The organism is Acrocarpospora pleiomorpha (genome assembly GCF_009687885.1).
In the GTDB taxonomy this organism is placed as follows: Bacteria; Actinomycetota; Actinomycetes; order Streptosporangiales; family Streptosporangiaceae; genus Acrocarpospora; species Acrocarpospora pleiomorpha.
Genome location: NZ_BLAF01000034.1, coordinates 18,802 through 76,472, shown reverse-complemented (window position 1 = coordinate 76,472; position 57,671 = coordinate 18,802). Strand labels below are relative to the sequence as shown.

Annotated in this window: 37 protein-coding genes (1 of these 37 running past the window's edge); 26 read left to right on the top strand and 11 right to left on the bottom strand. The window is 68.1% G+C overall.

Annotation, left to right across the window (positions count from 1 at the left end):
- The 4 genes in view from Aple_RS28205 to Aple_RS28190 are tightly spaced (at most 1 nt apart) and all read left to right on the top strand, a layout consistent with a single transcriptional unit that may run on beyond the window.
- A protein-coding gene (locus Aple_RS28205; protein WP_218038537.1) for an acyl carrier protein crosses the window boundary here: on the top strand, positions 1–67 show its 3' portion. 179 nt of this gene lie to the left of the window's left edge; the window shows 67 of its 246 coding nt (coding positions 180–246); the start codon falls outside the window, past its left edge; it ends in the stop codon at positions 65–67.
- A complete protein-coding gene (locus tag Aple_RS28200) occupies positions 64–1,437 on the top strand; it encodes a condensation domain-containing protein (RefSeq protein WP_155347746.1) in 1,374 nt (457 codons plus the stop codon). Before Aple_RS28205 ends, Aple_RS28200 begins: the two co-directional genes overlap by 4 nt.
- A complete protein-coding gene (locus tag Aple_RS28195) occupies positions 1,437–2,882 on the top strand; it encodes a class I adenylate-forming enzyme family protein (RefSeq protein ID WP_155347779.1) in 1,446 nt (481 codons plus the stop codon). The genes Aple_RS28200 and Aple_RS28195 overlap by 1 nt, the downstream gene beginning before the upstream one ends.
- A 1-nt stretch (position 2,883) precedes the next feature.
- Positions 2,884–4,365 (top strand): condensation domain-containing protein, encoded by a 1,482-nt coding sequence (locus Aple_RS28190; RefSeq protein ID WP_170321695.1) that lies wholly within the window; start codon positions 2,884–2,886, stop codon positions 4,363–4,365.
- Between the two features lie 26 nt (positions 4,366–4,391).
- Here the strand turns inward: Aple_RS28190 and Aple_RS52225 are convergent, their stop codons facing one another.
- Positions 4,392–4,607 (bottom strand): response regulator, encoded by a 216-nt coding sequence (locus tag Aple_RS52225; protein ID WP_246264837.1) that lies wholly within the window; start codon positions 4,605–4,607, stop codon positions 4,392–4,394.
- 737 nt (positions 4,608–5,344) lie between these two features.
- On the opposite strand from Aple_RS52225, the gene Aple_RS28180 reads away from it, so the two are divergent.
- From Aple_RS28180 to Aple_RS28150, 7 genes are all read left to right on the top strand, one after another.
- Positions 5,345–5,869 carry a TlpA family protein disulfide reductase gene (locus Aple_RS28180; protein WP_218038536.1) on the top strand — a complete coding sequence of 175 codons (525 nt, stop codon included), beginning with the start codon at positions 5,345–5,347 and terminating at the stop codon, positions 5,867–5,869.
- Positions 5,870–5,899: 30 nt separating this feature from the next.
- On the top strand, positions 5,900–6,286 hold the full coding sequence (gene lepB / locus Aple_RS28175) for a signal peptidase I (protein ID WP_155347742.1): 387 nt from the start codon (positions 5,900–5,902) through the stop codon (positions 6,284–6,286).
- A gap of 57 nt (positions 6,287–6,343) precedes the next feature.
- Complete coding sequence (locus Aple_RS28170) at positions 6,344–6,865, top strand: MauE/DoxX family redox-associated membrane protein (RefSeq protein ID WP_155347741.1); 522 nt, start codon at positions 6,344–6,346, stop codon at positions 6,863–6,865.
- A 55-nt stretch (positions 6,866–6,920) separates the two neighbouring features.
- Positions 6,921–8,741, top strand: coding sequence for an ABC transporter ATP-binding protein (locus Aple_RS28165; protein ID WP_170321693.1), 1,821 nt, complete (start codon positions 6,921–6,923; stop codon positions 8,739–8,741).
- A gap of 120 nt (positions 8,742–8,861) precedes the next feature.
- Positions 8,862–9,299: an NUDIX hydrolase gene (locus Aple_RS28160; RefSeq protein ID WP_155347739.1), complete on the top strand. Its 438-nt coding sequence runs from the start codon at positions 8,862–8,864 to the stop codon at positions 9,297–9,299.
- 40 nt (positions 9,300–9,339) lie between these two features.
- Entirely contained in the window at positions 9,340–9,480 is a 141-nt protein-coding gene (locus tag Aple_RS56385) for a hypothetical protein (RefSeq protein WP_155347738.1), read from the top strand.
- Between the two features lie 453 nt (positions 9,481–9,933).
- The gene (locus tag Aple_RS28150; protein ID WP_155347737.1) at positions 9,934–12,837 is read left to right on the top strand and encodes an NACHT domain-containing protein; all 2,904 of its coding nucleotides are present in this window, start codon (positions 9,934–9,936) and stop codon (positions 12,835–12,837) included.
- A gap of 526 nt (positions 12,838–13,363) precedes the next feature.
- Here the strand turns inward: Aple_RS28150 and Aple_RS28145 are convergent.
- A complete protein-coding gene (locus tag Aple_RS28145) occupies positions 13,364–13,963 on the bottom strand; it encodes a superoxide dismutase (protein ID WP_246264832.1) in 600 nt (199 codons plus the stop codon).
- Between the two features lie 197 nt (positions 13,964–14,160).
- The gene (locus Aple_RS28140; RefSeq protein WP_155347735.1) at positions 14,161–14,784 is read right to left on the bottom strand and encodes a hypothetical protein; all 624 of its coding nucleotides are present in this window, start codon (positions 14,782–14,784) and stop codon (positions 14,161–14,163) included.
- A 178-nt stretch (positions 14,785–14,962) separates the two neighbouring features.
- Here Aple_RS28140 and Aple_RS28135 point away from each other — a divergent pair, with 178 nt between their 5' ends.
- From Aple_RS28135 to xynC, 3 genes are all read left to right on the top strand, one after another.
- Positions 14,963–17,059, top strand: coding sequence for a sensor histidine kinase (locus tag Aple_RS28135; protein WP_155347734.1), 2,097 nt, complete (start codon positions 14,963–14,965; stop codon positions 17,057–17,059).
- Positions 17,056–17,706 carry a response regulator gene (locus tag Aple_RS28130; protein ID WP_155347733.1) on the top strand — a complete coding sequence of 217 codons (651 nt, stop codon included), beginning with the start codon at positions 17,056–17,058 and terminating at the stop codon, positions 17,704–17,706. The genes Aple_RS28135 and Aple_RS28130 overlap by 4 nt, the downstream gene beginning before the upstream one ends.
- A gap of 327 nt (positions 17,707–18,033) precedes the next feature.
- Entirely contained in the window at positions 18,034–19,701 is a 1,668-nt protein-coding gene (xynC, locus tag Aple_RS28125; RefSeq protein ID WP_155347732.1) for a glucuronoarabinoxylan endo-1,4-beta-xylanase XynC, read from the top strand.
- Between the two features lie 238 nt (positions 19,702–19,939).
- On the opposite strand, the gene Aple_RS28120 is transcribed toward xynC, so the two are convergent.
- Positions 19,940–20,974 (bottom strand): LacI family DNA-binding transcriptional regulator, encoded by a 1,035-nt coding sequence (locus Aple_RS28120; protein ID WP_155347731.1) that lies wholly within the window; start codon positions 20,972–20,974, stop codon positions 19,940–19,942.
- Between the two features lie 842 nt (positions 20,975–21,816).
- On the opposite strand from Aple_RS28120, the gene Aple_RS28115 reads away from it, so the two are divergent.
- From Aple_RS28115 to Aple_RS28105, 3 genes are all read left to right on the top strand, one after another.
- A complete protein-coding gene (locus tag Aple_RS28115; RefSeq protein WP_218038535.1) occupies positions 21,817–23,856 on the top strand; it encodes an RICIN domain-containing protein in 2,040 nt (679 codons plus the stop codon).
- Positions 23,857–23,943: 87 nt separating this feature from the next.
- Positions 23,944–25,401 (top strand): glycoside hydrolase family 10 protein, encoded by a 1,458-nt coding sequence (locus tag Aple_RS28110; RefSeq protein WP_155347730.1) that lies wholly within the window; start codon positions 23,944–23,946, stop codon positions 25,399–25,401.
- A gap of 47 nt (positions 25,402–25,448) precedes the next feature.
- Complete coding sequence (locus Aple_RS28105) at positions 25,449–26,882, top strand: non-reducing end alpha-L-arabinofuranosidase family hydrolase (protein ID WP_246264835.1); 1,434 nt, start codon at positions 25,449–25,451, stop codon at positions 26,880–26,882.
- 83 nt (positions 26,883–26,965) lie between these two features.
- Here Aple_RS28105 and Aple_RS28100 read toward each other — a convergent pair whose 3' ends face one another.
- Both Aple_RS28100 and Aple_RS28095 read right to left on the bottom strand, forming a co-directional pair.
- Positions 26,966–27,673: a hypothetical protein gene (locus Aple_RS28100; RefSeq protein ID WP_155347728.1), complete on the bottom strand. Its 708-nt coding sequence runs from the start codon at positions 27,671–27,673 to the stop codon at positions 26,966–26,968.
- 1,377 nt (positions 27,674–29,050) lie between these two features.
- The gene (locus tag Aple_RS28095) at positions 29,051–29,944 is read right to left on the bottom strand and encodes a MurR/RpiR family transcriptional regulator (RefSeq protein WP_155347727.1); all 894 of its coding nucleotides are present in this window, start codon (positions 29,942–29,944) and stop codon (positions 29,051–29,053) included.
- A 145-nt stretch (positions 29,945–30,089) separates the two neighbouring features.
- On the opposite strand from Aple_RS28095, the gene Aple_RS28090 reads away from it, so the two are divergent.
- From Aple_RS28090 to Aple_RS28070, 5 genes are read left to right on the top strand one after another with little or no spacing between them, the layout of a single operon-like run.
- Positions 30,090–31,799: an ABC transporter substrate-binding protein gene (locus Aple_RS28090; RefSeq protein ID WP_155347726.1), complete on the top strand. Its 1,710-nt coding sequence runs from the start codon at positions 30,090–30,092 to the stop codon at positions 31,797–31,799.
- Positions 31,796–32,740 (top strand): ABC transporter permease, encoded by a 945-nt coding sequence (locus Aple_RS28085; RefSeq protein ID WP_218038534.1) that lies wholly within the window; start codon positions 31,796–31,798, stop codon positions 32,738–32,740. The genes Aple_RS28090 and Aple_RS28085 overlap by 4 nt, the downstream gene beginning before the upstream one ends.
- Positions 32,730–33,593: an ABC transporter permease gene (locus tag Aple_RS28080; protein WP_155347725.1), complete on the top strand. Its 864-nt coding sequence runs from the start codon at positions 32,730–32,732 to the stop codon at positions 33,591–33,593. The genes Aple_RS28085 and Aple_RS28080 overlap by 11 nt, the downstream gene beginning before the upstream one ends.
- Entirely contained in the window at positions 33,590–35,251 is a 1,662-nt protein-coding gene (locus tag Aple_RS28075; protein WP_155347724.1) for a dipeptide ABC transporter ATP-binding protein, read from the top strand. The genes Aple_RS28080 and Aple_RS28075 overlap by 4 nt, the downstream gene beginning before the upstream one ends.
- Positions 35,248–36,702, top strand: a complete 1,455-nt coding sequence (locus Aple_RS28070; RefSeq protein ID WP_155347723.1) for an alkaline phosphatase family protein — start codon at positions 35,248–35,250, stop codon at positions 36,700–36,702. Before Aple_RS28075 ends, Aple_RS28070 begins: the two co-directional genes overlap by 4 nt.
- Positions 36,703–36,748: 46 nt before the next feature.
- Here the strand turns inward: Aple_RS28070 and Aple_RS28065 are convergent, their stop codons facing one another.
- From Aple_RS28065 to Aple_RS28045, 5 genes are all read right to left on the bottom strand, one after another.
- Positions 36,749–37,852: an FAD-dependent oxidoreductase gene (locus tag Aple_RS28065; protein ID WP_155347722.1), complete on the bottom strand. Its 1,104-nt coding sequence runs from the start codon at positions 37,850–37,852 to the stop codon at positions 36,749–36,751.
- Positions 37,845–38,891 (bottom strand): dipeptidase, encoded by a 1,047-nt coding sequence (locus Aple_RS28060; protein ID WP_155347721.1) that lies wholly within the window; start codon positions 38,889–38,891, stop codon positions 37,845–37,847. Before Aple_RS28060 ends, Aple_RS28065 begins: the two co-directional genes overlap by 8 nt.
- Before the next feature lie 204 nt (positions 38,892–39,095).
- Positions 39,096–39,269: an MbtH family protein gene (locus tag Aple_RS28055; RefSeq protein WP_155347720.1), complete on the bottom strand. Its 174-nt coding sequence runs from the start codon at positions 39,267–39,269 to the stop codon at positions 39,096–39,098.
- Positions 39,266–44,602, bottom strand: a complete 5,337-nt coding sequence (locus tag Aple_RS28050; RefSeq protein WP_155347719.1) for a non-ribosomal peptide synthetase/MFS transporter — start codon at positions 44,600–44,602, stop codon at positions 39,266–39,268. The genes Aple_RS28055 and Aple_RS28050 overlap by 4 nt, the downstream gene beginning before the upstream one ends.
- Entirely contained in the window at positions 44,599–51,084 is a 6,486-nt protein-coding gene (locus Aple_RS28045; protein WP_155347718.1) for a non-ribosomal peptide synthetase, read from the bottom strand. The genes Aple_RS28050 and Aple_RS28045 overlap by 4 nt, the downstream gene beginning before the upstream one ends.
- 307 nt (positions 51,085–51,391) lie before the next feature.
- Between Aple_RS28045 and Aple_RS28040 the strand changes: the two genes are divergently transcribed.
- The 4 genes from Aple_RS28040 to Aple_RS28025 all read left to right on the top strand — a co-directional run.
- On the top strand, positions 51,392–52,741 hold the full coding sequence (locus Aple_RS28040) for a condensation domain-containing protein (protein ID WP_155347717.1): 1,350 nt from the start codon (positions 51,392–51,394) through the stop codon (positions 52,739–52,741).
- A 540-nt stretch (positions 52,742–53,281) separates the two neighbouring features.
- The gene (locus Aple_RS28035) at positions 53,282–53,911 is read left to right on the top strand and encodes an HNH endonuclease family protein (protein WP_155347716.1); all 630 of its coding nucleotides are present in this window, start codon (positions 53,282–53,284) and stop codon (positions 53,909–53,911) included.
- A gap of 184 nt (positions 53,912–54,095) precedes the next feature.
- The gene (locus tag Aple_RS28030; RefSeq protein WP_155347715.1) at positions 54,096–56,951 is read left to right on the top strand and encodes a CARDB domain-containing protein; all 2,856 of its coding nucleotides are present in this window, start codon (positions 54,096–54,098) and stop codon (positions 56,949–56,951) included.
- Positions 56,952–57,048: 97 nt separating this feature from the next.
- Positions 57,049–57,671, top strand: a 623-nt coding sequence (locus Aple_RS28025; protein ID WP_174889889.1) for a sulfotransferase family protein, incomplete at its 3' end; no start/stop codon positions are given.

Here is a 57,671-nt window from a genome sequence, read left to right as displayed (position 1 = left end):
CGTGGACCCGGGCCTGGTGGACGACTTCGCCAACCTGGTCGCGGACGTGGCCGGGAGGCTGCGATGAGCGAGCATGTGCGCTTCTCGGGCGGGCGCGCGGGCCGCGCGAACCTGGCCTGGGGGCAGCGGTCCATCTACGAGGCCATGCGGCAGGCCGGTCCGGCGAGCGCGCACTATTTCAACCTCTGGCGGGTGCTGCCGATGCCGCGCGGGCGCGGCCCGTACACGGTGGAGCAGGTGACCTCGGCGGTGGTCGCGCTGGTCGCGCGGCACGACTCGCTGCGGTCCAGGATCGCTCTCCGCGAGGACGGCCATCCGTTCCAGATCGTGTCGGAGACCGGCTGGCTGGAGCGGCAGGTGCTGGCGGCCACCGAGCAGGAGGCGGAGAAGGCGGCCGAGGGCCTGGTCCTGGATCTGGCCGCGCGCGCGTTCGACCTGGTCGAGGAGTGGCCGGTCCGGATCGGGCTGATCACGGTCGACGACGTGGTGCGGCAGGTCGGGGTGGTGCTGTGCCACACCGCCGTGGACGGGTACGCGGCCGACATCGTGGTCCGCGACCTGCGCCAGCTGCTGCTGCGCGGGAGCCTGGCCAGGCCGCCGTCCCAGCAGGTGCTCGACCTGGTGGCCGAGCAGGAGTCCGGCGTGGGGCGTAATCGATCCGAGCGGGCGCTGGCGCACTGGGAGGCGGGCTACCGCAAGGGCCCGCCGACGATGTTCCCCGATCTGGTCGCCGAGCCGGGCTCGCCGCGCTGGAGCAAGGCGATGCTGGAGTCGCGGGCGCTGGAGGACGCGGTCACGATCGTGGCCGCGCGGCATCACATGAGCACGGCGACCGTGCTGCTCACCGCCGTCTCGGCGCTGATCGGCACGATCACCCCGCACGAGACCTGCGTGATCACCCCGATCGTGCACAACCGGTTCCGGCCGGAGACCAGGGACCTGGTGACCTCGCTCAGCCAGCTCGGCCTGTTCACGATGTCCTCCGATCCCGACGCGACGCTGGCCGTGACGCTGGAGGCCACCCTGCCTGAGGCGATGCGCGCCTACCGGCACGCCCAGTATGACCAGCTGGCCTGGGAGGCCATGGTCGAGCGGGTGAGCGCGGACCGCGCGGTCAAGGTCGACCCGTCGTGCTGCTTCAACGACATGCGCCCGGTCGACCACAGCGCCCTGCAGGAGAGCTCGCCGGGCGAGGACGCGATCCGCACCTCGGTGACGTCCTCCCGGATCGAGTGGCTGCCGGGGGTGGACCATTTCACCTGCAATTTCTGCTTCTTCGTGACCCGCCAGAGCGGCATCCTGTCGATCGGCCTGAACGCCGACACCTGCCGCCTGCCGCAGAGCCGGATGGTCGGGCTGCTGCGCGCGGTGGAGGAGCTCGTGGTGGAGTCGGCTTTCCGGGACGCCCGGCCGAGTGAGCTGGAGGTCGCTCCGTGATGCTGGCCGAGTTGCTCCGTACGCGCGCGGGGGAGGATGCCGCCCGGGTCGCGATCGAGGTCGCGGGGGTGGACTCGCTGACGTTCGGGGCGTGGGAGCGGCGTTCGGCCGCCGTGGCACGGGGGCTGCCCGCCCGTCCTGGCGAGCGGGTGGCGCTGCTGTTCGGGTCGCGGGACTGGGCCGACTACGCGGTGGCGTACGTCGGGGTGCTGATGGCCGGGGCGGTGGCGGTGCCGCTGTCGGACCGGCTGGCCGAACCCGAGCTGGAGTTCCTGGTACGCGACTGCAGGGCCGTGGGCATCGTGCACGCCTCCCGGTTACGCCCACCCAAGATCGACGGCTGGACGTCGGTCGTGACCGAACTCGAACTCGCCGACGGAGACCTCCCGGAGGGACCTCGGCCGAAGGACCTGGCGCAGATCCTCTACACCTCCGGCACCACCGGACGGCCGAAAGGTGTGGGCGCCACCCACGCGAACCTGGCCTTCGGCCGGGGTGGGCCGCCCGCGCGCCGGATGTTCCGGCACTCCAGACACTTCCTGCACGCCTTCCCGATCGGCACCCAGGCCGGTCAGGCCATGCTGCTCAACGCGCTGGACGCCTTCCCGGCCATGCTCACCCCGCCGGTGTTCACCCCGTCCAGGTTCGCCCGCCTGATCGAGTCGCACGGCGTCGGCACGGTCTTCCTGGTCCCGACCATGGCCAACGAGCTGCTCGCGTCGGGCGCGCCCGACCGGCACGACTTCTCCTCGGTGCTGCTGCTCGGCTCGGCCGCCGCCGCCCTGCCGCCCGCGCTGGCCCTCCGGCTCACGAAGGCGTTCCCGAAGGCGACGGTGACGAACTACTACACCTCCACCGAAGCCGCCCCCGCCCAGACTGTGATGATCTTCGATCCGAAACGTCCGGCCGCGCTCGGCCGTCCCGCGTTCGGCAGCGGCCTGCGGATCGGCGATGGCACGCTCCCGCCAGGCGAGACGGGCGAGGTGTGGCTGCGCTCCGGCGCGGCCCCCCGCTCGTACGTGGGCGACGGCGAGGCCACCGGCGCGGTCTTCAAGGACGGCTGGATCCGCATGGGCGACCTCGGCTACCTCGACGAGGAGGGCTACCTCTACCTGGTCGACCGCGAGAGCGACGTGGTCAAGTCCGGCGCCTTCAAAGTGTCCACGATCATGGTCGAGGCCGCCCTGTACGAACATCCGGACGTGGTCGAAGCCGCCGTCTTCGGCGTGCCCGACCCTTCGCTGGGCACCGCGGTGGCCGCCGCCGTGGTCGCCTCCGATGTCGCGATCAACGACCTGCGCGCCTTCCTGGCCACCCGGCTGGCCAGGCATGAACTCCCCGCGCACATCCTGCTGCTCGACGCGCTCCCCAAGAACCCGTCGGGCAAAATCCTCAAGACCGAACTGCGCGGCCTGCTCGGGACGCCGCGCGAGGAAAGCGAGTGACATGTCCTCGTCGCTGATCTGGGAGCAGGCCTCCCCCGCCCAGCACGGCATGTGGGTCACCGACAGGCTCGGGGGTGACCCGCGCGCCCACCACATGCCGCTGCTCATCCGGCTGACCGGGGAGCTGGACCGGACCGCGCTCGCCGCCGCGTGCGCCGCCGTCGTCGAACGCCATCCCCTGCTGGGCAAGGCCCTCGCCGACCGCGACGGCGTGGTCGGCCTCGTCCCCGCCGCGACACCTCCCGCCCTCGAACCGGGCCCCGCCGAGGTGGATTTCGACCTCGCCACCGGCCCCCTGACCCGGTTCATCCTGACCTCGACCGGATCCGAGCACGAACTACTCGTGGTCGCCCACCACGCGATCTTCGACGGAGTCTCCAAGGACCTCCTGGTCCGCGACCTCGCCCTGGCCTACAGCGGTTCGCCCCTTCCACCCCCCGTGACCTCGGAGTCCGACCCGGCCGACATCGCCGCCGCCACGGAATTCTGGCGCCCCCGCTGGCGCGACCCCGTCAAACTCGCCCTCCCCGGCCTGACCGCCCTCTCCCTGCGCGCCACCCCCGCCGACACAATCGACCTCAAACTCGACCCCGAACTCGGCCAGCTCGCCGAATCGCTCGGCGTCACCCGCTTCGAAGCCCTGGTCGCCCTCCTGCACACCCTCCTGTACGGCTACCGCCCCGGCCCTCAGACCCTCGCCGTCGACCTCTCCACCAGAACCGCCGCGGACCAGGACACCATCGGCCTGTACTCCAACGAGCTACCCGTCTTCACCACCCCGAACTCGACCGACTCCTTCGCCCAGTTCGCCCGCAACGTCCGCGCCGAGCTCCGCGAGATCTACCGCCACCGCCGCGTCCCCATCGCCCGCGCGGTGACCGGGATCACGCCACGGGCGGCGCTGGCCCCGGTCTCGCTCAGCTACCGCAAACGGTCCACGCCGGATCCCGAGTTTCCCGGCCTCACCAACTCGGTCGAATGGATGACCGCCAACGGCGCGATCAGAAACACCCTGCACGTCCAGGTCGTCGACGGGATCGGCGCGCGGCTGTCCTTCGATCCGGCCTGCCTGAGCCGGGCGTCCGCCGACCTGGTCGCCGCCGACCTGGCTGGGCTGCTGGCCACGCTGGCGGCGACGCCGTACAGGCGGCTGCGGGACCTGTCCCCCGCCCGACCGGGCGACCTGGCCACGCTGAACGCCCCCGCGACCGTGGCGCCGGCCGGTCCCGCCGACGACGGCATCCTGAGCGTGATGACCGCCATCTGGTGCGAGGTGCTCGGCATCGAGGAGGTGCACCCGGACGACGACCTGTTCGATCTGGGCGGCCACTCTCTCACGATCACACAGATCATCGCCCGGGTCGACAAGCGGCTGGGAGTCGAGCTCACCCTCGACACGTTCTTCGAGACCCCGACGCTCGCCGAACTGGTCGCCCAGGTGGAGGCGGCCCGCCCTGCCTCCCGTGGGGCGGGGCCACGATAACGCAGGCTTTGACGCGGCGGACCCGCTCAACCAAAGCGTCGGCGCGTCGAATACGGTGCCGTCTTCCTCAGACATGGTGAGCACCCACGACACGGTTCCGGGTGCTCTTGGAGGAGACGACGGATGGCCTCGATTTCCTCCATATCGGGCATCTGCACGTCCGTGACCACCACGTCGGGTTCTCGGCGAGAGGCCTGCTCAAGGGCCTCGACGCCGGTCCCGACGACTTCGACCTCGTCCACGGTTTCCAGTCCACGACCGAGACGGGCATCGAGCTCACCGATCTGGGTGGTCTGGCGTTCCAGTTCGATGCCTTGTCCCTCCACGCGCTCCTGGCCCCTACCCGAACGCCGTCCAGGTCCGTACTTGTCCTCATACCTGTGCCGGAGGTTCTGGCGACGGCCACCGAGCGACGATGGCGACGCGCTCCTGGAGGGGCTCTCGACAGGCGACAAAGCGGGTTTTACCAGGGCATATACCTCGCCTATACCGGCCTGTCCGATGCTCGATCTGAGCCGCCCCGGCTTCGCTCCGGTGGTAGGGCGAAACGGAAACGCGCGTGGTTCAACTGATTCTTTCGGCCCGGCACGACTCAATCAGAAAGGAGGCGATCATCCGGTGAAGCGCTCTTTGGCTCGTTTCAGAGATGAACTGCTGTCGGCAGTTCTTCCCGAATCCGACGCAGCGGCCAGCTGTACCGTATTCAGTCGCGCCTGTTACTACTGCTCCTCGAGCTACTCGAGGTTAGTGGTCACCTACAAGTGCTACCCCACCGGCGGCGGCTTTTACTACCAAAGCACCGACTACGGCTGCGGTAGCTGCTAATGCCGATCATCCCAGGGAGCTGCCGCGATCGCAGTTTGGCCGGCTCTCGTGGGTGATCTGATCGCTGGAATCTCCGGCATCGTGATGCTGATATGGATTGCGGTGCCGGCGTCCGGAAACCCCCACCCATTCTGTCTTTATCCGGGGCCGAATCATGATCGCATTCCAGGTAAGCCTGCTAATACTGACGTTGTGTCTGACTCTGCTCAACCTGGTGCTCATCCTGGGTATCGCACGAAAGGTTGGGCGGGGCGCAGGAGTGACGCCCATCCCGGCTGGGCACCTCCAACTGAGCTCGTCGCCGGGAACTCCTATAGGCGAGTTCGTGGCCACAAGTACACAGGGGGTGACGGTTAGTCGAGCCGCCCTCGAACTCGGTACCGTGTTCGCCTTCCTCTCGCCGGACTGCGCACCCTGCCAGCAGGCTATGCCGGCTTTCCTCTCCTACGCGACCATGAACAAGGGGACAGTCGTGTCCGTACTCTCCGGCGACTATGACGGGGATGTCATGGCCACATTGGAGGCGCTGGGCCCGGTTCTCGTCGAAGTGCCGAATGGGCCTGTGGCCAGGGCATTCGGTGTCATCGGAGTCCCCGTCTTCGTCACCGTGGGGGTCGGGAACGTGCTCGCGACCAGTTCGAAGATCGGCCCGGACTCAAGAATCACCATACCTGCGTAACGCCTATTTGCTCGACCGGGGTTGCTTGCCATGGAATTCTCCTACATAGCCCTTGGCTCGCTTTGTCTAGCTTTTACCTTTGGCGTGCTGCGCCGGAAGTTCGGCGTCGTGCATGTTCATGGGCCGAGCATGTACCCGCACCTGAACGCGGGCGACAGAGTCATTATCGCGCGCCGTCCGTCAAATTATGTGCGAGGGGACGTTGTGGTGATCACGCGTCCTGATTCGCCGGGGCAACTTATCAAGCGGATTGCGGCCGTTGCCGGTGACCGATTCCCGGGCGGGCTGGAAGCGGTGCCGCCGAACCATGTGTTCGTTCTCGGTGACAACCTGCCGTCCAGTATGGATTCGCGTCATTTCGGGTTCGTTCCGATGGACCGAGTAGTGGGGCGAATGATACGGCGGCTGACAATATAGCGTCTCCAATGGGACCTCGGCGCCTGTTTCCCTCTGATTGTTGTAGGTGACGGCTAGATGGCAGACTATTCCCTCCTATTCAGCGGAACTCTACTCGTCGTCGTCTTCCTCACCTCGAGCGTCGGGAAAATCTTCCACTACTCATCGTTCACGGACTCGGTCCGTGAAATGCGGCTCCTGCCCATCGGGGCGGTACCGAGTGCCACAATCCTGATAATAACCGCAGAGCTGATCGCCGCTCTGTCGATACTGGTAGGCCTGATGACGAACTCGGCTCTGCTCGTGTATGCCTTCGCCCTTTCTGCCGCGCTCTGCGTGGTATTCAATCTGGCGATCACAACCGTGATTCATCGAGGCAGCTCCGTGACCTGCAACTGTTTTGGACGACAGGCGTCGGAATTTTCCGCCCGGCACATCGTGCGCAACACCCTGCTTGTGGCCGCAGCTATCGTCGGTATGCTCAGCGCCGACGTCGGGGTCGGCTCCTGGACCACGGAAACAGGAATCACCATCGTCGCGGGATTGATCCTGTCGCTTCTGGTCATCCTGATGGACGACCTGGCAGATCTCTTCGCCTAGACGAGTGGGCCCGCCGGTATCCCCACGGTTTGGATGTCAGATTTCTATGAAATCAATGCGAGACAGCGTCCACACGACCGCCAGGGCATTTACCTTGGCCTGGCAGGCGAGGTCACGGCTCGTCATCCTGGCAGTGGTCATCGCCGTAACCACCGCCGCGGTACCCGTCACCGTCGCGTGGCTGACCAAATTCATTCTGGACGCCATCGTGATGAACCTTCCAGCCAGGACGCTGCTCGTTCTCGCGAGCCTGCTCGCGACGCTGGGGCTGGTCTCGAAGGCGCTGGTGGAGGGTTCGCGCTACTGTCAATCAGAGTTGGACAGATTGATCGCGCTGAAGGCGCAGAGCAGGCTGTACGTCGCACTCAACCGACTGCCCGGACTCGCGCACTTCGAAGATCCCGCCTTTCTCAACCAGTTGCAGCTGGCCCAGACCATGGGCGGTCGCACCCCCAGCCAGATCCTCTCCGGGTTCCTGGCCATCGCCGGAGCGGCCCTGGGCATCGCAGGTTTTGTCGGATCCCTGTTCTCCCTCAGCCCGATCATGGCCGGGGTGATCCTGATCAGTGTGGGGCCGACCCTACTGGCAGAGATTTCGCTTTCCCGGCGCCGGGTCTCCATGCACATGAGACTGGGCCCGCTCGAACGACGAGAGATCTTCTACGCCCAGTTGATGACCGACGGCCAGGCCGCGAAAGAGGTCCGGCTGTTCGGCATCGGCTCCTTCCTGCACACTCGGATGGTCTCCGAGCGGCAGGCGGCGAATGCCGAGAACCGGACATTGGATCGGCGTGACCTCGTAACCCAGCTAGCGCTTGGCGGCCTGGCGGCGCTGATCGCGGGAAGCGGTCTGGTCTGGACCATCATCCGCGCTCATGACGGTGCTCTGCTGGTAGGCGACATTTCGATGTTCATCGCCGCTGTGGGAGGGATGCAGGGTCAACTCGCCGGGCTCATCGGCCAAATGGCGCGAACCCATGAGCAGATCTCGTTGTTCAGGAGTTTCCTGGCCGTCGAGAGCACAGAACCAGACCTTGTCGTGGCGCCTCACCCCGTACCTGTCCCCTCCCTGTCCCAGAGCATCAGGCTGCATGATGTCTGGTTCCGCTACAGCGAAGAACATCCCTGGATTCTCCGCGGCGCGTCCCTCGAGATTCCGGCCGGGACGTCGATGGGCCTGGTGGGCCTAAACGGCGCGGGAAAGAGCACGATAGTGAAGCTCCTCACCCGCATGTACGACCCGAGCGCAGGACGTATCACCTGGGACGGGATCGATCTGAGGGACTTCGAGCCAGGCGAACTCAGAGCCAGAATAGGCGCCGTCTTCCAGGACTTCATGGCGTACGACATGTCGGCAAGGGAGAACATCGCGATCGGCCGGCTAGAACTCATGAAGGACACCCTCGCCATCGAAACCGCCGCTCACGAGGCGGGAATCGACGAAACGATTCACTCCCTCCCCCGCGGCTACGAAACCCTCCTGACCCGGCTGTTCATTGACGAGTCCAGCCAGGATGGCGACACCACCGGGGTATTCCTTTCCGGGGGCCAGTGGCAACGGGTGGCCCTTGCTCGCGCGATGCTCCGCCGTAACAGCGATCTCCTGATCCTCGACGAGCCGAGCTCCGGCCTGGACGCGGAGGCAGAACACGAGGTCCACACACGCATAGCGACCTTGCGGAGCGGCCGCACAAGCGTGCTCGTCTCACACCGGCTCGGCTCCATCCGACACGCCGATACGCTTGCCGTCCTTCATGACGGCGTCTTCGCCGAGGTCGGCCCGCACAACGAACTCATGACCCGAAACGGCCTATACGCCCGCCTGTTCAAACTCCAGGCGTCCGGCTATCGCGACCCGATCGTCACCCGCGCCTAAACAACCCCTTCGACAGTCACCGGGCGACGGGGCAAGCTGTCGCTTCAGCCATCGCCGGATCACATACGTCGGCTATCGTCACGCCGGTAGCGAACTATCCCGGCGGAAGGTTCCGGCTCGATGACGCAGCGCCAGCAGGTCACGGTCGACGTCCACGTCATCCTGGAGCAGACCGGGCACATCCTGTTGTGTCTGCGCGCGGGGACCGGCTATGCCGACGGCCTTTACTGTCTGCCCTCAGGCCACTTGGACGAGGGCGAGACCATCGTCGACTGTGCCATCCGGGAAGCCCGGGAAGAGGTCGGCATCACCATCGATCCGAAACACCTGCAACCCGCCACCGTCCTGCATCACCTCTCACCCGAAGGCCGCCCACGGGTGGGATTCTTCTTCGTTACGCACACCTGGACGGGCGAACCAACCAACGCCGAACCGAGCAAATGCGCAAAAGTCGACTGGGTGCCGGCTGATTTACTCCCGGACAACACGGTGCCCTACACCATGGCAGGCGTCGCACATTACCTGGCTGGGAAAACGGTGGGCTTGCACGGCTGGTGACGAGGGGATTCTGGCGATGATGACCGCCATCTAGTGCGAGGTGCTGGGCATCGACGAGGTGCACCCAGACGATGACCTGTTCGATCTGGACGGTCACTCGCCCACGATCACGCAGATCATCGCCCGGGTGGACCCACGCCCGGTAAGTCGACAAGGCAAACATTGCCTGATGCGGCGCTAGCTAGTTTGCCCTGCGTGGAGTAGGGACAATCAACACGGTCGGCCAGTTGAGATCGGAGTTCTTGATGTTCCCGCTCATCCGATCGCCCAGCTCAAGACATGGAGGATCCCGAGGAAGCCCGTATCGCGCGGAACATCTCGCCAAGGCTATTCATGTTCTTCAACCCGCGAAGCCGCCGCGTCGTGAAAGGGGCTCACTTTAGGCATGACCGCGCAACCTCCAGGCAGATGCCGGGTTTCTCTTTCGCTGAGCTGCGGATATGTGGCCGACCTGCACGTTTGAGTATCTCTGGATCCCGGATGGTGAGCCCGAACGGGACCAGGCATGGGTGAGATGACCTCGTTGATCATTTTGAGGCGAGCTGGAATTTAAGTCATCCTTCTAGTTATTTGCGGATCCGTACGGGATATATCTCAGTCAAGGCCAAGGCTAAGGACACACTGGGGTTGATCGGTGATCGAAGACGTTATCGTGGGTGTCCTGGTCGAGGTACTCGCGGCCACAGGGCGACGGCTTGGAATCGCGGCGAAGGGCAGGCGCGGTCAGCGTCGGCGAGAGGAGCTCGAACTCGCACGCTGGTTCGACACGTACAAGCTGGCGGACCTGGGCCCGAACGTCGGCGAGTTACCAGCCGGAGTGTCCGGGGAGGACGTGGCCTCGGTCCTGTATGGCGACGAGTTCCAGGCCCTTCTGCACGAGTTGCTCGCGGTTCGCTTGACCGACGCCCCCGAAATCGACGCCAAACGAGTGCGCGTGAGCTTCGAACAAATATTCCGGCCTGCATTTCCTGACGTGGACATAGCGCTGCTCACGCAGGAACTCTTCGCCTACTACGACGGGGAGTCACGCAGAATCGCGGACGAACTCAAGGCCGCCGACCCCCTCTTGATCGCCCAGCTTCGCGATGAGGCGAGTAGCGCGAGAATAGTCGCGACGTTACATGCCATCGAACGGCACACGGCCGCACTGTCCACGCGCGCTGATCCGACGATCGAAGCCGACTTCCTGCTGCGATACCGGAGACATCTGGCCGAACACTACGGGCGTCTGGAACCTCCGGATTTCGAGAGGCGACGGCGAATTGAGATCGGAAAGCTCTATGTCTCGCCCACCATCACGCAGGTAATCGAGGGAGAACCGAACCAGCAGCCACGGGAGATCGACCTCACCCGGCTGGATCAGGAAATCGACCAGACCGTGCTGCTGGGCGATCCGGGCGGCGGAAAGACAACCGCAGCTCAGGTCCTAGTCCATCGGCACGCCATCGACCCCACCTGCCGGACACCGTTCCTAGTCACCTTGCGAGAGTTCGCCGCCGCCGGACTGCCGGAGCGCTCCGTAGTCAGCCATATCGAGCAGCGGCTCGAAGCCTTCTATCAATGCGCCGCACCCACGGGCATGGTAGCGCGATTGTTATTGGCGGGTAATGCGTTGGTCGTGTTCGACGGTCTCGACGAACTGGTCGACACTTCTCGCCGAGCAGAGGTCACTGCGATAATCGAGCGGTTCTGCACAGAGTATCCCGCTGCACGGGTACTAGTCACATCACGGTTGGTCGGATACGACCAGGCCCGGCTCGACGAACGGCAGTTCATGTGCTACCGGATCTCTGGATTCGACGACGGCCATGTCGAAAAATATGTCCGGAACTGGTTCGCGCAGGAAGAGCTTCAGGACAGTGAAGTCGATCGCTGGACTGAAGCCTTCATGAATGAGAGCGCAAGCGTGTCGGATTTACGGTCCAATCCGCTCATGCTCGCTCTGATGTGCATCCTGTATCGCGGTGAGGGTTCTATTCCACGTAACCGGCCGGAGGTTTATGAAAGATGTGCGAATCTTCTCTTCCGCAAATGGGACGCGCGGAGGAGCATACATCTCGAACTTCGTGCCCGACACCTTGTCGAACCGGCCCTCCGCTATCTGGCCCACTGGCTGCTGACCAGCGATGAACCGCGGGCCGCGGTGACTGAGCGGCAACTGGTCCGCGAGGCCACCAAATTCCTCCATATCCGGGGCTTTGAGCTGATAGAGGACGCAGAAGAGGCCGCGAAGGAGTTCGTGTCCTTCAGCCGGGGACGAATGTGGGTGTTCACTGACGCCGGGACGACCGGACGTGGGGAGACACTTTTCACTTTTACCCACCGCACGTTTCTGGAATACTTCGCGGCCGCACACCTGTCTGCTATATGCGATACACCGGAAAAACTTGCCCGGACGCTACTGCCGCACGTCGCTAAGCAGGAATGGGATGTGGTCGCCGCGCTCGCGATCCAGATGAAAGACAATGCGATAGATCGCGGGGCCGAGCGAATATTCGCTATCATGATAGCCGACCGGCGACGCCGATCGGTAAGCAGCCGGAGCAATATCCTCCAGTTCTTGGCACGCTGCCTGAGATCGATAGACCTGCCACCACATGTGATTCGGAACCTTACCCGAAGCATTCTCGATCATGTTTTCGACGGCCACCCAGAAGAATCCGAGCGATATCTTCCGCTAAGTTGGCTACTGGAGAGTTGCATTGCCAGCTGCGAATTAGTAAAGGAGGAGGTAGCCGAACGAGCCGGTGCGATGATCGCGTCCCCCGACAAGGCCATCCATGCGAATGGAATACGACTGCTGGCGTGGATAAATTCCGGCACGGACATCCAGCGAGACAACCACCGACCAGATGATACGCTCTCTGCGTTTTGGAATGAATTCAGACGAGAGAGCATCGAGAGAAATCGTGAACACATCGCGGCAATCTGGCGGACCGACTCCGGGCTCAGGAAGATCGCACTCGAGGCGGAGATAGTCCGGATCGATGAGATACTCAACGAGGAAGGCGGCCTGCTCTCATTGTTTCGATTTCACGAAACGGGAATCTTTGGAATCACGTATGTTCCGTATTTATATGACCACGCATGGTGCCTTGTCAGAGGGTACAAGAACGAAGACTCCTTGGCCAGGAACGCGACTCAGATTGTTCAAGACCTCCAGACGCTTGGACTTCATATTATTAATCATGCCGACCCCTTTCCATTGACCGACATAGAGGGATGGAACAATTTCTTCTCAAATACGCATGACAATGGTTCATATAAGTACGAGATCCCGGACAATATGGCATACCTGGGCGCACTGATGATCATCCTTTGCATAGCTGAACAGTTACCTGGTCTACCACCGGATACGCACTCCGACCTATCGCTGGGTCCGTTGAACGAAGCATATCGCTACATAATGAGACGCTGGCAGAGAGACGAGCCTACAGATCTACCGCCGCTGCCCATTCCCCATCAATTTCACCAGAAACTGAAAGATTGGGCGGACGGCCGAGCCGATGTCGTAGCTCATTCCAGCACGAGAGCTTAAATGAAAGTTGGAGGCCCAAGCCGGTCTTGGCGAGGAAGCCGCTGATCAGCGTGGGCCGGTACGGCATCCGCTTGAGCCGGTTCTTGACCGCATCAAGACCACATCATGCCCGGTACGCGTACCCCTGTGCCAACCAAAGATCACCATCGAGAAGTGCGCCAGGGGTTGAGCCAAGCGCGGCCACGTATGCCCGATCGTGACGAACATGTGCCCACAGATCGCACTCGGCACGCAAGTACGTGCTCCACCGGCAGGGCGGCGCTCTCGTCTTTCGGCGGCCCAAGAAGAATATGCCCAAGCGGTCATCGTGGTCTGGCCTATCCACGGGCACTGGCATTGTGGGCGTCCTGGTGTGGTGGCTGACCAGCCGGTGATCCGCTCGACTTGGAGTGGTTCCGGAATGCCTCACGCCCACGAATCGTGGCGAATCATTTCTACGGCTCGGCCAAGCCGGGGCCAGCAGAGCAGGTCGCCGCGTCCGGACAGGGAAAGCAGCCAGTCGACCCCGCCCGGACGCGGCGGGTCTTCAGGCGCGCGCCGCGTCGAAGCGCGCGATGACGTCGTTCCAGTTGATCAGAGACCACAGCTTCTCGACGTAGTCCGGCCGGACGTTCTTGTACTGCAGGTAGTAGGCGTGCTCCCAGGCGTCGAACACCAGGAGCGGCGTGGAGCTCATGCCGACGTTGCCGTGGTGGTCGTAGACCTGCTCGACGATCAGCCGTCGGCCGAGCGGCTCCCAGGCCAGTACGCCCCAGCCGGACCCCTGCACGGTCGCGGTCGCGGTCGTGAGCTGCTTCTGGAAGGCCTCGAACGAGCCGAAGTGCTCGGTGATCGCGTCGCCGAGCTCGCCGTCGGGGCGGTCGCCGCCATCCGGGGAGAGGTTCTGCCAGAAGATCGTGTGCAGCACGTGGCCCGACAGGTTGAACGCGTAGGTCTTCTCCAGGCCGACCAGGCCGCTGAAGTCGCCCTTGTCCCGCACCTCGGCCAGGCGGTCGAGGGTGTCGTTGGCGCCCTTCACGTAGGCCGCGTGGTGCTTGCTGTGGTGCAACTCCAGGATCTCGCCCGTGATAGCCGGCTCCAGAGCCGCGTAGTCATAGGGCATATCCGGAAGGGTGTACTGGCCCACTGCCATCCTCCTTATTGCACATTATTCGCAACAGCGATGAGTACACAATAAGGGAAGGGTGGACCCTGCGGCGGCTGGCGGCGGCGTTGGGGCGCAGTGTGCCGTGGGTGCGCGCTTGGCTCACGGAGTCGACGCGGCCGTAGACATGAGGTACCAGTAGAGACCGGCACCCCGTGACCGTCGACGTGCCAAGCGCTTCAGTTCTCGCCGCGTACCAGCTCGGGGCGGAAGGCGATGATGAGTCCGAGCGTCGTGTATCCCACGAGCAAATGGGACGCACCGATGAGGTTCCCGGCCGAGAGGCCGAGGATTCCCATAGCGGGCAGGGTCACGACCGCCCAGCTTTCGGCGACGAGCGGCCACAGGCGGGCCAGTCCGCGCCACCGGCCGGTGAGCGCGATCTTGATGCTGATCACGAACATGCCCAGCATCGAGAGCGGCCAGAACGCGTCCAGGACTGCCAGCCAGACGGCGTCCCGCTCGGACGGGAAGAACGCGTGGACCACGGTCCACACCATGGCCAGGGCCAGCAGCACCCGCTCGACTGTCAACATGGCCCGTGCCGTGCGGGTCACGCCGGTGGCGTTGGTACGGGACATGAGCGAGATGAGGGACAAAGCGCCGAACTGGAACGCGAAGCTACCCAGGTCGGTGAGCACGATGCCCATCTCGGACGAGGGCTGGAAACCGTAGATGAAGCTGACGGCCGACCAGGTCAGCGCCCCGGTGGAAAGGCTCAGGGCCAGCCGGCGCACCGTCGTGTCGGTGAGCCGCCCGGATGGAGAGCTGGTGACGGCGTGCGGTGTGCGGGTCTCAGTCATCGTTGTTCCTCGTTTCGGTAGGCGGTGCGGGTCACCGCGGCAACGAGGACGATCCTGGTAAACCACCAACCTGAGCAGTCAGGGCATCTTGTCCCAATTCCCGGCACCTCTCGCGTCCTAGGACGAGTGGGACGCGGGTCCTAGGGACATCGCAGGCCTGGTGAGGCACACTTTCCTGGTGCAGATTCTGACGGCGCGGCTGGGTCCTGGGCCCGTGCTCTTCGCGATCGCGGCGACCGCCACGCCGGCGGCGATGCTCATCGACATGGAGGTGCCGAACGCCCACCGCGCCGTGCTCGGCCTGCAGCCCGGCGGGTTCGACGCCATGACGGGGGTCGCGCTGGCCACGGCCGGCATGGTGGTGCTCGCCCGGTATCCGCGCCATTCCCTCGGCCTGCTGATGTCGGCCTTCGGCGCCTGGTGGGCGCTGGACGGCACGGCGTCCTCGTGGCTCGCCTACGCCACCATGCACGATCCCGCGCTTCCGGGCGCGTCCGCGGCCTTCTCCGTCTACCAGCGATTCGGCGCGGGTCTGCTCCTGCTGCTGCCCCTGGTGCTGCTGCTGTTCCCGGACGGGAGGCTGCCCTCGGGGTGGTGGCGGGTGGTCTCGCTGGTCAGCCTCGGGCTGACGAGCCTGCTCCCGCTGGCGCTGATCGCGGCGCCGTCCGGCATCGCCCAGGCGACCTCCGAGCCCGGGCCGATTCCCGCGCCATTGCTGGCGCTGAACCTCGATCCGCTCTATTTTCCCCTGCCGGACGTCGTCTGGACCGGTGTGCTGCTGGTGGCTCAACTGTGCGTCCCGCTGAGCCTGCTCGCTCCGTTCGTCGTGGTGGTACGACGCTACCGGACGGAGACCGGCATCGGCCGGATGCGGATGCGCTGGCTGCTGTGGGCGGCCGTGGTCGACCTGCTGGTCATGCTGACGTTCCGGCTGCTGCCCGGTTGGTTCGGCTCCGTCGGCCTGACCGTCGCCGTGGCCCTCACGGCCGGATCGGTCGCGATCGGGATCGTGCGACCGGATCTCGTCGACGTCGACCGGCTGCTCGGCGGGACCTTGGTGTACGGCATCCTGCTCGCCCTGACGTTCGTCCTCGATCTGCTGGTCCTCGGGAGCGCCGGCCGGCTCCTGGGGTCACGTTTGAACGAGGGCGAACGCCTGGTCATCGCCGTCTTCGCGGTCGCGATCGTGTACGCGCAGCTGCGGCACCGGATGTGGCGCTTGGTGCGACGCTGGGTCGTCGGGGATCGGGACGACCCTTACCACGTGATGTCCGGGCTCGCCGAGCGGCTCGAACGGACCGACGACTCCGAAGCGCAACTCCTCACCCTCGCCCGGGCGGTGGCCCGGGCCTTCCGGACGCCGTACGTGGGCGTGGAGATCACCGACGTGAGCGGCGAACCGCTGCTGGTCGAAGACGGCGAACGTCCCGCCGAGACACGGGCGCTGCCCATCGCCTATCGGGGGGAGACGATCGGGCGGCTGTTGCTGCCGCCCCAGGTCGCCCGCCGGAGCAGGCTCACCTCCGGCGACGAACGGCTCCTGGCGGATCTGATCCGCCAGGCGGCCGCGGCCGCCCGTGCCGTACGCCTGGCGGAGGAGTTGCAGCGCAGCCGTGAGCGCATCGTCTCGGCCGTGGAGGATGAACGCCGGCGCCTGCGGCGCGAACTCCACGACGGCCTGGGGCCGACGCTGGCGGCGGTCGCCTCACGGATCGACACTGCTCGGATCACCGCGCGCCGCTCGGGCGAGGACGCGGACCGGATCCTCGGCCTGGCCCGTCAGGAGCTCACCGGGATGCTCGCCGAGGTACGGCGCCTGGTGCACGGCCTGCGTCCACCCGCGCTCGACGACGTCGGCCTGGTCGGGGCGATCCGCCAGCAGGCGGAGCGGTTGCGAGCCCCGGGCCTGACCGTCCGGGTCGAGGAGCGCGGTGACCTGACCGGCCTGCCGGCCGCGGTCGAGGTGGCCGCGTACCGGATCGCGTCGGAGGCGCTCACCAACGTGGTCCGTCATGCCAAGGCCACCGAGTGCGTGGTGTCGCTCACCCGCGACATTGAAGACGGGTGCCTCGACGTGGTGGTCGAGGACGACGGCGTCGGCTTCGCCGCCGAGGCGGTGGCCGGTGTGGGACTGGTGTCGTTGCGTGAACGAGCCGCCGAACTCGGTGGGTCGTGCGCGGTGACCTCCGCAATGCCGAAGGGCACGCGGGTGCGGGCTCGGCTGCCCGTCGCGCCTTCCCCTGTGCTCGCGGCCAAAAGAGAGGTGGCGGTATGACACGGCCGGTGCGAGTCCTCGTGGTGGACGACCACCCGGTGTTCCGTGAAGGCTTCGCGGCACTGCTGAGCAGCATCGACGAGGTCGAGGTCGTCGGGACCGCCTCGACCGGCGTCGAGGCCCTCGAGCAGGCCGCCCGGCGGGAACCCGACGTGGTGGTCATGGACGTGCAGATGCCCGATATGGATGGAATCGAGGCCACCCGTCGTCTGCTTCAGGAGCGCCCGGAGACCGGTGTCGTGGTGCTCACCATGTCCGAGGAGGACGGCACCATATTCGACGCGCTCCGTGCCGGCGCCCGTGGCTACCTGCTCAAAGGCGCCGAGCCGGACGAGGTGGTCCGCGCGATCACCACCGTGGCCGGCGGCGGCGTCGCGTTCGGAGCGGTCCTGGCCTCGCGCATCGCCGACTTCCTGGCCCCCAGGCCGCAGAGCGCCACCGTCACGCCGTTCCCGACGCTGACCGCCCGGGAACACGAGGTGCTCGACCTACTGGCGGCCGGCCTGTCGAACGGCCAAATCGCCACACGACTGTTCCTGTCACAGAAGACCGTACGCAACCACGTCTACGCGGTGCTCCAGAAACTCCAGGCCGCCGACCGCGCGGAAGCGATCATCCGCGCTCGAGACGCCGGCCTCGGCCGCTGACACCTCGCCGGGACTGTTGCAGTGGCCGTAAGTTAACGGATATCGCGTGAGGGCGCGCCATCGCCGTGTGAGCCCTCTGGGTGCTACGGCAGATCTGCGGTCGATCTTCGATTGCGGAACCGGTGCGGGACGACAGAGTCTGACCTGAAATTTTCACGGTTCGGCGTGACATCACTACAGTTCGCCTGCTCACCGTCCTCCCTGGTGCTTGACCCCGCTGAGGGTCCGAACCACACTCCGCCGGAGTGCGCGCCGGTCTATGCCAGCAAATGTTAACGCAAACAGTTTTCGGACGCGGATCGGCACCAACAGCCAAGAGGAGGAGACATGACGCAAGATCAGCCCGTGAACAGCGAGCGAAGGCTGCTGAGCCGGAGAGCCGTCCTGACGACGATGGGGGCCCTGCCGGTCCTCACGGCCACGACCGCGGTCGTGGGGGTCTCGGGAGCTGCCGCCGCGACGGCGGTCATCGATCCGTTGACGCTGCGGCAGACGATCCGAGGCTTCGGCGGCATGACTCACACGGCCTGGATCGGCGACCTGACAGCTGCCCAGCGGGACACGGCGTTCGGCACCGGCGAGGGCCGGCTGGGGTTTTCCGTGCTGAGGATTCCCGTCCCCGAGAATCAGGCGGACTGGAGCCGTGATCTGGCGACGGCGAGGCGCGCGACCGAGCTCGGGGCGACCGTCATCGCGTCGCCGTGGAATCCCCCCGCCAGCATGGTCGAGACCTTCGTCCGCGGCAGCCAGACCGACGCGAAACGCCTCAGGTCCAACATGTACGGCGCCTACGCCCAGCACCTGAACGACTTCAACACGTTCCTGCGGAACAACGGGGTGAACCTGTACGGCATATCCGTGCAGAACGAGCCCGATTACGCGCATGACTGGACGTGGTGGACTCCCGCAGAAATGGTCCGGTTCCTGCGGGAGAACGCCGGCTCGATCGGCACCAGGGTCATCGCGCCCGAGTCCTTCCAGTACCTGAAGAACATGTCGGACCCGATCCTCAACGACTCCGCGGCGCTCGCCAACGTGGACATCATTGGGGCTCACCTCTACGGCACGTCGTTCGCGAACTTCCCCTATCCCCTCTTCAAGCAGAAGGGCGCGGGCAAAGAACTCTGGATGACCGAGGTCTACTACCCCAACAGCAGCGATTCGGCGGACCTCTGGCCTCAGGCGCTCGACGTGGGGGAGCACATCCACCGCGCCATGGTGGACGCGGAGTTCCAGGCGTACATCTGGTGGTACATCCGGCGCAGTTACGGCCCCATGCGGGAGGACGGCCAGATCAGCAAACGCGGTGCCATGATGGCGCACTTCGCCAGGTTCGTCCGCCCCGGATATGTACGGATCGGGGCGACGGCGAATCCGGCGTCGAACGTCTACGTCTCGGCATACAAGGGCGGCAACTCCACGGTCGTCATCGTCGCCATCAACAAGGGGACCTCCGCGGTGAGCCAGCAGTTCACCATCGCGAACAGCACCGCATCGAGTGTCTCGTCCTGGCTGACCGACGCGAGCAGAAACGTCGCGCCCCAGGGAACGACGAGCATGTCGAACGGCTCCCTCACCGTCACACTCCCCGCTCGAAGCATGATGACCTTCGTGACCAGCGTGGGCCCTGGCCCTTCGCCCACCCCGACGCCCACCCCGACGCCGAGTGGCGGCACAGGTCAGTTCCGGGTCACCTACACGATGAACTCCTGGAACAACGGCTTCACCGCCGGCATCAGCATCACCAACACCGGGACCTCGACGATCAACGGCTGGACGCTGGTCTTCACCCTGCCCTCCGGCCAGTCCATCACCTCGGGCTGGAACGCCACCTACACTCCCTCCAGCGGCCAGGTGAGCGCCCGCAACGTCAGCCACAACGGCACGCTCGCACCCGGAGCAACCATCGACATCGGCTTCCAGGCCACCCACACCGGCAACACCGCCGAACCGACCGCCTTCACCCTGAACGGCATCCCCTGCGTCGTGACCTGATAGCTCCCGAGCCCGACGTGCGAAGGACCTCTAAACGACGGAGGGGCCGCATCCGGAAGCGTCGTTATTTGCGTCGCACACACATGCTGCTGCGATGATGGATATTGCCCCGCTGACAGAGGCCGTCAGTCCGGCCTCTGTCACCCACGTGAGGACTCGCCTGTCGGATACCGAGCATGAACTGGCATGCCGCCTGGCAGGGCACGCCGGCCACTTTGCCAATATAAAGATCGGCCTGCTATCCCCGGTAGGCGGCAGTGCTCTCACGCACCACCAATTCGGTGCTCAACTCGACTCGCTTCTGCTGGAGCGGTTCACCGCCGGCCATAGTGATCACCATGGCAGCAGCAGTAGCGCCCATCTCCGTCAAGGGCTGATGGACCGTCGTCAATGGCGGGATTGCCCAGCGCCAGGCTGGCATGTCGTCGAAGCCGACCACGCTCAGGTCATCGGGGACGCGTAGACCCAGTTCGCGCGCTCCATGGTAAACCCCGATGGCTTGACCGTCGTTGGAGGCGAAGATCGCGGTGGGCGGCTCAGGCAATTTCATCAAGCGGCGAGTGTGGATCACTCCATCCTGGATCTGAAATTCCCCCTGACAGATTAGATCGGGATCTATTTGCACACCCGCTCCATCGAGCGCGGCACGGTAGCCATCCAGGCGAGCTCGACTGGAGAGGGCGAATTCAGGTCCAGTGATCATCGCAATGCGACGATGGCCGAGGTCAAGCAGATGACGCGTGGCCTCCAGGCCACCACTCCAATTCGCGGCCCCCACGGAGGGGACCCCGAACCCAGGATTCCCAGCGGGATCCAGTACCACCAAAGGGATCCCCTGAGTGGCCAGTCGCACGCGCTGGTTGTCCGTGGGACCGGAAAAGACAGTGATCAGGCCGGCGGGCCGACGACTGAGCATGGCCATGATCCACCTGTCCGGGGGTGTGTGCCGATCACCCAGTTCGGAGATCACCACGCTCATGTTCTTCGCATGCGCCACGCGCTGCACGCCTTTGACGATCTCAACGGGGTATTCACCCGCCAAGGCGTGGAACGCTACCTCGATAACGTTCGTCGGCCTGATCTGGCGGCGCTGCCTGCGGTAACCGTGTTCCGCGATGAGCTTTTCAACTAGTGCTCGGGTCTCAGGGCCCACTTCTGAACGGCCGTTGACAACCTTGGACACCGTTGCGGTAGAGACCCCGGCCAACCCCGCCAACTGAGTGAGGGTGAGTGGCTGGCTAGGGGACGCAGACGCTCCCTCTGTCGAGGCCATGTTCGGAGTGTATCGGTGCGATTTTCGGTCCGGGATCATGACCGTTCCTGCTGCTCCTCCCGGTTCAGGTGTAGCCAGCCCTAGCTCTGGACGAACGTTAACTCGACAATTGTGGTCCAAGGGGCCGAAATTTTCATGCTCCATCTCATGGCCATCCCCCTCCCTGACGACGCAGCCGCGCAAATTGACCGGAGTGCGCATGGTTGCCAAGTGGTAACTTCTATGAAATTTTCACATGCGCAGGCACTGCGAGGTGATCTCGCTTCGGACGAACCTCCAGGCCGGGGAGCAAGTCCGCCGCCGATACCCAGCTCAGCGAAGCGGCGACTCGTTGACTCTGGATCTGACCGTCGGATGTACTCCCCGACAACACACCTACGGAGGAATGCCACGAAGTGTGAGGGTCTCGAATGTTAGCGATAACAGATTTCGGTCCTTGCCTGCCCCTTGGCCCTGCCATAGAGCCCGCATCTACTCGACAGCAGGTCAGGCGGGCGGTTGGCCGTCCGGAGCCGACTTCCCGACGTTCTTGTGGCAATCACCCGGTCTCCTCATCCGCCCGGCCGGAGGAGCGTGATCAAGTGGAGAAAGCGAGCCAGCGTCTTGCGTTATGTCCGGCCGCCGACCCTATGTGTTGCGCATCGACCCGATCAGCTCCTCGTCGAGCGCGACCGACCGCCAAACGCAACCTTCCGGGGTGACTTCATGATCGAAATGTTATCGCTAACACCTTGTCCCGTCTGAATCCCTCCCGAAAGCCGAGCGAGCTTCCAACTGCTCAACGCCGCGCTCGCCGACGACAACGGCCCGAACAACAACCTCTGGAGGTTCCTGTGAGACGCGTGCTCGCTATCCTCTCGTCATTGCTGCTCGTGGGGGCGTTCCTCACGGCCCAGTCGGCGAATGCGGCGACCGTCGACACCAACGCCTGGTACGTGCTGGTCAACCGCACCAGCGGCAAGGCCCTGGACGTCTACAACCTGTCCACCGCCGACGGCGGACGCATCACCCAGTGGACCCGCAACAACGGCAACCAGCAACAATGGCAGTTCGTCGACTCCGGCGGCGGCTACTACCGCATCAAGTCCCGCCACTCCGGCAAGGTGCTCGACGTCTACAACTTCTCCACCGCCAACGGCGGCTCCATCGTCCAGTGGGCCGACCTCAACGGCACCAACCAGCAGTGGCGACTGGCCGACTCCGCCGGCGGCTACGTACGCTTCATCTCCCGCCACAGCAACAAGGCCCTGGAAGTGGAGAATGCCTCCACCGCCGACGGAGCGAACATCGTCCAGTACGACGACTGGGGTGGCAACAACCAGCAGTGGCAGCTCGTCCAGGTCGGCACCGGGCCGAACCCCACCCCGACGCCGACGCCTAACCCGGGCGGGAACTACACCAACCCGGTCGTCTGGCAGGACTTCGCCGACGGCGACATCATCCGGGTCGGCGACGCCTACTACTACTCGGCCTCCACCATGCACTACTCCCCCGGTGCCCCGATCCTGCGCTCCTACAACCTGGTCGACTGGGAGTACGCGGGCCACTCGGTGCCAAGGCTCGACTTCGGCTCGGGCGCCTACGACCTCAACGGCGGCCGGGCCTATGTGAAGGGTATCTGGGCCTCCACCCTCAACTACCGGCCCAGCAACAGCACGTACTACTGGCTCGGCTGCGTCGAGTTCAACCGCACCTACGTCTACACCGCCTCGGCCGTCGACGGCACCTGGACCAAACGCTCGCAGATCAACAACTGCTACTACGACGCCGGCCTGCTGATCGACACCAACGACACCATGTACGTCGCCTACGGCAACAGCACGATCAGCGTCGCCCAGCTCTCGGCCGACGGCCTCAACCAGGTCCGCGCCCAGCAGGTCTTCCAGACCCCGTCGAGCGTCGGCACCCTGGAGGGCGCCCGCTTCTACAAGCGCGGCAACTACTACTACATCTGGCTCACCCGCCCCGCCAACGGCCAGTACGTGCTCCGCTCCACGTCCCCGTGGGGCCCGTACGAGATGCGCCAGGTCCTGCTCAACATGCCCGGCCCGATCTCCGGCGGCGGCGTGCCCCACCAGGGCGGCCTGGTCCAGACGCAGAACGGCGCCTGGTACTACATGTCGTTCGTCGACGCCTATCCCGGCGGCCGGGTGCCCGCGCTCGCGCCGATCACGTGGTCCAGCGACTGGCCGGTCATCCAGACGGTCAACGGCGGATGGGGCGTGCAGTACCCGAAGCCGAACATCCAGACGACCAGGACCGTGCAGTCGATGATCGGCCCGGACACCTTCACCTCGGGCAGCCTCGGCCACCGCTGGGAGTGGAACCACAACCCCGACACCGGCCGCTTCTCCACCGGCAACGGCCTGCGCCTCCAGACCGCCACGGTCACGAACGACCTCTACAACGCCCGCAACACCCTGACCCACCGCATCCAGGGCCCGTCGTCGACGGCAACGATCGAGCTGGACTACGCGCAGATGGCCAACGGCGACCGCGCCGGGCTCGCCATGCTGCGCGACCAGTCGGCCTGGATCGGTGTCAAGCGCGACAACGGGACGACGCGGGTCGTGATGACCAACGGGCTGACCATGAACAGCTCCTGGCAGACCACCGGCACCGGCACCGAGGCGGCGAGCGCGAACGTCTCCGGCGGCCGGATCTGGCTGCGCGTCAACGCCGACGTCCGGCCCGGCTCGGGCCGCACGGCCCGGTTCTCCTACAGCACCGACGGAACCAACTTCACGTCCCTCGGTCCCGCCTTCACGTTGAACAACGCCTGGCAGTTCTTCATGGGCTACCGCTTCGGGATCTTCAACTACGCCACCCAGGCCCTCGGCGGCGCGGTGACCGTACGCCGCTTCGATCTGACCACCCCCTGACCGGCGTCGCTTGCCCGGTCCGGTCGTGGCAGGACGGCCGGACCGGGCGACCGGCGCACCCCCCACACAGGAAGGCACGAACCGTTCATGAGACGACTCTTATCCGTGCTCACCGCGGCGCTTGTCAGCGTAGGCCTGTCGGTGACGCTGACCGGGCCGGCTGACGCCGCCTCGACGCTGGGCGCCTCTGCGGCTGAGCGAGGCGGCCGCTACTTCGGCGCCGCCATCGCCGCCGGGAGGCTCGGTGATTCCACGTACGTGAACATCCTGAACCGGGAGTTCAACCAGATCACCGCCGAGAACGAGATGAAGTGGGATGCCACCGAGCCTCAGCGCGGCAACTTCACGTACACCAACGCCAACCGGATCGTGAACCACGCGACCGCGCAGGGCATGAAGATCCGCGGCCATGCCCTGCTCTGGCACTCGCAGATGCCCGGCTGGGCGCAGAGCCTGTCCGGCTCCGACCTGCGCAACGCCATGATCAATCACGTCACGCAGGTCGCGACCAACTACCGGGGCAAGATCCACTCCTGGGACGTCGTCAACGAGGCTTTCGCCGACGGCGGCAGCGGCGGACGCCGTGACTCGATCCTCCAGCGCACCGGCAACGACTGGATCGAGGCCGCCTTCCGGGCGGCGAGAAACGCCGATCCCGGGGCCAAGCTCTGCTACAACGACTACAACACCGACGGGATCAACGCCAAGAGCACCGGCATCTACAACATGGTGCGCGACTTCAAGTCGCGCGGCGTGCCGATTGACTGCGTCGGCTTCCAGTCCCACCTGGGCACCTCGGTGTCGAGCGACTACCAGGCCAACCTGCAACGGTTCGCCGACCTCGGCGTCGATGTCCAGATCACCGAGCTCGACGTGGCGCAGGGGTCCAACCAGGCCAACGTATACGCGACGGTGACCCGTGCCTGCCTGAACGTGGCGCGGTGCACCGGCATCACGGTGTGGGGTATCCGCGACAGCGACTCGTGGCGTACCGGTGAGAATCCGCTGCTGTTCGACTCCTCGGGCAACAAGAAGGCGGCGTACACCTCGGTCCTCAACGCCCTCAACGGCGGCTCCACCAACCCGACCCCGACCCCGACCCCGGGCGGCCCCATCGACACCAATGCGTGGTACGTGCTGCTCAACCGCAACAGCGGCAAGGCCCTGGATGTCTACAACCTGTCCACCGCCGACGGCGGACGCATCACCCAGTGGACCCGCAACAACGGCAACCAGCAGCAGTGGCAGTTCGTCAGTTCCGGGAGCGGCTGGTACCGGGTCAAGTCCCGCCTCTCCGGCAAGGTCCTGGACGTCTACAACTGGTCCACCGCCAACGGCGGGTCGATCGTGCAGTGGGCCGACCTGAACGGCACCAACCAGCAGTGGCGCGTCGCCGACAGCGGCGGCTATGTCCGGCTGATCAGCCGGCACAGCAACAGGGCCCTGGAGGTCCAAGGGGCTTCCACGGCCGATGGCGCCAACGTCGTCCAGTACGACGACTGGAACGGCGCCAACCAGCAGTGGCAACTCGTCCGCGTCGGATGAAATCGGAGCACACCGTGAAACTCAGACCCCTGGCCGTCCTCACGACGGTGATCACGTTACTGACGGGCCTCATAGTGGCCACCCAGTCGGCGAATGCGGCGACCGTCGACACCAACGCCTGGTACGTGCTGGTCAACCGCACCAGCGGCAAGGCCCTGGACGTCTACAACCTGTCCACCGCCGACGGCGGACGCATCACCCAGTGGACCCGCAACAACGGCAACCAGCAACAATGGCAGTTCGTCGACTCCGGCGGCGGCTACTACCGCATCAAGTCCCGCCACTCCGGCAAGGTCCTGGACGTCTACAACTGGTCCACCGCCAACGGCGGCTCCATCGTCCAGTGGGCCGACCTCAACGGCACCAACCAGCAGTGGCGACTGGCCGACTCCGCCGGCGGCTATGTGCGCTTCATCTCCCGCCACAGCAACAAGGCCCTGGAGGTGCAGGGCGCATCCACGGCCGACGGCGCGAACATCGTCCAGTACGACGACTGGGGCGGCAACAACCAGCAGTGGCAGCTCGTCCAGGTCGGTGGCGGCAACCCTACCCCCACGCCGACGCCGACCGGTACGTGCAATCTTCCGTCGACGTACCGCTGGACATCGACGGGCCCGCTGGCGACCCCGAAGTCGGGATGGGTCTCGCTCAAGGACTTCACCATCGCCCCCTATAACGGCAGGCATCTGGTCTACGCGACCACGCACGACACCGGAACACGGTGGGGTTCGATGAACTTCAGCCTGTTCACCAACTGGTCCGAGATGGCCTCGGCCAGTCAGAACACGATGTCCAATTCCACGGTCGCGCCCACCCTCTTCTACTTCGCCCCCAGGAACATCTGGGTGCTCGCCTACCAGTGGGGCGGCACCGCCTTCTCTTACCGGACCTCCAGCGACCCCACCAACCCGAACGGCTGGTCAGCGCAGCAAGTGCTCTTCTCCGGAAGCATCACCGGCTCCGGCACCGGGCCCATCGACCAGACACTCATCGGTGACAGCAGCAACATGTACCTGTTCTTCGCCGGCGACAACGGCAAGATCTACCGGGCCAGCATGCCCATCGGGAACTTCCCCGGCAGCTTCGGCACCACATCAACAGTGATCATGAGCGACACGACGAACAACCTGTTCGAAGCCGTTCAGGTCTACAAGCTCCAGAACCAGAACCGATACCTCATGATCGTCGAGGCGATCGGCTCGCAGGGCCGCTACTTCCGCTCCTTCACCGCCACCAGCCTGAACGGTTCGTGGACACCGCAGGCCGCGACCGAGAGCAACCCCTTCGCCGGCAAGGCCAACAGCGGCGCCACCTGGACCAACGACATCAGCCACGGCGAACTGATCCGCACCAACCCCGATCAGACCATGACCATCGACCCCTGCAACCTGCAGCTGCTCTACCAAGGACGCAACCCCAACTCCGGCGGCGACTACGGCCTCCTGCCCTACCGGCCGGGCGTGCTGACACTGCAGCGCTAACGGCGTGAGGCGGGCTCGGCGCAAAGCCGAGCCCGCCCGAGTCACGCAAAAATGACCAACGCCTCCTTCTACGTCGCGACGCGTCAGCCCAGGACCAGTTTGATGAGCTGACCGGCGCCCAGAACCGCGGCCAGCGAGACGAAGCTCAGCGCGATCGAGTACAGGCAACCACGGCTGCCCTCTATCCGATTGGTCGGAGCGAGCCCCTCGCCGGGGCCTTTCCACAGAGGTCTCGGCTCCGTGATCAGGAACAGGAACGCCCCGATCTGTCCGACGGTGAACATCCAGAACCATGCCCATCGATTGGCCAGACGTGGCGTGGAGAACAGCATGGCGACGAAGGTGACCACCCACACGGCGGCGATCCACCACAGGTTCGAACCACCCCGAAACCCGAAAGGCCAGTCGGGAAAGATCGAATTATTCACGACAGGCCCTCCCCCACGTTCCTCCATCAGGGACGGGCGGACGGACGCGCGGCGCATATCGGCCCTGAGCCGCTCCGTCGTGTACGGCCCCTCAGAATCAGCGATACTGCCCTGCACCTCGTGCCAGACCAGCGGCGACTCCGACCACACCAGGGCCGCCAGTTCGTCGGCGCCGAATTCTTGGTAGCTCACCCGGTCGACCTCACCGGCCGCCACCGCACTGCGAAACTGCTCGACTGTCCGCGGGGAAGGCATGTAACTCGCACTGGTGACCAACGCGCCGCACAGCAGAAGCAACAGAAGCAACAGCCGGACGCCGAAACGGACTCTGTGCAGGATGCGGGAGGCTAAATCAGGGTCCACGTCTCATTCCTATCGCAATCAGACGGATTCCGATCACCTGCTGCACTGCGAATGAAGGACCGCCACCTTGGCGAGGGACCCCGTCGGGCATCTAGGCATGGCCACCGAGCCGGACTCCAACGGGAGACACATCGCTTCGACTCGTGGAAGTGCGTCGGCGAGTAGAGACGGGATCGGTCACAGCGATCATTGCCCCCATACACGGCGGTGATAGCAGGCGGAGCAGCTCATGCGACTGGGCTCCACGCATCCCACTCACCTCAGCTGACGGGCGACGCTATGGCCCTGTCAACTGAGATGGATAGGAATCGTGAAGCGACCAACTATAGTTGACCGCGCCGCTAACCTAAGTTTATGCTAGTCGCGACTGAATCAACTCATGTGAATGACGTTCTGGACGGCGTCAGGAGCCTCTTCTGCGGCGGCGAAAGTTTCCGTTCTCGGCGCCCACGTCTACAACCTCGTATTGGACGAGACGAAGGCGGGCCGGTGCCTTTGAACGGAGGCAGGCACTGCCCGCGACAGGCGCGGCGAGCGGCTAGGTGATCCTCTACCGCAACGCCGACTTCAAGGCACCCGCCGTCGCCCGGAGCTGCACCAGTTGTACGGGGGCGCTTTCTGACCGGCCCTGTGGGTCCTTCGACAACCAGTCCTTGCCGGGCTGCGCCGAGGGTTGCGTCCCAAAGATTCAGCAGCACGACAGACACTCAATTTTATAGAGGAGGAGACATGAATCGGACTAGCACAAGGAATGCAGGTGGTCGGCTCATCGGTCGAATGGGTCGACTCGCTGCCGTAATTCTTACGGGCGCCAGTATCCTCGCGCTCTCTGCCGGTCCTGCGAACGCCGAAGGCGGCGGTTGTCGTACCTGGTCGAACAATAGCTTCTCGTTCGCCGCGTGCATCGGGGACGACGGCAAATATGCCTATGGTGACACCTACATCAACCGGTTCACCGGGAGCAACTGCAGAGTAACGATTCAAGTCACCAACGGACAAACCGCTAGCTACGCGTGCCGGACCGGACACCTCGGACCAGTGGTAGCCGTAATGTCTCGCGGCGTTAACTACTACACCAACGTCACCGTAACAAGCAGCGCTGGGCAGCTTGTCGGTAGCAGCCCTCGGGCGTGGAAGCTGTAACTGACCCTTAACCCTTCATCATGGTACTCAGCCAGGAACTGCTCATGCCACTTCGCCGGGGACACAACATCTCTGCCGGATCATCTCCGGCGGAGTGCGGTGGCTCCGCAGTCATGGCTCGAGGTTACCTGGTGGAGCTCAGCCATGACGGAAGCGTCCATGGGCGCACCCCTGGACCATCTGGCGGAACCGCCCGCCGAGGGTGCGCTCACGGTCTACTGGCGGCGAGCGCGATCAGTTCGCCACTTCGCGTTCGGCGATGATCTCGTCGTCCTTGAGCAGGGCCGCCGTGGAGGTGTCGGACGTACGGACGGCGACGGCGACCGAGAGGGCGTCGACGACGGCGAGGTGCGCCAGCCGGCAGGAGACGGCGTCGGGGCGCAGGGTCGACTCCGGGGTGGAGGTGACGAGCTCGATGTCGGCGAAGTCGCTGAGCGGTGTATTGCGGTAGCTGGTGAGGAGAACGGTGGTGGCGCCGGCTTCCTTGGCGCGGCGGAGCGCGGCGTGGGTCTCGAAGGAGCGCCCGCTGTGCGAGACGGCGAACGCGACGGCGCCAGGCGGGAGGTTCGCCGCGGAGATGGCCTGCATGTGCGGATCGGTGGCGATGGTGGCGGGCAGGCCGAGGCGCAGCAGGCGGTAGTAGGCGTCCAGAGCGATGGGCACGGAGCTGCCGACGCCGTAAAACTCGATCCTGCGGGCCGCGCGGATGGCGTCGATGGCTCGTTCGAGCGTGGCCTCCTCCAGCACGCCGAGGGTGTCGGAGATCGCCTGCATGCCGGAGCTGAAGACCTTCTTCGCGATGGCCATCGCGCCGTCGTCGGCGTCGACGGCCTCCTTGACGAGCCAGTTCGACGGCGAGGACTCCGCTGCCAGGGCGAGCTTCAGACCGCGGAAACCCTCGAACCCCAGCGACTGGCTGCAGCGGACGATGGTGGCGTCGCTGACGCCGATGCGCTCGGCCAGTTCGTTGATCGGGATGCTGAGCGCGAGCTGACTGTTGTTGAGCAGGAGATCGGCCACTTTGCGCTCGCCGGGCGGCAGCGACGGGTACCCGGCACGGATGCGGGCGAACACGCCGCGGGGAGCCTCGACGATCGAGGTGAGCTCCTGGGAAGTGTCGCTGGACATGGTGTTGCGCTCCTGACCTCGGCGGACGCGGGGTCCCGTGGACACCTGCTGTTCACTTGCACTCGCGACGGGCACGAAACTAGTCTACGCCACAGGTCGACCGTGACGCAGAAAATATTCATACCAGCGCGGCGGAGTGCAAGCCATGATTCTTCTGGAAACGTTGACGTCCAAGCCACCCTCCACCCGGCGTGGCCGGACACGGCGGCACGCCGCGAAGCTGCTCGGCGCCGCGCTGCTCGTCGCGGTGAGCGCAGCGTGCTCGTCCGGCGCGGCGGGAAGCGGGGCGGCCGGCGCGGGCGACTCGGCGGCGCCGGCGCCCGGTGGCAGCCTCACCATCGGAATCGCCACCGAACCGGTCTGCTTCAATCCGCAGTTCACGAACCTGCAGGACTCCTATCCCCTGGTCCGTAACGTGTTCGAGTCACTGATCGGCCGCGGCCCGGACGGCGGGTACGTGCCGTGGCTGGCCGACAAGTGGGCGGTGTCGGACGACGGGAAGGTCCACACGCTCACCCTGCGCGAGGGCGTGACCTTCTCCACCGGCACGCCGCTGGACGCCACGGCCGTCAAGCAGAACCTCGACTTCGTCGCCGATCCCGGCCACGCGGCGCGCGGCGCGGCCTCCCTGGGCCGGGTAGATCATGTCGAGGCGGTCGACCCGCGCACCGTGCGGATCGTGTTACGCGAACCCGACGCGAGCCTGCTGGAGTCGCTGTCGGACATCAAGCTCGCGATGGTCGCGCCGAGCACGCTGGCCGCGCAGACCGGCGGCGAGCAGGCGTGCGAGCCAGGACCGAAACTGGTGGGCACCGGCCCGTTCACCTTCACCGCCTACCAGCGCGGCCAGTCGGTGACGTTCGCCAGGAATCCGGGCTACGACTGGCCGGTGGGCACCGCCGGCCACACCGGCCCCGCCTATCTCGACCAGGTCACCTACCGTTTCCTGCCCGAGGCGTCGGTGCGCTCGGGGGCGCTCACCTCCGGGCAGGTGGGCGCGATCTTCGGTGTCCAGGCCACCGACATCGCCACGATCAAGGGCGATCCGGCGCTGCGCCTGCTGACCGGACCGTCGAGCGGCACCGGTTTCAACCTCAACGTCAACCCCTACCACGGGGCGGCCACCGACGTACGGGTGCGGCGGGCGCTGCGCGACGGCTTCGACCTCGACGCGATCGTGCAGAGCATCTACCGCGGCAGCGCCGTACGGGCCTGGGCGCCCCTCGGGCCGGACAATCCGTACCACGACGCCGGCCTGAAGGGGACCTGGGGCGCGGACGTCGCCGGCGCCAACGCGCTGCTGGACGAGGCCGGCTGGACGGCGCGCGACAGCGAGGGCTACCGGACGAAGGACGGGCAGCGGCTGCGCGTCGAGGTCATCTACCCCGCGCCGACCGTACGCGACAACCGCGACCAGCTCATCTCCGCCGTGGCCGCCGAGGCGAAGCAGAACATCGGCCTTCACCTGGACCTGCGGGTGGTCACCAACGGCGAGTACACGGCCCTGGCCAAGGCCAACACCTGGGGGATCTACCCGGCGAGCTGGGCCGCCGCCGACGCCACCCAGCTGTTCGGGCTGCTCGGACCGAACGGCACGCTGTACGCGGACTCGCCCCACGGCGGCGTGGATTCCGACGTCGTGGCGTGGACGGCGAAGAGCGCGACGGCGACCGAGGCGGCCACGCGTGCCGGTTACTTCGGCCAGATCCAGCGGCGTCTGATCGACCAGGCGCTGGTGATCCCGCTGTACTACCCGGCCTTCCAGATCGCCTCCTCTCAGGACGTGCGCGGGCTCGGGTTCGACGTGCGCCTGGACACCCCGTCCAACCTGTACGACGTCTGGCTCGCACCGTGACGGCCGAGCCAAGGGTGCTGTGGCAGGGGCTGCGGCGGGCCGGAGCCGGGGCGGTCGTGTTGTGGGCGGCCGTCACCGGAACCTTCTTCGCCCTCGTGGCGCTCCCCGGCCGGGTCGAGGACATCCTCGCCGGCGACCAGGCCGATCCCGCCCTCCAGCAGGCGATCGCCGAGCAGTGGGGGCTCAACGACCCGGTCGGCGTGCAGTACCTGCGCTTCCTGGGCCGGCTGGCCGGCGGCGACCTCGGCATGTCGTACGTCCTGCGGCAGCCCGTGGCCGACGTCATCGGCGACAACCTGTGGCCCACCGTCGAGCTCGCGCTCGCGGCCGCCGCGGTGGCGGTCGTGCTGGCGATCCTCGCCGCGGTCGCGACGTCCGGACGGCGGCGGGCGCTGCGCGGCGTGGTGTCGACGGTGGAGCTGATCTTCGCGTCGGTGCCGGCGTACTGGGTCGGGATCCTGCTGCTGATGGCGTTCTCGTTCCGGCTCCACTGGTTTCCCGTCGCCGGCGGCGAGGGCCTGAACGCCCTCGTGCTGCCGGCGATCACGCTGGCGCTGGCGCCCGCCGCGGTGCTCAGCCAGGTGCTGCGCGAAGCGCTGGAGCACACCCTGGACGCCACGTTCATCGTGACCGTGCGCGCCCGCGGTGTCACCGAGACCCGCGTGCGGCTGCGCCACGCGCTGAAGCACGCGCTGGTCCCCGTCATGAGCCTGGCGGGGACGTGGATCGGCTCGCTCCTCGGTGGCGCCGTCATCATCGAGCAGATCTTCGGCCGCCCCGGCCTCGGCTCGGTCGCGCTGACGGCGGTGGACAACAAGGACATTCCGGTCGTGCTGGTCGTGGTCCTGTTCGTCACGCTCGTCTACGTCCTGGTATCCACGCTCGTCGACATCGGCTACCTGCTGGTCGACCCGAGACTGCGGTCCGACGATGGCCGCTGAACCGCTCATCGAGGCCCGGCCCGCGGTACGCCGCCGGGTCGCGGCGCTCCCGTTGCCCGTGCCCGTCCTGCTGTCGGCGCTGTTCATCGTGCTCCTCGCGGCGGCGGTGGCGGCGCCGGGCTGGTTCGCCGACGCCGACCCCGGCGTCGGCCGGATCACCGAGTCACTGCGCCCGCCCGGCGCCGGTCACCTCCTGGGCACCGACATGCTGGGCCGCGACGTCTACGCCCGCATGGTCCACGGCGCCCGGTACTCGCTGCTGATCGGGCTGGGCGCGATGGCCATCAGCGTCGCCGGCGGGCTGGTCCTCGGGCTGTTGGCCGCGCTGTCGGGGCGCTGGGTCGACGAGGCCGTCACCCGGGTCCTGGACACCCTGGCGGCGTTCCCGTCGGTGCTGCTCGCGCTGCTCGTCGTGGCCGTCACCGAACCCGGCACCGTGAACGTCGCCGTCGCCGTCGGCGTGGCGACCATCCCCCGTTTCGGCCGTGTGGTGAGAGGTGAGGCCCTGGTGATCCGCACCGCGGACTACGTACGGCATGCCGTCGTCTACGGCCGGCGGCGCTGGCGGATCGTGTCGCGGCACATCGTGCCGAACGTGCTGCGGATCATCCCGGTGCTGGCGACGCTGGACATCGGGCTGTCCATCATGTCCTCCTCGGGGCTGAGCTTCCTCGGCCTCGGCCCGAGCTCGCCGACCCCGGAGTGGGGGGTGATGCTGGCCGAGAGCCGCGACACCCTGCAGGTCGCCTGGTGGACCGGCGTCTTCCCCGGCCTCGCGCTCACGTTGTCCGTCATCGCCTTCACCACCGTGGGACGGTACACCCAGCGCCGGATCCAGGGCGGCCGCCGATGAGCGACATCGTGACGGTCGAGGACCTGCGCGTGAGCTTCCCTGGCGCGGCCGGGCCGGTCCAGGTGGTCCACGGGGTCTCGCTGCGCATCGCCGCGGGCGAGTGCGTCGCGCTGGTCGGGGAGTCCGGTTCCGGCAAGAGCGTCACCGCGCGGTCGCTGGTCGGTCTGGCCGGGCCGGGGGCGCGGGTGACGGCGCGCCGGTTCCTCGTGGACGGCCGCGACGTCACCGGGTTCCGGGACCGCGACTGGCGATCGGTACGCGGCCGGTTCGCCGGCCTGGTCGCACAGGACGCGCTGGTCTCGCTGGACCCGCTGCGGACGGTCGGGGCGGAGGTCGCAGAAGCGCTCGCCGCGCACCGCGTCGTGCCGCGCGGGCAGGTGCGCGACCGTACGGTGGACCTGCTTCGGCAGGTCGGCCTGCCCGATCCGGCGGTCCGGGCGGCGCAGTACGCGCACCAACTCTCCGGCGGCCTGCGCCAGCGGGCGCTGATCGCCGGCGGGATCGCCGCGGACCCGGCGCTGCTCATCGCCGACGAGCCCACCACCGCGCTCGATGTCACCGTGCAGGCGCAGGTCCTGGACCTGTTGCGGACGCGACTGTCGGCGAAGAGCGCGCTGCTGCTGGTGAGCCACGACCTCGCGGTGGTGGCGGGGATCGCCGACCGCGTGCTGGTCCTGCGCGACGGCATGGTGGTCGAGGAGGGGGCGACGGCGGACGTGCTGTCCGCTCCCGCCCACCCGTACACCCGCGCCCTGCTGGCGGCGATCCCGTCCGCGCGCTCGCGCGGGCGGGCGCTGTCCCCGGGCCGGACCATCAGCCCGCCCGCCGCCGAGCGCGGCGATGAGCCGCGTGGCACGCCCGTGCTGGAGGCGCGGTCGCTGCGCAAGTCGTTCGCCCGCCGCTCCGGCCGGCGCGGGGATGCGTTCCTCGCGGTCGACGACGTGTCGTTCCAGGTCGCCGCCGGCGAGATCGTCGGTGTGGTCGGCGAGTCGGGGTCAGGCAAGAGCACCTGCGGCAACCTCGCGCTCGGCCTGCTCGACCCCGACGGCGGGGAGGTGCTGCTGGAAGGCGAGCCGTGGAGCGCGCTGCCCGAACGGCGGCGGCGCGCGCGGCGTCCCCGTGTGCAGCTGATCGCGCAGGATCCGCTGAGCTCGTTCGACCCCCGCTACAGCGTGGAGGCGGTGGTGGCCGAGAGCCTGGCCGCGCTGAACCGGGGGGCGCGCCGTGACCGGGTGGTCGAGGTGCTCGAGCAGGTGGGCCTCGGGGCGGACCTGCTGGAGCGGCATCCGCGGTCGCTGTCCGGCGGGCAGCGGCAGCGGGTCGCCATCGCGCGTGCCCTCGCGCCGCGGCCTCGTCTCATCGTCTGCGACGAACCGGTCTCGGCCCTGGACGTCTCGATCCAGGCACAGGTGCTCGACCTGCTGGTCGACCTGCGCAACCGGCTGGGCACGGCGTTGCTGTTCATCTCCCATGACCTCGGCGTGGTCCACCACCTCAGCGACCGGGTGCTCGTCCTGAAGGACGGCCGCGTGGTGGAGGAGGGGCGCGCCGAGGACGTGTTCGCCCGGCCGCGGCATCCGTACACCCGGCAACTGCTGGAGTCGCTGCCGATGCAACCGGCTTCAAGACAATCCAGGAAGGGGCGTTCCACTCCATGAATCACCACGGCACCCGCCGGCTCGCCGAGCGGGTCCTCGTCGTCGTCTGGGACGGCATGCGGCCGGACCTGATCACCGCCGACGGCACGCCGCGGCTGTTCGAGCTGGCGCGGGGCGGGACCACGTTCACCCGGGCCTCCAGCGTGTACGCGCCGATGACCCGGCCGGCGTCGGCCAGCATCAGCACCGGCTGCCACCCCGGCCGCCACGGCATCCACGGGAACCTGATGCCGTACCCGGGGCGGGCCGACCGCGTGCTCCACACCGGCGACCTCGCCCAGCTCGCCGAGCTGCGCCGGTTTCATGACGGACGCCTCACCCGGGTGGAGACCCTCGCCGAGGCGGTGCACCGCCGTGGCGGGCGGTTCGCCGTGCTGACCACCGGCACCGCCGGGCAGGCGTCGCTGCTCGACGCCGAGCGGGTCGGCGTCCTGGTCAACCCCGACCTGGTCTATCCCGAAACGGCCGCCACGCGGATCGAGGCCAGGTTCGGCGCACCGCCGCCGAAGACCGTGCCCGCCGATCCGCTCAACACCTGGCTGGTCGACGTGCTGCTGGAGTACATCCTGCCCGAGGTGGAACCGGACGCCGCCGTCGTGTGGCTGTGCGAGCCCGACAACAGTCAGCACGCGACCGGCCTGGGCACCGAACAGGCCCGCGCCGGCATCGCCTCCAGCGACCGCCAGCTCGGGCGCATCCTGGACTGGATCGAGCGCGACGGCACCCCGACCGCGGTCATCGTCACCTCCGACCACGGGCACACCACCGTGTCGGGCTACGTCGACGTCGCGGCGGAACTGGCCGCGGCCGGCTTCGGCGGGCTGCTGGACGACGGGCTGATCCGGCCGCTGGAGGGACAGCTCGCGGCCGCCGAATCCCTGCCGGAGCGCGAGTCCGGCCGGATCGTCGAGTGGTTCGCCGCGCAGGCGTGGGTCGACACCTTCGTGAGCTGGGGCCACGCCCCGGCCGACCGGTCGCGTACGGTCGCGGTGGAGAAGCTGTGGGCCGGCCACGGACAGGACCTGCCGACGCTGCCGCTGCTGGCCTACACCCACCCGTGGACCCGGGAGGTCAACGAGCACGGCGTCGCCGGCGCCGCGCTGGTCTCGCCCGTCAAGGCGCACCGCGCCATGCATGGCTCGCTGAGCCCGGACGAGCTGGTCCCGACGCTGGTGCTGGGCGGGGCGGGCATCCGCGCCGCCGTCTCGGACCGGCCGGCCGGCATCATCGACATCGTCGCGACCGTGCAGACGCTGCTCGGCCACGACGCCTTGCTGCCGACCGACGGCCGGGTGCTGTGGGAGGCCCTGGACACCGGCGACGGCACCCAGGGCGGCGATGACGGCGAGGTGTCGCGCGAGCGGCTGGTCCGGCAGGGCGGCGGCTGGCTGGTGCGCGACACCTATGGCAGCGGCGCCTATCTCGCCGTCGAGATCGACGAGTCGCAGTGACCGCGGGCGGGGTGGGAGCGGACGTTCCCGCCCCACCCCGCCCGGATCAGGCGGCGAACACCTCGAACGTCTCCTCGGCCACCGCGGGCGCCACCGTCATGCCGAGCACCACGGCGGTCACCAGGGTCACACCCGTGGTGACCTCCCGCCGCACGTAGCCCCGCCCGTCGAGCGTGGTCGGGTAGGTGCCGGTCCACCGCCGCGCGATCCGGCCCAGCGGCCGCCCCAGCACCCGCTCGGCCCGGTCGATGACCCGCCGGTCGCACTCCTCGAGGGCGGCGAAGTCGAAGGGCTCGTCATACAGGTGAGCGCCGCCGATCGTGACCTCGCCGCCGCGCCGCTGCGAGATGGTGAGTTTCACCCCGTGCCGTTCGTCGAACGGCTCCCTCCGCGGCAGCGCCGCTCGGGCCGGAACGTCGTACGCGGGGTAGTAGTACAGCGAGAGGCTGTCGGACACCGCCGTGGTGACGGTGATGTCCATCGGCTCCGTCTGCACCAGTTGCTGGCGGACGCGCCGCAGCGGCGCGTCGGCGAGCAGGCGGGCCGACACGCCCTCGCGGCGCGCGCCGACGCAGAAGATCACCCGGTCGCCCGCGTGGGTGTGCCCGAGGTCGTCGACCACGCGCCCGGCGGCGAAGTCGACCGCGGTACGGCCACCGTGCCACTGGTACCCCTCGCGGGCGCGCAGCTCGGCACGCAGCCGCGGCAGCACCTCCCGCGGCTCCAGGATCGCGTCGTACGGGGAGTGGAGAGCGGCGCGGAACGTCCCGCCCAGCGCGGGATTGATCCTCCGCGCCTCCTCGGCGTCCACGACGCGGAACTCCCGCCGCCCGCCGTCGAGCTCGGCGGCCTGCCGGGCGACCGCCTCCTCGGCCTCGGTGTAGAGCACGGTCAGGCCGCCGCTGGCGCGCAGGGTGACCCCGGTCGCGCCGGCGATCTCCGCCCACCTGCGCCGCGCGCGCAGCGCCAGGTCCAGGTCGCGACCGCGAGCGCGGCCGGTGAGCCACACCAGTCCGTGGTTGCGGACGGTCGCGCCGCGCGGCTCGGCGTCGGCCTCCAGATGCACGACCTCGTACCCGCGCTCGACCGCCTCCCAGGCGTGTAGGCTGCCGATGACGCCACCGCCGACGATCACCACCCGCTCAGACATCGGCCGCGACCTCCGACGGCAGGGCCCGGCCGAGGAAACCGAGCAGGTTGTCGCGCAGGATGCCGCTCAGCTCCGCGTCGGCGTAGCCGCGATCGCGCAGTCCCTCGGCCAGGCGGGGATAGTCGAGTGGGGTCTCGAACCCCGCGACGGCGGTGTCCTCGCCCATCTCCGGGGGCCGCATCGAGTCCGGCGAGCGCCGTACGGCGCCGGAGCGGGACACCTGCTGGAAGAAGTCCGCGCCGAGCGCGACATGGTCCGGCCCCATCACCTGCACGGCGTGGTCGACGTGGTCCAGCAGCCGCTCCAGGGTGGGCTTGTCCGGGTCGACCGTGCCAGGGGTCGCCATGATGCCCACCACCCCGCCCCGCTCGGCGAGCGCGGTCAGCTGGGCGTCGTCGTAGTTGCGGGGCGTGTCGCAGACGGCCCGGCAGTTGCCGTGGCTGACCAGCAGCGGGCCGTCGTACAGCTCCACGACGTCGTAGAAGGTGCGTTCGGAGGCGTGCGCGAGGTCGATGACCGCGCCCGGCCCGCGCAGGCGCGCCACCAGGCGTCGGCCGAGCCTCGACAGACCGCCGCCGCCCGGTTCGTTACACCCCTCGGCGTACGGGTTGCGCCGGTTCCACGTCAGCCCGAACACGCGCACGCCGAGCTGCCAGAAGATGTCGGCCAACTCCTCGCTGTACCCGAGCGGTTCCGCCCCCTCCATCGACAGGATCATCGCGATGCGCCCGGCGTCGGCGGCGCGCCGCAGGTCCTCACGGGTCCGCACCGCGGCGACCTCGGCCGGATTCTCGGCCACCGCCCGCTGGAACGCCACCACCTGCTGCAAGGCGCGGCGCAGCGCCCCCTCGGGCAGGTACTCCCAGTTCGCGCTGACCGGGCACAGTTGCGCCACGACGCCGCCGGCTTGGAGCTGACCGAGCCACAGCCGCCGGAACGGCTCCGGCTCTCCGGCCCGGTACGCCAGTTCGATGAGCAGATCGTTGTGGGCGTCGGCGATCGGCGGCGGGGGGCTGATCAGGCCGTCGGCGAGGGTCATGGCGTCCTCCAAGGTCGAGTCTTGAAAGTAGTCTACGAATCCGATGGATTAGGACGCAAGAAATCTACAGAGATGGGCAGAGCCACAGGGGGTCGCGGCCCAGCGTCGTGTTCCACTGCCGCATGATGCCGAGAGGCCCATCGCGGGGATCGCGATGGGCCTCTGAGCAGCGGAGCCGCCTAAGGGAACGACCTGTTTACAAAGTCAGTGGCGGGCGCTGAGGGGGCGCATGTCTGTCCAGACCTCTTCGATGTGGGCGAGGCATGCCTCCTTTTCGCCGGAGAAGCCCTCCGTGCGCCAGCCGTCCGGGACCGGGCGGTCGGCGGCCCAGATCGAGTACTGCTCCTCGTCGTTCAGTACGACCAGATACTCGCTCACACTTTCTCCTTCTTCTTAAAGGATCGGTTCTTCAGGGTTTCGAAGCCGATCACGTCGTCGGGCAGGGCGTCCGGGACCAGTTCGTCGAAGCGCCACAGGCCCTTGATCCAGCGCGCTACGAACACGGCGGAGGCCATGATCAGGGCGAACAGCACGTACATGAAGGCGATTCCGCGGCCGTCGCCGGTGCCGATCACCGCGCCGGCGGTGTCGGCCAGTAGGCCGCCGGGGGCGAACATTGGCTCGAACAGCGCGGTGCCGTACGGGGCGACCAGGCCGTAGCCGAGCGGCAGGGTGGAGAACGCGATCAGCTGGTTGAGCGCGAAGACCCGGCCCTGGAAGCGCTGCGGGACCTTGACCTGGATGATCGTGGCGTAGATGCCGTTGAGCACGGTGAGCGACAGGAACATGCCGAACACGCCGGCGGAGATCACCAGCAGGTGTTCGTGGGAGCCGACCACGATCGCGGCGGCCGAGAGTGCCACCGTGGACCAGAGCTGGCCGCGCAGCCGCAGTCGCCGGGGGCCGCCCCAGATCGTCATGATCAGGCCGCCCAGGAAGACGCCGAGTCCGCCGAAGAATGTCACCCGGCCCACGTCGGCGAGTTCGGCGAAGGACAGCACCAGCGGGGAGATCAGCAGGAACAGGGGCGACATGAACAGGTTGACGACCGCGAAGAACAGCAGCATGCGGCGGATGCCGTAGTTGCCCCAGGTGTACTTGAAGCCGTTGATCATCTCGGTCAGCATCGGCTCGCGGCGACGCCAGGCCATCGTCTTGGGGAAGCGGACCAGCAGCACGGTGATGATCGCGACCGAGTAGCTGACCACGTCGATGATCAGGATGCCGCCGAGCCCGATGACCGCCATCAGACCGGCCGCGATGAGCGGCACAACCAGCAGCGCGATGCCGTTGACCATGCCCATCAGGCCGTTGGCGTGCCCGAGGAATCGTTTCGGGACGAGCTGCGGGATCGCCGAGCCGTACGCGATGCGCTGGAAGGTGAGCGCGATCGACAGGCTGACCAGGAGCGGGTAGATGTGCCAGACCTGGAGGTTGCCGGTCCAGGTCAGGATGCCGAGGGCGAGCTGGGTGCTGCCCGCCGCGATGTCGCTGAACAGGATGACCTTGCGGCGGTCGAAGCGGTCCGCCACCGTTCCGGCCAGGGGGGCCGCGAGCATGCCGGGGACCAGGGCCAGGACGGAGAAGAGGGCGAAGTTGGCGAGGGAGCCGGTGGTGAGCAGGATCCACAGCGGCAGGGCGAACTCGGTCAGCGCGGAGCCGGTGATCGAGACGAGTTGCCCGGCGGCCAGCGCGGCGAAGCGGCGCATGCTGGGCTTGGGGCCGATCCGCACGTCCTGCTCGGCGCCCCGGCGGGAGACGCCCTGCAGCCACCAGGTCTCCTCGCCGGTGGTGCGTTCGAGGGCGGCGGTGTCCTCGGCGAGGATGGCCCGGTGGGTGCCGGTGACGATGTCCGCCAGCTCCTCCGCCCGATATTTCATGAAATAGTGGGCGGCTTCGTCGAGGACGACGCAGGCGGCGGTTTCGGCCACGCAGTGCCACTCGCGGAAACGTTCCTGGTAGTACTCGACGGCCGGGTCCCGTTCACCGACCACGGCGATGACCGGGGAGGTCAGCGGGGTCAGCTCCTGCTCGAAGATCTGGGCGAAGTAGCGTTCCGCCTCGCGGGTGCCGACCCTGCGGTTCTTGACGATCAGCCGGAGTTCGTCCTGGTCGAACTCGGAGACGTCCAGCCCGGCCGCGCTGAGCGCGTTGATCCTGCCCTGGTCGCCGCCGAGCTCGTCCCACCACTCGCCGAACCTGGCCATCGGGCCGCGCGGGCGGGCGAACGGGAAGACTCCGCCCAGGTAGACGGCCTCCGCCGGGCGTCCTGCCGCCGCCAGGATTCTGGCGGCCTTGGTGGTGATCATGACGCCGAGGCCGCAGTGGCCGTACATGACGACGGGTCCGGTGACGGTGTCCAGGATCTCCTGGGCGTACGCGGCGGCCACCTCGTCGATGGGCCGGGGTTCCTCGCCCAGCTCATTTCCCGGTACGGCCAGCGAATAGAGCGCCCAGTCGGCCGGCATCACGTCGGCGAGGGGTTTGTAGATGACGGCGCTGCCGCCGCCGTAGGGCGCGCAGACGAGGGTGGCGGTGGTCGTCCGGGCCGGGGTGAGGCGGTGGAGCAGCCGGTCGGGGCCCTTGACCGTGTCGGGGTCGAGAAGGTGGGCGAGTTCGCGGACAGTCGGATGCTTGAACAAATCCAGCAATGTCGCCGTGTGCCCGGCCTTGCGGAGGCGGGCGACGACCTGCATGGCGAGCAGGGAGTGGCCGCCGAGGTCGAAGAAGTCGTCCAGCACGCTGACACGTTCCAGGCCGAGCACGGCGGCCCAGATGGCTGCGACGGTCTCCTCGATGGGGGTGGCGGGGTCGGTGAACTCGGCCCCGAGGGCGGGGCCGCCGGTGGGGTCGGGGAGGGCGGCGCGGTCGACCTTGCCGTGCGACTTGAGCGGCAGCCGGTCCAGCCAGACGTAGCGGGCGGGGACCATGTAGTCGGGCAGGCGTTCCTTCAGCCAGGCGCGCAGCTCGCCGGACTCCTCGCCGACCAGGTACGCGACCAGGCGCTGGTCGCGCAGGTCGACGACGGCCTGGGCGACGCCGGGGTAGGTGGCGAGAACGGTCTCGATCTCGCCGAGTTCGACGCGGTAGCCGCGGACCTTGACCTGCAGGTCACGGCGGCCGAGGAACTGGAGCGCGCCGTCCGGCAGCCAGCGGCCGAGGTCGCCGGTGCGATACAGGCGCGTGCCCGGCGGGCCGTAGGGGTCGGGGACGAACTTCTCGGCGGTGAGGGCGGGCCTGTTCAGGTAACCACGGGCCAGGCGCTCGCCGCCGAGGTTGATCTCGCCGGGTACGCCTACCGGGACCGGCCGGCCATGCGCGTCGAGCAGCCGGACCAGCGCGCCCGGGAGCGGGCGGCCGATGGGCAGCAGGCCGGTGCCGGCGGTGACCTCGTGGGTGGTGACGCCGACGGTGGCCTCGGTCGGGCCGTAGTGGTTGACGACGCGGACGCGGGTGGCCAGGTCGGCGGCCCATTCGGCGGGGGCCGCCTCGCCGCCGAGGATGAGGAGCTTGCGGGGCAGGATCTCGGCTGGTTCGGCTTCGGCGAGCAGCGCGGCCAGGTGGGAGGGCGTGATCTTGAGGTAGTCGGCGGGACGTCTGCGGAAATATTCGGTTAAGTCGGGGGCGGCGGTTCGGGAGGGCAGGAGGTGCAGGCAGCCGCCGGTCATCAGGGACAGGTAGAACACGGTCACGCCGAAGTCGAACGCCAGGGATTGCAGCAGCGCGAACGCCGAACCGGGTTCGACCTGGAAACGTTCGTGTACGCCCGCCAGATATGTCATGACTTCGCGGTGCTGGACGGCGACACCCTTCGGCCGTCCGGTGGTCCCGGATGTGAAGATCACATAGGCGAGATCGCCGGGAGTGACCCCGCTGTGCACGGGTGTGTCCTGTCCGCCCTGGTCGTCCACGTAGACGGGGGCGAGCCCGTCCGGCAGCAGCTCCTCGGTGGTGACCGCGATCCTGATCCCGGCGTCCGCCACCATGTACGCCACCCGCTCGGCGGGCAGTTCCGGATCTATGGGGACATAGGCGGCACCCGATTTGAGCACTCCGACGATGGCCACCGCGAGCTCCGCCGACTGCTCCAGGCAGACCGCCACCCGATCCCCCGGCCTGACGCCCTGATCTCTGAGGCGGTGCGCGAGCCGGTTGGCACGCTGGTCGAGCTCGCGGAACGTGAGCGAATCCGGACCGAACACGACAGCGGGCGCGTCCGGCGTGCGCTCCGCCGCGGCGGTGACCAGGTCGTGCAGCAGGTCGCGGTCGAGCCGCGCGGCCGGTTCCGAGGTCCCCAGGGCAAGCACGCGCTCGTGCTCCCCCGGCGGCAGCAGGTCGAGTTCGGAGATCCTGGCGTCCGGATTGGCGACAATCGACCGCAGCAGGGCGTCCAGCGAGGCCGCCATGCGGGCGACCGTGTCCTCGGTGAACAGGTCGGTGCTGTAGATGATCGCACCGCCCATGCCCTCGAAGCCCTCGTACAGGTAGAAGGCCAGGTCGAACCTGCTCACCTGAACGTCGGCGGCGAACCCGCTAACCTGCACCGCGCCGGGCGCGGACGCGGGACCGCTGGCATAGTTCTGCAGCGCGAACATCACCTGGAAGATCGGCGTCCTGCTCACATCACGTTCGACGTTCAGCTCGTTCACCAGCTGGTCGAACGGCAGCTCCTGATGCGAGAACGCGTCCAGGGCGGCTTCCTTGACCCGGCCGAGCAGCTCCGTGAACGTGGGGTCCCCGTCCAGGTCGGCGCGCATGGCCAGGGTGTTGACGAACATGCCGACCATGCCGTCCAGCTCGGGCAGGCCGCGCCCACTGACCGGGCTGCCCACGGCGAAGTCGTCCTGCCCGGACCACCGCGACAGCAGCACCTGCAGCGCCGCCATGAAGGTCATGTACGGCGTCGCCCCGCACGAGGTCGCCAGCGCGCCCACGGCGGCTTCGAGGCGGGCGTCGACGCCGAAGCCGTACCCGGCGCCGGCGGAGCCCTGTTCGGCGGGGCGGGGCAGGTCGGTGGGGAGTTCCAGCGGGGGGACCCCGGCCAGGCGGTCCCGCCAGTAGGTGACGTCGGCCTGGTAGGCGGGGGTGCCGCTGCGTTCGCGCTGCCAGGCGGCGTAGTCGCCGTACTGGATGGGGAGGGGGGTGAGCGGGCGGCCCTCGAGGGCGGCCAGCAGGTCGCCGAGGAGGACGTCGCCGGACCAGCCGTCGGTGATGGCGTGGTGGGCGGCGAGTTGCAGCACGTGCTGGCTGGGGCCGAGGCTCACCAGCGTGGTGCGCAGGAGCGGCCCGCTGGCCAGGTCGAACGGGCGTGCCAGGTCGGCGGAGATCAGGTCCCTGGCTTGCTCGGGGGTGTCCGCGGTCAGGATCGTCAGGTCGATCACGGGCTCGTCGGAGATCACGACGGCGGGCAGGCCGTCCTCGGACGTGGTGAAGCTGGTGCGCAGGGTCTCGTGCCGTTCGGTGACCTGGATCAGCGCGTTCCTGAGGTTGCCGGGGTCGACCGGGCCATCCAGCCAGACTGCGAAGGGGACGATGTAGGACGCGGTTCCGGGGCGGTACTGCTCGAGGAACCACAGGCGTTCCTGCGCGTGGGAAAGCGGGGGGACCGTGCCGGGTGGGCGGGGGGAGATCGAGGCCGCCGCCGTACGGCGCCGCAGGCGCTGCTTGAGCAGGGCCTGTTTGGCCAGAGACAGGTCAGGTGTACTGGTCACGGGGACTCCATGAGGCGCAGGGCTTCCTCGTCGGACAGGTCGTCGAGCTCGGCGAGCAGGATGTCCTCGACGGTCGCCGCGAGGTCTGCGACGGTGGTGTGGGTGAACATGGTCCGGATCGGCACCTCCACGCCGACCACGGCCTTGAGCCTGGCGGCCACCCGGATGGCCAGCAGCGAATGGCCGCCGAGCAGGAAGAAGTCGTCGAAGGCGCCGATGCCCTCCAGGCCGAGCAGCTCGCTCCACACGTCGGCGACCAGGGCTTCGGCGTCGGTTCTCGGCGCGACGAACGCCTCTTCGCGGGAGGGCTGCGGGTCGGGCAGGGCGAGGCGGTCGAGCTTGCCGTTGGGGGTGAGCGGGAGGGCGTCCAGGCGGACGAAGGTGCTGGGGATGTGGGAGGACGGCAGGCGGGCGATCAGCTGCTCGCGCAGGCCGGTGGTGTCCCCCACCACGTACGCGACGAGGTTGTCGGCGCGGACTGTCACCGCGGCCCGACGGACCGCGGGAAGGCTTTCGAGGACGGACTCGATCTCGCCGGGCTCGATCCGGTGGCCGCGGAGTTTGACCTGGTCGTCGTTGCGGCCGAGGAATTCGAGGGTGCCGTCCCAGCGCCAGCGCACCAGGTCGCCGGTGCGGTAGAGGCGGGTTCCGCCGGGTCCTGGGACGAATCGTTCCGCTGTCAGGGCCGGGCGGCCGAGGTAGCCGTGGGCCAGGCCGAGGCCGCCGATGACGAGTTCGCCGGGAGCGCGGGGCGGGACCGGGCGGAGCAGATCGTCGACGACGGCGACCTGGGTGTTGCCGATCGGGCGGCCGATGGTGATCTCGGCGGGGTCCTCGGGGACCTCCCAGGCGGTGGACCAGATGGTGGTCTCGGTCGGGCCGTACACGTTGATCAGGCGGGAGACGCGGGCGCGCAGGTCGCGGGCGAGGCCCGAGGGCAGCGCCTCGCCGCCGACCAGGGCGGTCACCCGGGGAAGCTCGGCGGTCATGAGGACGCGCCAGCCGGACGGGGTGGCCTGGACGTGGGTCACGCCCTGCTCGGTGATCAGCCGGGCGAGCTCCTCGCCGTCGAGCGCGTTCCCGGCCATGACGATCCGCCCGCCGGTGATCAGCGGCAGATACAGCTCAAGTCCGGAAATATCGAAGGAAAGGGAGGTCAGGGCCAGCCAGACGTCGCCGGGGCCCGCGTCCAGGAGGTCGCGCATCGAGAGCAGGAAGTTGACGAGCGCGCGGTGCGGGACGACGACGCCCTTGGGGCGGCCGGTGGAGCCGGAGGTGTAGAGCACGTAGGCGGGGTCCTCGGGGAGGACCCCGACGTCGAGTTCGCCGTCCTCGGTGATCGGCTCTCCGAGCCGGATGGTCGGGCCGTCCCAGGTCGCCTCGCCGTCGGTGAGCAGGGCGCGCGGTTTGGCGTCGTCCAGCACGAACGCGAGCCGCGCCTCGGGATAGGCGGGATCCAGCGGCAGGTAGGCCGCGCCCGCCTTCAGCACGGCCAGCATCCCGGTGAGCGAGGCCACCGAGCGTTCCGCCAGCACCCCGACGACGTCGCCGCGCCCGACGCCCAGCCGCCGCAGGCGCACCGCGAGCCGCCGCGACGCCGCGTCGAGTTCGGCATATGTCATGCCATCGACGGCGATCCGGTCGCTCGACTCGACCAAGTCGAGCATCGTCGGCGCCGGAAGCGCGAACTCCGGCCCGCGCGTCGACTCGGCCAGGAACGCGTCGTCGTCCAGGGTGCGCATCGACAGGACGGACAGGCGGGTCGACGGGTCGACGGCGATGTCGTACAGGGACTCGACCAGCCGTGCCGCCAGCCGCTGCACCGTCCGCGCGTCGAACAGCCGCGCGTCGTAGTCGAAGACCAGGTTGAGCCCGTCCGGCGCCGGCCACGCGGTCAGCGTCAGATCGAACGCCGTCTTGATCGCCCCCGCGTTGTACGGCTCGTGCCGCAACCCCGCGAACGTGTCCGGCATGTTGCCCTCGGCGGTCTGGCTGTGCAGGATCAACATGGTCTGGAACAGGGCCGTCTGCCCGAGCTCGCGCCGTACGCCAAGGACTGACTTGAGCCGTTCGACCGGGATCTCCTGATGCGCGAGCGCGTCCACCAGCGTGGCCCAGGTCCGGCGCAGCAGCTCGTGGAACGGCGGATCACCGTCCAGGTCGGCGCGCAGCACCAGCGTGTGCGCGAGATACCCGATCACCGACTCCAGCTCGACCCGGCTCCGGGCCGCCGTGGGCGAGCCGATGGCGAAGTCCAGCTTGCCGGTGTGGCGGGCGAGCAGGGCCTGGTAGGCGGCGAGCAGGACCATGAACAGCGTGACGCCGCTCTCCCGGCCGGCCGATTCAAGGCCGGCCACCAGGTCGGCGGGCACGTGCTCGTTGTGCACCGCGCCCTGCCTGACCAGGTCGAGCGGGCGCGGCCGGTCCAGCGGGAGTTCCAGCGCGGGGACGCCGGCCAGTTTCTCCTTCCAGTGCGCCAGCGCGGCCTCGCCCTCGTCGAGGGCTTCCCGCTTGAGCTGCCAGATCGACACGTCTCCGGCCTGGACGGGCAGCGGGGGCAGGTCCACGCCCTCGTAGAGGGCGGCGAGCTCGGAGAACATCACGTTGATCGACCAGCCGTCGGCGATGATGTGATGCATCGCCACGCAGAGCACGTGATCTTCGGCGCCGACCTGGATCACCGACACCCGGATGGGCGGCGCCGCCGCGAGGTCGAACGGGATGTTGACCCGTTCGGCGCAGAACGTCCGCGCCTCACGTTCCGGCAGTTCGGCCCATTCGATCTCGACCTCGCGCGGCGGGTCGATGACCAGGAGGGGGCGGCCGTCGTCGGCGGGGAAGCGGGTGCGCAGCGACTCGTGCCTGGCGGCCAGGGCGGTGAAGGCGGCGGCGAAACGGGTCCGGTCGAGCGGGCCGTACAGCCGCCTGGCCAGGTACATGTTGCTGGAGGCGTCGCCGGGGGTGAAGTGGTCCATGAACCACAGCCGCTCCTGGGCGGCCGACAGCGGCACCGGCGCGCCCTCGGGGCGGGGTTCGAGCGGGATCACGCCGGGATCGGCGCCGATCGCGGTGGCCAGCGCGGCGACGGTGGGGTGGGCGAACAGCGCCCGGACGGGGACGGGCACGCCGAACGCCTTAGCGAGCAGGGCGGCGGCGCGCGGGGCCAGCAGGGACCTGCCGCCGAGCGCGAAGAAGTCGTCGTCGGCGCCGACGCCGTCCACGCCGACGACCTCGCCGAACACGCGGGCGATGAGACGTTCGGCGGGGTTGGCCGGTGGGCGTCCGGTTCGCTGGGCGGGGGCGGGTTCGGCGCGGACGACCGGGCGCGCGGCGAGTCCCTCGGCCCGCCAGGCCGCGCCGCCGAGCGTGACGCCCGGGAAGAGCAGGTCGGCGAGCGGGCGCTCCGGGCCTGCCACGACGGCGTCGAGCAGCGCCGTGAACCGCGCGGCGAGAGCGTCGATCCTGGTGTCGTCGAACAGGTTCGCGTCGTAGGTGAACACGAGGGAGAGCGCGTCGGCGGTCCGCCAGGCGTCCAGCGTCAGGTCGAATCGCGCGGGCACGTGGTCGAGGTCGAACGGCACGCAGGACGCGCCCGCGATCTCGACCGGCTCCGGCGTCGTGTCCAGGGCGAGCATGGTCTGATAAAGCGGGGTCTGGCCGGTGTCCCTGGCCAGGTCCAGGTCGGCGAGCAGGCGTTCGACCGGGATCTCCTCGTGCGCCATCGCCGCCAGCACCGTCGACCGGGCCCGCGCCAGCAGATCCGCGTACGTCGGGTCTCCGGACAGGTCGGCGCGCAGCACCAGCACGTTGCCCAGCCGCCCGGCCACGGTCTCCAGCTCGACCCTGCCCCGGCCCGCCGTGGGCGCGCCGACCGCGAAATCGTGCTGGCCGGTCTCCGCCGACAGCACCGCCTGGTACGCGGCGAGCAGCACGGTGAACAACGTCGTGCCATGGCGTTGAGCCAGTTGCTCCAACGGCCCCACCGGGATCCGCACGCGCATCGAGCTGCCCCGACGTGACGCCACCGCCGGGCGCGGCCGGTCGGTGGTCAGGCGCAGGACCGGGAGCCGGTCCAGGTGTTCCCGCCAGTGCCGCAGCGCGTCGGCGCCGACGCCGAGCGCCTCCCGGCCCTGCTGCCAGGCGATCACGTCGCCGTGCTGGACCGCGGGGGCGTCCCTGCCGGGGTCGGCCAGGTCCTCGACGAGGACGTCCAGCGACCATTCGTCACCGGCGATCGCGTGGAAGACGACGCAGAGGACGTGGTCGCCGGAGGGCAGCCGTACCAGCGAGATCCGGACGGGTGGGGCGGCGGCCAGGTCGAACGGCGCGTTGACCCGGGCCGACAGCAGCGCGCGGGCGTCGGCTTCGGTGGCGGCGGCCAGATGGTCGAGCGGGACCTCGCCGGGTTCCTCGATGACCGCCACCGGGCGGCCGTCCACGTCGGGGAAGCGGGTGCGCAATGCTTCGTGGCGGGCGATCGTGGCCGCCAGCGCCGCCTCCAGGGCGGGCACGTCGAGCGGGCCGCGGAGCAGCCGGGTCAGGTGCATGTTGTAGGAGGCGTCGCCCGGGTCGAAGCGGTGCAGGAACCACAGCCGTTCCTGGGCGGGCGACAGCAGCACCGGGGTGCCGGGCGGGCGGGGCTCCAACGGCACCGACACCGTGTCCAGGCCGTCCAGGACCGCCGCGAGACCCGCCACGGTCGGGGCCGCGAACAGCTCGCCGACCGGGATCTCCACGCCCAGCCGCCGGGTCAGCCGGGCGGTCACCTTGGTGGCCAGCAGCGAGTGCCCGCCGGCCGCGAAGAAGTCCGCGTCCGCGCCGACCCGCTCCAGGCCGAGCACCTCGGCGAACGCCTCGGCCACGACCCGCTCCGACTCGGTGCGCGGCTCGATCTCCCCGGCCCCGGCCACCGGCGCGGGCAGCGCCCGCCGGTCCACCTTGCCGTTCGGCGTCAGCGGCATCGCCGCCATCGGCACCACGATCGACGGCACCATGTACGGCGGCAACCGCTCGGCCAGCGCCTCCCTCGGGTCCTCGTTCTTGCCCTCAACGTTTTCGCCCACGATGTACGCGACGAGGACGTCCTTATGCACGGTGACGATGGCCTGCCGGACACCCGGGATCTCCTCCAGGACCGTCTCGATCTCGCCGAGTTCGATCCGGTGGCCGCGGAGTTTGACCTGGTTGTCCGAACGGCCGAGGAAGTCGAGCGTGCCGTCCTCGCGCAGGCGGACCGTGTCGCCGGTGCGGTAGAGGCGGGCGCCCGGGCTGCCGTAGGGGTCGGGGATGAAACGTTCGGCGGTCAGGGCGGGGCGGCCGAGATAGCCGTCGGCTACGCCGAGGCCGCCGATCAGAAGTTCGCCTTCCTCGGCCGGGTTCAGGTGGTCGTCGGCGACGTGGACCTGGGTGTTGCCGATGGGGGCGCCGATGCTGACGAACGCGGTGCCCCGAGGGACCTCCCAGGAGGTGGACCAGATCGTGGTCTCGGTCGGGCCGTAAACGTTGATGAGGCGGGCGCAGCGGTCGGCGAGGGTTCTGGCCAGGGCGACGGGAAGGGCCTCGCCGCCGACCAGACCGACGACGTTCGCGGCGAAACCGGCGTCGAGGAGGACGCGCCAGCCGGAGGGGGTGGCCTGGACGTGGGTGACACCCTGCTGGGAGATCAGGTCGCGGAGTTTCGCACCGTCCCTGGCCGTCTCGGCGTCGGCGACGATCACCCGGCCGCCGGTGATCAGCGGCAGGTACAGCTCAAGTCCGGAAATATCGAAGGAAAGGGAGGTCAGTGCGAGCCACGCGTCACTGGGGCCCGCGTCCAGGATGTCGCGCATCGACCAGAGGAAATTAAGCAGCGCGCCATGCGGGATGACGACACCCTTGGGACGGCCGGTCGAACCTGACGTGTACAGGACATATGCCCTGTCGGACCTTTTATGCGGATATTTCACGAACTCAATGTGGGGCGCGAACTCGCCGTGGGTGGACTCGTCAGGGGTGGTTTCGTCGAGGGCTAGCACTGGTCCGGTGAATGGCGGCAGGCTGTCGCGCAGGTGGGTGAGGGTGAGCACGGCCTGTGCGCCTGAGTCGCCGAGCACCATCGCGATCCGGGCAGCCGGGTAGCCCGGGTCGAGCGGCAGGTAGGCCGCGCCCGCCTTCAGCACGCCCAGCAGTCCGGACAGCATCTCCGCGGACCGATCCGCGAACAGCGCGACCAGGTCCCCGCGCCCGGTCCCGGCCCGCTGTAATCGCGCCGCGACGGCTTCGGCGGCCTCGTTCAGCTCGCCGTATGTCATGGTGCGGGAGCGTGCCACCACCGCCACCCGATCCGGGCCTTCGGCGACGCGTTCCTCGAACAGGTCGACGATCGTCGGGACGTCCGGCAGCGGCAACTCGGAACGCGTATGCACGCCGGTCGTCTGCACCCCAGTCGTGTGCGCCTCAGTCGTGTGCACCCTGGTCGTTTGCACGCCGGTCGTTTCGGTCATCGCTCGTGTCTCCCAAGCCGGTGGTCAGGCAACCAGAGGGCAGGCATCAGAAAAAGCCGCACCGCCGTAAGGGGGAGCGCGTATGGCGTGGGAGCGTTCCCACGCATTCTGAGGCTAGATTTCGTGTGTGACGGCGTCAATAGATCATCCATATTTCAGAAAGATTCGCCGAGAATACGGCTTTCATCTGGGGATATTTAATCCGCCCATAATTGGGGCTTGACGCGCCGGGGGCGGTTTCTTCTATGCTGATTTGGGAGCGCTCCCAGGCCTCTCTGCCGTACCCGAAATCAGAGAGGAGCACGGGATGCCCCTGCCCGAGCAGGCCGATCGACGGCGCGAGCTGGTAGCCAGGCTGCTCGCCCAGAAGGCCGCTCCGCAGGGAGTGATCCCGATCCCCCGGGACGGCTCGCCGCTCGCGTGCTCCCACGAACAGCGCCGCATCTGGCTCGCCCAGCAGTCCGACCCTACCGCCGCGCCCAACGTCACGCTCGGCGTGCGGCTCACCGGCCCGCTCGATCTGGCCCGCCTGGCCGGGACCTTCACCGCGCTGATCGCCCGGCACGAGGCCCTGCACACGATCTACACGCTCGTGGACGGCGAGCCGTACCAGACCATCCGGCCCGGCCTCCCGGCGCCCTTCGAATTCGCCGACCTGAGCGGGCTGCCGGAAGCCGACCGCGAACCCACCGCGCTCGCCCTCGCCAGAACGGCCAGCGCCGAACACTTTCCGGTGACCTCGGGCCCGCTCATGCGCCTGACCGTCTACCGGATCTCGCCGTCCGAGCACCGGCTGTTCCTGGTCTGCCACCACATCGCCGCCGACGGCGGCTCCCTCGCCATCGTGGCCGACGACCTCGCCGCCCTCTATTCCGGTACGGAACCTCCCGCGCCCTCCGTGCAGTACGCCGACTACGCCGCCTGGTCCGCCGAGCGCAGCGCGCGGCGGTTGCCGGAACGCCTGCCGTACTGGGCCGAACGGCTGCGCGGCCTGCCGCCGCCATTGTTCGGCGGCAAGCCGGCCGAGACCGCCGCCCGCTCCGGCGCGACCCGCATGATCCGGGTGGAGCGCGAGACCGTCGACCGCCTCCGCCGCGTCGCCGACAGCCCGGCCACCCCGTTCGTGGCCCTGTGCGCCGCCTACGCCGTGCTGCTCCAGCGCATGACCGGCCACCGCGACCTGAACGTCGGAATCGTCTCCGCCTCCAGGACCCGCCGCGAGCTCGAATCCGTCGTCGGGACCTTCGTCAACATGATCCCGCTGCGGGTGGCCCTGCCCGCGGGCCAGACCTTCGCCGCCCTGCTCACCCGGGTCAGGGAAACGGCCGCGGGAGCCCTGGCCAACGAGATCCCCTTCGACACGCTCGTCTCCAAGGCGGGCATCCCCCGCATCCCCGGCATCCATCCCGTCTTCCAGGCCTCGTTCATCCACCGCGAGGACCCCAAACCCCCCGCCGACTGGAACGGCCTCACCGCCGAGGTCTGGGACCACGAGGTCGACGACGCCACCCTCGACCTGACCCTGTCGGCCACCCCTCGCGGCGACCAGTACGAACTCGCCTTCACCGGCCGCCTGGCCCGCTTCTCCCCCGCCGAGATCCGCGCCCTCCCGGCTACTTTCGCCACCCTGCTGACCGAACTCGCCGAAACCCGCTGACCAGCGCCCCGACAAGCGAAAGCCCGGTAACCGGAAGTCCGGTAAGCAGCGACCCGATAAGCGGAAATCTGCTAATCCGAAACTCGGTATTCGCGGGCCTGGCAATCGGCGCGGACTCTGCTCCCCGCTCCCTGCGAACACCCACACCGCCGTCTCTCGACCGCCGCGCCAAGCACAACGGGCCACCCTACGACCGGAACCGCTCCGGGCATTCGATCACGCCCACCCCCAACCGCAACACCCGCGTCTCAAAACGGGATATCTCCGGCTGTTAGGGATGGTGCCGTTGCGCCGCAAATGTCCTGTTAACACGAACTTCACGTCGAGTTCGGATGCCCAGCAAAGGGCGTCCGCGCCATATCTCCTGATCAGCGCGCCACACGCGCGAGCATCGGGCGGGATCACACGAATGATCCCCATCTGGATAGTCAAAGGCTGATATTTCAGCGTTTGTGAGGGAATGCGACTGTCCCACTTAGTCCAGCCCCGTTGGCGTCCAGGATCACCCCTGGCCGGGGTTGCGGACAGAAGGAGGGACTCGTGCAGCGAGTCTTCGCGCTCTTCACCGCGTTATGCGCCACTGTCGCCCTCAGCACCGTGCTCGCCGGGCCCGCGTCGGCGACTCCGCCGGGCATCCCGTCCACGGCCACCGCCACCTCCCAGCTCGCCGCGCTGACCGTCGCGAACGAGGCCAACGCCTCCAGCTACGACCGCGACCTGTTCCCGCACTGGAGCACCGTTTCCGGCACCTGCAACACCCGCGAGACCGTGCTCAAGCGCGACGGCACCGGCGTCGTCGTCAACTCCAGCTGCGCCGCCACCTCCGGCAGCTGGTACAGCCCGTACGACGGCGCCACCTGGACGCTCGCCTCCGACGTCGACATCGACCACATGGTCCCCCTCTCCGAGGCCTGGAAGTCCGGCGCCAACGCCTGGACCACCGCCAAGCGCGAGCAGTTCGCCAACGACCTGTCCAGCCCGCAGCTCTGGGCCGTGACCGACAACGTCAACCAGTCCAAGGGCGACAAGGACCCGGCCGCCTGGAAGCCCTCCCGCACCGCTTTCTACTGCACCTACGCCAAGGCCTGGATCGCCGTGAAGTACAAGTGGGCCCTGAAGCTCCAGAGCTCGGAGAAGTCCGCCCTCTCCAGCATGCTCGGCAGCTGCTGACGCCCGGCCGCTGACCCACCGGGGGCTGCCGCCGGTCCAAGCGACGGCAGCCCTCACCAGCATGGCCCAATCCACCGCCGCTAGAGCAAACCCCATCAAGCCTGGTCAAATCACCACGCAGCGTGTTCGGTTGAGTACGGGGCTACTCATGCCCTCCACCCGTAATCCCCACATCGTTGCAAATATGCTGATCAGACCCTTACGGGCAGCGCTCGCGTTCCTCCTGGTCATCGCGGGCCTGTCCATCGTTCCCGCCCAAGCACGAGCGGCCGCGACCCAGCCGCTCACCGTGCGCATCCTCCTGGTGAACTGCATCGATCCCTGCCGCAATCAAGGGCTCGAAGCCGCCGGAGAGAGCGCACCCGACTTCTACGGCGAGATCACCTTCGCCGGATTCCCCGTGCACACCACCCCGAGAGCGGCCGAGGACCAGGAACAGGTCGCCCCGTTCTGGGAGCTCACCCGGGACATCCCCACCACCGTGGTCGAACAGGAGATCTCCATCCTGATCAAGGACCACGACTCGACCAGCGACGACGACTGGGCCGACACCTCGCCGCGGGTCGGCGACCCGTTCACCCGGGTCAAGGTGAACATGATCAACGGCACGGTCACCGGTGACCTGACCTCGTCCGCCGGCTGCGTGGCCGGCAACGGCGAGGCGGGCGGCGGGATCTTCGGGGCCGACCCGAAGCCGGCCGTACAGGTCTGCTTCGAGATCACCCCGGCCAGCGCGGCCGACTCCGACGGCGACGGATTCACCGACTACGAGGAGTTCCGCGGCCGGGACTTCAACAACGACAACGTGGTCGACATGACGCTGCCAGACGCCGATCCCACCCGCCGCGACATCTACGTCGAGATCGACTGGATGGCCGGCCTGAAGCCGCAGCCCGGCGTGCTGAGCAGGGTGGAGCAGGTGTTCAACAACGCCCTGGTGACCAACACGCAGACCGGCGCGTCCGGCCTGGCCCTGCACCTGATCGAAGACGAGCAGGTCCCGTTCGCCGCCAGGATCGACTTCGCCGATGTACGGCCCACGGGCACGTACGACGACTTCGACGACATCAAACAGGGCAACCCCGCCATGGCCTGCGGCGCCACCGCCACCGGCAGATTCGGCAGCGCCGCCGACCGGGCCAGCCCGCTGTGCACCGACATCCTCAACTTCAAGCGCCAGCGGTTCCGGTACGGCCTGTTCATCAACGGGCTGACCAACAGCGGCACCACCTCCGGCCGGGCCGAGCTGCACGACCAGGGCGGCAACGACTTCGTCGTCTCGCTGGGCGTCTGGACCGCCAACATGTTCACCAACGTGGGCGGCAGGGCCGCCGCCGAGCAGGCCACCCTGCTGCACGAGCTGGGCCACACCTTCGGCCTGGGCCACGGCGGGCGCCGCGACAACGGGACCGTCGACGACCTCAACTGCAAGCCGAACTACCAGAGCGTGATGAGCTACTCCTGGCAGTTCGCCAACATCGACGGCAACCGCCCGCTCGACTACCAGCGGTTCGGCAAGGCGAACCTGAAGGAAGACGATCTCGACGAGACCCAGAACCCGGGCGTGGCCGGCGTCGCCCGGCCGGTCATCTACGGGGTCGGCGGCAACTGGACCCTCGGCTCCGCGAGCGCGCCGATCGACTGGACCGGCGACGGCCCGCCGTTCTCGGCCAGCGCGCAGGCCAACATCAACCACATCCCGACCATCGACCCGGGCTGCACCAACACCTCGAACACCGAGACCCTGCTCAGTCCGCCGGACTGGGACCGGCTGAAGTACAGCTTCACCAGCAGCCCGTACTGGTCCGACGGCTCGCACGGCCCGATTGTGCCGGAGCTGACCGGTGACTCGGCGCTCAAGGTGACCTCGGCCGACCTGACCGCGGGCATGACCGTGGACAAGGCCGACGCGGCCGGTGGCGACACGGTGACCGCGACCGTGATCATCGGCAACAAGGGCGGCAGCGGCTCGACCGCCACCTCGGTGACCTTCACCCCACCGGTGGGCGATCCGGTCACCCGTACGGTCCCCGACCTGGCGCCCGGCGGATCGAGGACCGAGACGTTCACGTACACGGTGCCGTGCACGGTCGCCGACGGCGTCACGCTGACCGCGACCGCCGCGGTGACCGGCAAGAACGCCGAGGGCGCCCCGGAGCCGGCGGAGACCCTGGCCGACAACACGGCCACGACCACGACCAGGGCGCACGTGCCGGTCATGGCGGTGACCTCCGCCGCGACCGCGAGCGTGAACGCCGGTGAGGCGATCACCTACACGGTGACCCACCGCAACACCGGCAGCGCCGCCGCCACCGGGGCCACCCTGAGGTACACGCTCCCCGCGGACGTGTACTACAGCACGGCTCTCGACACCGGCGCCGGTCCCCGCCCGGCCTCCGTGGCCAGGAACGCCGACGGCACGACGACCCTGACATGGAATCTCGGCACGGTCGCCGCCGCCGGGACGGGCGCCGTCGTCTTCACCGCGCGGCCCAGCCTGCTCCTGGAGGCCGGCGCCACGGTGACCGGCACCGCCGCCGTGACCTACGGCGGGACGAACGGCTGCGCGTTCGACCCGGTGACGGGCTCCTCGCAGACCTCGATCACCGCGGTCGCGCCGAGCCGGCAGCCGCTGGTCTCCGCTCTGTGGATGGTCCGCACCGACCTTCGCACCCCGGAGGCCCTGGCCCGCGTCCAGGCCACGGACACCCGCTTCGATGGCGCGGACAACTCCACCCCCAACGGCGCGCTGTCCCAGTCTGAGGCCTCGGCCGTCCTGTTCCCGCCGGCGGTCCAGCCGCGCAAGCTCCGGGCGGAACTCCTGGCCACCAGCCTCAACCTGGCGACCCGCAGGATCAACGCGGGCACCCAGATCCGTACGATCACCATCCAGCGCCTAGGCTTGAACACAGTGGGCGACGCCGTCCGCTACGTGCAGGCCACGCTGGCCCAGCCCCAGACCCTGGCCAACCTCATCCGCTACACCGACTCGACGCTGATCCTCACGGAGATCAACGCGAATGTGGCAGAACGCTACTGATCACCTGGCGGCGCCTCCCGGATCATCCAGGAGGCGCTGCCTCTTTGCAGGGGAGGTAATTACCAACTAAATTTGTAGGAAAAGTAGGAGGTTGCCCATGCCGCTGCCCGACTTCCTGGTGATCGGCGCGCCCAAGGCCGCCACCACCGCCCTGCACGCCGCCCTGGCCGGCCACCCCCAGCTGCACCTGTCCGCCGTCAAGGAGCCCAAGTTCTTCCTCACCGACGGCCCGCCCCCCACCACCGGCGGCCCCGGCGACGCCGACACGTACCGCGAGCACATCTGGCGCCGCCCCGACTACGAGGCCCTATTCCGCCCCGGTTTCGTCAACGGCGAATCCACCCCGTTCTACCTGTACGACCGCGAGGCCCAGCGCCGGATCCACGACCTGATCCCGCACGCCAAGCTCATCGTCACCCTCCGCGACCCGGTCGAACGCGCCCACTCCAACTGGACCCACCTCTGGTCCGCGGGCCTGGAACCCATCGGCGACTTCCTGGAAGCATGCGCCCAGGAACCCGAGCGCATCCGCGCCGGCTGGGCCCCCTTCTGGCACTACATCTCCCTGGGCCGCTACGGCGAGCAACTCGCCCACCTCTACACCCTGTTCCCCCGCGACCAGGTCCTGCTCTTCCGCTACCGCGACCTGCTCGACCGCCCGGCGCCCACCCTCAACCGCATCTGCGCCTTCCTCGGCGTCGACCAGGACATCCTCACCAC

Coding starts and splice junctions, on each gene's coding strand:
- Aple_RS28090 (WP_155347726.1), top strand. CDS start 30,090: ATGATTCTTCTGGAAACGTTGACGTCCAAGCCACCCTCCACCCGGCGT.
- Aple_RS28120 (WP_155347731.1), bottom strand. CDS start 20,974: ATGGCCTCGACAGAGGGAGCGTCTGCGTCCCCTAGCCAGCCACTCACC.
- Aple_RS28070 (WP_155347723.1), top strand. CDS start 35,248: ATGAATCACCACGGCACCCGCCGGCTCGCCGAGCGGGTCCTCGTCGTC.
- Aple_RS28065 (WP_155347722.1), bottom strand. CDS start 37,852: ATGTCTGAGCGGGTGGTGATCGTCGGCGGTGGCGTCATCGGCAGCCTA.
- lepB (WP_155347742.1), top strand. CDS start 5,900: ATGGAATTCTCCTACATAGCCCTTGGCTCGCTTTGTCTAGCTTTTACC.
- Aple_RS28180 (WP_218038536.1), top strand. CDS start 5,345: ATGATCGCATTCCAGGTAAGCCTGCTAATACTGACGTTGTGTCTGACT.
- Aple_RS28200 (WP_155347746.1), top strand. CDS start 64: ATGAGCGAGCATGTGCGCTTCTCGGGCGGGCGCGCGGGCCGCGCGAAC.
- Aple_RS28030 (WP_155347715.1), top strand. CDS start 54,096: ATGCTGATCAGACCCTTACGGGCAGCGCTCGCGTTCCTCCTGGTCATC.
- Aple_RS28060 (WP_155347721.1), bottom strand. CDS start 38,891: ATGACCCTCGCCGACGGCCTGATCAGCCCCCCGCCGCCGATCGCCGAC.
- Aple_RS28160 (WP_155347739.1), top strand. CDS start 8,862: ATGACGCAGCGCCAGCAGGTCACGGTCGACGTCCACGTCATCCTGGAG.
- Aple_RS28040 (WP_155347717.1), top strand. CDS start 51,392: ATGCCCCTGCCCGAGCAGGCCGATCGACGGCGCGAGCTGGTAGCCAGG.
- Aple_RS28110 (WP_155347730.1), top strand. CDS start 23,944: ATGAGACGACTCTTATCCGTGCTCACCGCGGCGCTTGTCAGCGTAGGC.
- Aple_RS28190 (WP_170321695.1), top strand. CDS start 2,884: ATGTCCTCGTCGCTGATCTGGGAGCAGGCCTCCCCCGCCCAGCACGGC.
- Aple_RS28165 (WP_170321693.1), top strand. CDS start 6,921: ATGCGAGACAGCGTCCACACGACCGCCAGGGCATTTACCTTGGCCTGG.
- Aple_RS28095 (WP_155347727.1), bottom strand. CDS start 29,944: ATGTCCAGCGACACTTCCCAGGAGCTCACCTCGATCGTCGAGGCTCCC.
- xynC (WP_155347732.1), top strand. CDS start 18,034: ATGACGCAAGATCAGCCCGTGAACAGCGAGCGAAGGCTGCTGAGCCGG.
- Aple_RS28130 (WP_155347733.1), top strand. CDS start 17,056: ATGACACGGCCGGTGCGAGTCCTCGTGGTGGACGACCACCCGGTGTTC.
- Aple_RS28195 (WP_155347779.1), top strand. CDS start 1,437: ATGCTGGCCGAGTTGCTCCGTACGCGCGCGGGGGAGGATGCCGCCCGG.
- Aple_RS28080 (WP_155347725.1), top strand. CDS start 32,730: ATGGCCGCTGAACCGCTCATCGAGGCCCGGCCCGCGGTACGCCGCCGG.
- Aple_RS28075 (WP_155347724.1), top strand. CDS start 33,590: ATGAGCGACATCGTGACGGTCGAGGACCTGCGCGTGAGCTTCCCTGGC.
- Aple_RS28045 (WP_155347718.1), bottom strand. CDS start 51,084: ATGACCGAAACGACCGGCGTGCAAACGACCAGGGTGCACACGACTGAG.
- Aple_RS28140 (WP_155347735.1), bottom strand. CDS start 14,784: ATGACTGAGACCCGCACACCGCACGCCGTCACCAGCTCTCCATCCGGG.
- Aple_RS28170 (WP_155347741.1), top strand. CDS start 6,344: ATGGCAGACTATTCCCTCCTATTCAGCGGAACTCTACTCGTCGTCGTC.